We start from the raw sequence: 49811 nt of genomic DNA, 5'->3' as shown, positions 1-49811 counted from the left end.
GGTGTGGGAATACGGCAGGTAACGCATCGTCTGCACGCGATGAAATAGTTAATTTAGGGCTTGTAAAACAGATGGTTAATGCGCTTTTTGGAGGATTTCGTCAGAATCGTTGCCGACCCTCATCAAGGTGCTGCTGTATCTCGTCGCTATCGAGATCGACCTCTGAAACCTTAATTACACCATCGTCACCAGAAGGGGATTCGAGCTGGCAAGACTCGCCAAGCATCCAGCCTTGAGCACGCTCAGATGGGGTAGCCAGCCAGCGGGTCATCAAAGCTGTGGGCCGATCGCGAGTAGCTAGTGGCGTGACCTTGAGCGACCCCAGCGTGAGACGCAGCAGGTCAAGAGCCTCTTCGGCTTTCTTTCGGCTTGCTGCGTCAACGAGAATCCAGTTCCGCTTGATGTCGATAGCCACAAGGAAATGCCCGGTGCGCTTCAGTGCGGTGGGTAGTAGCTCTTCGTAGACTTGCTCTTTGAGTAGCTTTTTCTCCGCTTGACGCAGTGGGCTACCTGAGGCCTTCTCCATTTCAGCCGCCCTCTCCTCCACCAGTTCTTTTACCGCAGCAGCCGGGAGCAAACGCTCCTGCCGGCGAAAGCGAAGAATGAGATATTGAGACTGGAGGGAGTATGTTAATACTTCACCACAAACCGCCGCCCACCCTACCCTTCTGGCCTCAGTGGGAGCACAACCTCGGAAAAGGTGCTTTTGAATGAGGTTGGTCATTTCTTCTGACTCAGGAAATGAGCTATGAGCGCGGTATAACAATGCATTGTCGAACATGATGAGGCCCCTGTGGTTTCATGCCTTTAGGTAGGGGGAAAGATGCCACCTAATAGAAGGTAAGCAAAAGATAACGGTATAACTCCTCCTCCCCTACCCTAGATACCGCTGGCGGACTGATGGCCAGTTACCTGGGATGGCCAAGTGCTTCAACACCCAAAGCCTCTCGCAGAAAGGTGTTAGCTGCCCTCCTCCCCACGTTATCTCTTTGCGGAACAGTGGCTGATTCGGCCGCATTGTGCCAGCACGCCTGGTATGCCGCGAGTACGGGTGGATAATCAACCACACCTCCTTCACGAAGGCAGTGAAGTATGAAGTGTTTATCTTCTTTGGTGAGGGGAAGCTCATTCAGCTGGTCCAGTCGGCTGTCATATCTATTCATATTGTATCTATACCAGACGATGAATTATATCTCTTTAGGCAAGCCCATGCATTCAGTGTTTTCCACTGACGGAGGGGATGTATATTCGGCGATCGTTGCCACCATGGCTGGCGCTCAGGGTTTCTCGAGCTGCATGGCCATAATCCACTACCCCATGAACTGCCTCATCCATACGCCATTGATTACCGTCGCGAGGGGCAAGGCTAACCCTAGCCAAGCCAGGGGGGAGTTTTACGGTGAAGCAATGAAGATGGATGTCTTCCAGGCCTTTCACTTTCTCGAGGTTGATCTCATCAATCTGTTCCGTTTCGACCGCATAGACTGTGTAGCTCCCATCCAAGCCAAGCTGCTCCTTAGCCACAATGGTCAGTATTTCATCGAACATTTTCGGGCCTTCTGCGGCGCCCTTAGCATCAATCATTCTTCACCCTGCGCCCCATAAGAGCCATCATTAGGGCTGTTTAAGCGTTGATCGGTCAGCAAGCAAAGACGACGCCCATCTATCCATAGCTCTCTGAATATGCCCTCGTGGGTATACATACCTACAAGCACATCCAAGGGCTCTTCGTAATAAGTTGATGATGGTGACTGGGTACTATCGGTGATGGGATCTTGTCGGACCTTTAGAACAACAGCGGTTTGCCTGGCTAGTGGCACACTCTTGTTCTTCATGCCCCACTTCCATGAGACGCGATCTCTCGGCGAGAAACGTTCATGCGATCGATCCTCATTAAGAAGATCCAGGGCCAGAGAAATCGTCATCTTCGTGATGGCTGGATCACTTGGATCAATTCGGTTAGCCTCCACCGACTGCTTACGTCGCCCGGTCAGTACCCGCCCCAACGAGGCTAACCAATGTTCGTTGCTTTGCGTCATGCATCTATCCTCGGAGTCTTCCTATTCCTTCCAACAGCTACGGCCACACCTATTAAGGTCCAGGCAGCAAGTAGCGTAAAACCAAAATGAAGAAAAGCCCCGTAGGGAGGGCCTAGTTTGACAGAGAGGAAAAGGGACACGCCAAAAGCGATGAACCACCGCATCCAGTAGTCAACTGACCGGTTAGCGATCCAGCGTGTCTGTTCAAGCGTCAGGGGGCGGTGTAGCCAGCGAAAGGGGTAAACAGTTTTCTCCCGTGTGCCGCGGCCTACCTTGAGCGGTTGACGTGGGAATAGGCGGTTCACGGCGAACTGTGGAAACATTCCTTCAAGCGCTCGCCGCGCAATGTTGGCAGTGAGTTGATCTTGTAGAGACATGGGGTGCCCTCTAGCTGGGCGCCCCGGCTCCCTCTAGGGTAGACAGGGCGCATTTCTTCAAGGTGCGGGAGGTTACAGGTTGCGGATTTCAGCTGCACGAAGGGCGCCGCGGACGATGCGGGCTTCACCGTTTTCATCCTTGTAGATCGTATTCGGTGTGGAGCGGATTCCCAACTGCTGGATCAGGTTGCTGTTCTCGCTCACGATGTTCATAGCTTCGGTACTGGGGGATTCGGAAACACTGCCGCCTCTTTCTATAGTGGCCAGCACTTCAGCGGGGTTCTCCGCGTCAATAATTTGTGCGGCCTGGTGGAGTGAGCCCTCTCCCATGAAGCCCACTGGAATCCAGCGGAATGTCACTTCATCCAAGAGTGCTCTGGACGTTTGATACATCTGCTGGCAGTAACCGCATTGCGTATCGAAGACAACATAGAGAACCTTGTCGCCTGTTCCTTCTTCAACGTAGGCGGCACTTTCCTCAATTTGAGCGAGTGCTGCGGCCTCTTCCTCTTTCTCAAACCCGTTGTCCTGAGCACCTGCTCGATTCGGCATGCTGGCCAGCGGGCTATTCTCCATGTGCTGCTCCATGTGAGCCTGCGTCAGGTTTTCACCACCCTCACCTAGGATCATACCGATAAACGCATGCTTACCGTCCTCAGTGGTATAGATCACATTAGTGTCGTTCTCGACACTAATGACCCAACCATTGATACCGTCCAGCCCGGTATCGAACGTCTTGTCGACTTTGGAGCCTGGAATGCCCAGGTCAGCCACGGCCTTCGGAAGCTCTATGCTAGCGCCGGTATCGTCGTCATTGGCAATGGCTGTCCCAGCGATAAGAGCGGAGGCGACTGCAACAGCGGAGGCGATCAAAGTAAGGTGTTTCATCTATAAGCTCCTTGAGCAAAGTTAAGCGCCAGCGGTACTGGCGAAGTCTTCGCCATGCGAGGCATGGCCACATCAGGTTCTAGTCATCTACTGCTCAGGGCAGCAGCTCTTCAATTCCCGCTTCGCTCTGCGAAGCGGCTCGCTCACGCGCCTGCTGGTTTGCACGGCTGACCAGCTCTCGTGCCTCCTCATAGAGGTTCGAGGCGCTATAAGTGGTGTCTCCATGACGATCAAGATTTGTCTCGATCGTAGGAGCATCTGTTGGCAGGCCTAATCCAGCCAACACGGTGTCTGTGATGTCAGGGATGGTGCCGTCCAAGACGGCTGCTTGTCGGACTATGACCAAGGCGCCATTTGCGGCCTCTACGATCGCTGGCCGAACACCCTTGTCTACACGAGCCAATGTGGAAACGGCGGAATCTCGCACCTCGCCGTCCCCTAGCAGCTCACTGGCTGCTGCACGCCGGGCATTAACGTATTTGGCGGTATCGAACGTCACTACGGCTGGCATTCCAGTGCTAGACGAGGCCCATGGGAGGTTTATGGGAATGACCGCTATAGCGAACGCCATCGCACCCAGCACGCCACCGGCTAAGGGCAAGACCCTGGCCAAGGGATGCTGAGATCGGTATCTGGTTTTCTGGTCTGTCTCACTCATGTGCCTGCCTATCGTCTACGCATGAAAAAGCCCCAGGAATAAACCAGGGGCTGTGAATAGAACATCAAAATGGAAATTCCACTTTATCGTCTCCATCATCGGCAGCACCAACGCTACGCGGATCTCGGAGGATTCGGCAAGTGTCCACCATGAGGTTTGTGTACACAGTGCCGTTGTCAGCCTTGCGAAAGGACAACTCGCCCTCAACAAAGACCAATTGACCGCGCTTCAGGCGATCTTTCATAACCTCGGCAAAGCGGCCACCAAGGATGCAGTTAAGCCACATCGGTTCATCGCCCGATTTCTTGGCCATGTTAATACCGAACCGAACGTAAGTTTTGCCACTGCCGTTGGTCCGTGCTTCAGGTTCGCCAATGTGGCCAATCTGTAGAGTCTGTCCCCACATGTTCAAATCTCCTCTCTCTCACATTCCCAACGTAATGGGTCTCGTTGGGTGATAGGGGCGCTACTGACACTAAGGAGCCAGCCAGGACGATTTTTTTATAAAAACATGAAAAAGCCCCCTGACTCAGAAGAGTCGAGGAGGCTTTGAAGGGGTCACCGCGGACGATGACGAATGATTCTTGCCTTGGGCTGGAGATAACTCCAATGCGCCAAGTTAAGAAGAAACTTACTGAAAGCTCTCTTGGTAAAGCTCACCACGAATGCATCGTCGACGCTCTCAATGGCTTTTAGAGTGCTTTCCCGATGCAACTCGCGATCAGGGCGACGTACCTGGATGACAGTTCCATCCTCGACAGAGAATGCAAAACCCTCCAGCTCTCCAAGCGAGAAGACCTCGAATGCCACATTCACATCCGTTCCCAAGTCTGCCATTTGTCGAGGCGTTGGCTGGCGCCAGCGTCGACCGGCCTGCCGGGGCAGTATGAAACGTGAGCCTTGCGCTGAGTCGATAGCAAACGCCACCTGATCATCATTGAGGTCATCAAGTTTCAGGCCGCCGAACTCACGCCCAAAGGCTACGGCATCTTCTTGATTTACAATTAGCTCAATATTCATGTCACTCTCTCCTCTCATTCCTGCCATGCAGGCCTCAAGAGGAGATAGGGCGGGGACTGCCACAAGCGGTCAGCTCAGGTCGGCCTGCGCGGCGTTTCGCATGCGGAACATTTCATCAGCTAAAAAGGCAAGAGAGGGAGTGCGCCAGCATAGAAAAGCCCCTGACCGAAAGGTGCAGGGGCTGTGAATCATGCAGGTCTAATTGAGCAGCGCGTCACGACGGTCTGAGGAATCCCCCGGTACTCGTCGTGCTTTTTAACGCGCCCCTTCAATACAACCCTTTTCTCCTCAAGGGCTTTGCCTGTCTTCCAGACAATGTATCGGCCTTCGAGGTCACAGAAGATGTGCTTCCACATCAGCCCCCATCGCGTATCTGACGAAAAGGACTGCTTGCGCACTACTTCCATCTCTAATTGATCGCCTGGATCGCCAGCATAGCCGAGTGCCATCATTGACTCGCTGTTAATAGCTGACTCCTCATGTCGATCGTAGGCTGTGACAGCCGCCGTCATAACACCGACGCCGCGCTTTAGCCCGACCATATCGAACCGAGCATGATGAATAATCATCGTCTCGAACTCACTATGCTCAGCCTGCAGAGGGAGCACTTGCCGCGCCCAAGCTATAACCGCATCAGCCCGAGCCACGTCTTCACTTTCAAATGCCCTCATCCCCTTGCTGATCATCGGAGCTGAACGGGCCATCTCACCAACGATCTCTGCTGTCGCCAAGTCGCCGGTTTCCTCAGCGCGAGAACGAGACACAAAGCCTCGTTGTCTGATCTGCCGTACCGCCGCTGCCACCAACCATCTCAGCTCAATAACAGCCTCTGGCGGGCGACCACCGCTCAAGCCCACCTCATCGATCTCTTCCATCATATTGATCATAGAGACCAATAGTTGAGCGCGGGCCATCATCGACTCGGCACCCTGGTGACCAACATAGTCCTTGAGGCATGTCTTTCCGACTTCTAGGACCGCACCAGTTGCCATCTCTTCCATCAGAAAGAGATAGCGCCGCTCACGCCGTTTGTTGCAATGGCTGCAGTCTCCCGTGGCATCGCCTGATCTGTAAGGTTCGGGCAATCGGCTATATGCCCACTCCAAGGGGGTGACCCGTGCCGCCTTGTCAGCTGCCATGTCGATTCGCGCCAGCAAGCGATACCCGTCCAACTTCGGGGGTTCGCCACTGATTGAGACTTTGACGGCAGCGATCTTCTCCACCCTAAAGTGCGACAGTCGATCCTCAAGATCCACCGTCTCACGAGTCCAAGGCTTTACAGCCTCCTCGAGGACGCTGATCTCAAAGGGTGCCATGCCAAGCTTTTTGGCCTTGCGGTCGAGCCGTTCTACCTTCTCGCGCAGCGCGGGAAGGTGGCACTTCGGTATCCAGCAGGTGGTCTTATCTGTCTGTGTCGTCATGATCCTTGCTCCTCTCTCATTCCTGCGTAATTGCAGGTCTCAAGAGGAGGTAGGGGAGTTACTGACCAGCTAAGTGTTTCGCACGCGAAACAAAGAGGACGCATGCATCGCCACATTGGCAGCTTCACGCAGCGCTATTCGCCCTGTGACGTGAAAGAGTGAGCAACTGCTGTAACCGAGAGGCCTGCCGATGCATCCGCTTGGCTGTAGAAAAGTTGTCCCATCCCGACTGGAAGCTACCCTCACGATTCAGCTCCTCAATACGAGCTGCCGTTTCGGTCCATTGGCCAGGGGGAATAGTGTCTTCGAGCCAGCCCCCCCGTTCGTACAGGTCAATGACTACCCCATCACTATTGCAGATACGCATGTTTAAAGGTCTGAACAACCCCTCATATACGTCTTCGGCTTCACGCCATACCTGATAACACGCAGCAAAACCTGACTCAGCCAGCTCACGAAGTTTGTAATACTCAGTGTATGGAGGCACAACCACAGATCGTGAGGAATCCGTCTCATAGAAGGCGAGTCCTGGCGCGTGATCGTACATGTCCATCTTCACTTCACCCTCAATGGTGATCGAGGCGCCAGTCGCGGGCAGCACATTGGTGCCGAACGTTTTATCAAAATAGCTGGCGCAACTGGCAGCGATACATTTCTGTAGCTCTCGAAGAAATAAGCGGTCTTCATGTGTTAGGGCAGACATAACGGCCTCCATGTGGCACTGGTGTGATGCAGTATCGAGTGATGCAGTGGGCCTTCATGAAGAGAGCGCGGACGCGGTAAAGGCCTCAGGATGTGATAGGGGGTTTCGTGTCAGGTGGTATAGAACGGCTCGCGCCAGCATGAAAAAGCCCCATGCTGAGAACAGCAGAGGGGGCTTGAATAACTATGCGAGCACTACGGCATCATCCAGGTGGCGGGCCTGAAGCCTTACCAAACCGGACGAGCCCTCAGGCCTGAAAACATTACGTTTACGAGGCAAATCTACCTTGGTGAACGTGTCGCACTCCAGGCCTCCAACGAACCGTACTGTGTACGGGAGTTTTATGCGATCGCCATCTTTCAGGCGCACACGCTGCTTCTTCGACTCAGCATGCTTTAGGCATCTCTCGCGCCATTCGCTGGCATACTCCAGGCTGAGCCCTGCAACTACCCCTAGCCGCTCAAGCTCCCCAAGAGGGGATAGCAGCTTGAGAATGGACGCAGGGCACTGTGACAAGACTGGCCCCATCGTTTCATCCATCGACTTGTAGCAAAACTCACCCTGCGAACAGCTAGTCTTCACGACCGCCGCTATCGTGTACTCAATTGGCGCTTGCTCCGGGGCCTCTGCTGCCCGCTGGATCTTGATCGCAGCGTAGTAGGTAGAGCCCACGAAGCTCGACTTCAGCACTTCGATAGAACCATCCTGGTTGGTGTATTCCTCGTCCAGGTAGGCTTTACGGTCAGACGGCTTTGGTATGCACAATGTACCCATGATCTTGCTCCTCTCTCATTCCTGCGGAATTGCAGGTCTCAACAAGGGGTAGGGGAGGAGCTGACAGAAAATGTTACGCATGCGAAACAAAGCGGCTGGCGCCTTTTGCAGAGCCAGCCGCAAAAGCATGGCCCATGCTTCCCGGGCGTCTAAAATAGAAAACCCCCAGGCAGCACAAGGCTGACTAGGGGCTTTGAAAGAGGAGTGATAACTGCGCGATCGCGTCAGTCCTCCTCGGGTAGCATGATCGTTATCACCGGCTTAGGGGTATCCCCAGGGCCGATAGTCATAACGACATGTTTTGGCACAACGACAGAGCCGGTTTCGGATTGCTCAATCACATCAACGATGAAGTTGATATATCTCTCGTTGCGCTCTCTCGCAGCAGCCTCAAGGGCGACAAGCAATACATCGCCTAACCGCTTTTCCTCTTGCTGCTGCATCTCATGAGGGTTTGTACCGTCATGCCACGCCACCAATGACTCCCAGGCTGCAGCAGTCATGGCAACAGGCACCTTGAAACCCATCATGTAGCCGGCGGCGTGCTCAGCACGTTCGCTGACATCTACCAAATTGCCATCTTCGATGGCATCTGCACGGGAATAGCTATGGATCATGTCAATTTCATCAAACATGAGCAGTAGCCCCCTGTTGGCGTGACGCCAAAAAAGCAGCCATTGGGATGGGTGTAACCTCAGGCCCAGTCGGCAACTTCCAGGCGCCCTCACGTCTAACAACGCGAGCCAGTCGATCAGCAGCAAAGCATAGCCCCCAGCGTTCATTAGAACGCTCAGACAAGCCGCTTGGTTCGTGCGTAACCTCCCACATCCAGTCAGAATCCACATCCACACATGAGCGGACTTTGAACACCTGCTCGCTTATTCGCACCCTCCGGCTCAGACCTTCAACGCCTAAGTATTCACCGAAGTTACCGCCGCGACGGCTGTAGATGATCGTTTCCAAACGCTCGCCAAATGTTTCCATTGGGATTCTCTCTCTTCTCTCTCTCACATTCCTGCAAAGCAGGTCTCAAGAAGAGATAGGGGCCTTGCTGACGTTGAAAAGTATGGTATTGGTAGCCCCCTACCTGTTTCGCATGCGAAACAATCAATTCAGGAGATGCCTATGGTCGGTAAAGCAACAGCCCAGGACAGCACTACTGAGGGAGCGCCCAGAGAGAATCTGCGTGTTATCCAGGTTCGCCACCGAGAGACACCCAACAGCGAGACCCCAGACGCGATTTTGATGATCCAGCGGATAGAACAAATTGTTGGCCAGGGCGCTCGACTCACGCTTAGAGTCAAACGGATCGATACCCAGCGGCCTCCTGAGGGAAATGAACTCGAATGGTCAGCTGCATATTCGCCTTCAAGCTCAACAGATAGGGAGCGGGTCAGACTCACTCACGGTGAATGCAGAGGTCCCGCAGATATTCAAATGATTCTTAACGGTTTACGCGGGTTTCGTATCGGCACCTACCTGATGGCAGAGATCGTCACTTGGGCCAGGCAGTGGCCGTTGGCAGAGGTAATGAAGATCGAGCTGTCGTGGCAAGATGAAAAGCCAGGCGCACACGATGGAAATAACAAGGTTAGGCGTGATCGGTTCTATGAGCAGTTCGGTATTGAATTCATCCCTAGTGAAACCGAATCGCAGATAACCGCTCGATCAAAATACATGCTTGCTGAAAACCTGACGACTGACGATGCCGAGCGTGCCTGGCGATTGAATATCCAAAAGGTGAATGCGAGTGACTGGCTAGTTGATCAGCAGCGAAAGCTGGAAGAACAGGAAGGGCAGATAGCGAAGCTCAAGCGAAAGGCTGCAAGCCTGCAGACCACGAAAGACCGCATTGAAGCCCATCCATACCGCTATGCAGTGTGTCGTTTTCTTACCAATCCTCTGGCGTTGGGCTGCCTTGCACTGGTGGCTGTGGCCTTTTCCCTCGCCAAGGAAGTGGTTAGCTGAACCATCCGCCAGCCTCTGGTAACCGGAAATAAAAAAGCTCTTCGCGAAGGAAGAGCTTGTTGAATGTGAGATCAATGTCTCTTGTTCTGACGAGAATGACAATCGCCAGAATTCAGCTAACTGCTGCTGCCGTCCTGATGGTGATGATGCTTGCTGCGTTCAATTTGAACGAACGTGAATAAACACACGGCCGCCATAAAGACTGCAAAAGCTGTAACTAACCATCCAAAAGGGCTCATAAATTCAATCCTTTTCTGCACTGTTGCGCTCAATTCTTACAAGAAACGCAATACCTGTTACCCAAATGATAGCACCTACGAAAAACATGGCAACTGATGCACCAAGAGTGATTTTCTCGCTAGGAGCGAAGAAACCCAGAACTCCGGCACCCATAGCGCCAAGACCGAGTTTTCGTACATCGTCTGTCAGTGCCTGCAGGCTGTCCGGCCCCAGCAGAGGCTGGCCATCCTGCATCCTTCGTCGTACCGTGGCGACCCATTGTTGAAACTTTACGCTCATGATCCTACTCCTCTCATTCCTGCTGGATTACAGGTCTCAAGAGGAGATAGGGGGGCAGGGTGACACTCAGGTTCGTAAATAGGGTGCACAGCGAATTTTCCGTGAACGATAGCTATCACGCGGGCGACTCGACTAGCGCGGTTCCGCCTGCCGATGCCAATGTCCGGCTCGTTGCGTCGTTCTTGACCAGCGTCAGGTGAGACTGGTCTGCGTCAGCAGTTCATCGAGCAGGCCGTTCAGAGTGCGCCGAAGGTAGATCAACAGACCCTTCTCCTTGGCCACCACCGTTACCTTGGCGAAGAGATTAGAGGCGGCGGGGAAAGGCGTTCGCACTACGGGGCCCATGACCAGTTTCACCCCCCCACAGCAGGCCGAGGCCGCACACATCGCCGATCCAGCGATAGCATAGACCTACCGTCCTTAACATGCAGAACGGCAGATGCAAAAGCAGTGGCCTAGCGAAAGACCACACTGGCGATTAGGGCAATGCCAATTAAGAAAAGCACCATAATGCCGATAGTTTGCCGGGTACTGGGCCTGTTGAGCCTCGTAAACCACTGTTGAACCCGAGACCTCATTACCTGGGCTCAAGATAAAAACCAGAATGTCACTCCGAGATAGAGCCGAGGGTGACCGTACCGAGACAGGGGTGGAGAGACATAACATGCTGGCGATCACGTTACTGGGCCGCTGGCTCCGCCATGCATGCTGGGCTACACCAGCAGCTATGTAGCATGTAATTGATTTTTTTCACATCTCGCGCCCCGGAGTTCGCCATCTACCGCCAGCGAACCCAGTTCACTCACCCGACAGCGGGAGGCTTGGCCGCGCCTTCATACATGAACGTCATGGTCTTGGGACGACCGAGATAGCCTGTAGCCAGATCCTGGAGTACAAAGCCGGCATTGAGAAGCAACACATCTGTCTGCCGATCCAGATGGCAGCCACCGGCGCAACGCTTCCAATACGGAGTCAGCCGTTGCTGCCAGCTGGCAACGCGGGTTTCTGGCGCGAGTCCATGCTCGACAAAAATCAATTGTCCCCCGGGCTTGAGCACCCTTCGCGCCTGGGCTAGAGCCGCTTCTATGTCCGGAATCGTGCAGAGTGTCCAAGTACTCAGGACCGTGTCTATGCTGTCATCAGGTAGTATTATCTGCTCTGCGCCCATTTGCAGCACTTCCACCTTGAAAGGGGCTTTGTTAATACGCTTTTGCGCAAGCTTTAAAAGGCCACCATCCGGCTCCACTGCATAGTACTTCTCTATAAGCTCAGGGTTGTAATAAGGTAGGTTAACTCCAGATCCAAATCCAAGTTCTAAGACACTCCCCCGAGCTTTGGCCACGGTACGTTGACGATATTTCTTAAGCATCCCCGCTCCCATCGTCAGGTTGATCAGATGCGGCAGTATGTGGCGGCTATAAAAACCCATGGCACTTCCTCCACATTCGATAGGGATAAAACTCATATCATTGTGTTGTAAGCCTATAGCACCCCCGCTAAGCCAGCTTGTGCCCTTTGTTGCCCTCCATCTCTGGGGCACTACAACGCGCTCTTTCCCGTCCTAGGTGTTGAACTTTCCGGCAATGTCTACTGCTACGACTATTGCGCCCAAGACCCATCGGGCAAGAAGAAGGAGTGATGCTCGTCATGTCTTTCTCCTTTTTGGCGCGGGCGTGACCGGGCCTATGGGCAAGGAGATGGTCGGTAAATCACTTCCCAGCTTGGTTAGGGATCCAGCTGCGCTGAGACCGTGCGGTGATCTGGAGTACCTCCTTCATGCGCAGCGTCGAGAATAGGCCCGAGGCGAACGTCAAAGCCACCACCACTCACAACGCCGCAGCCAGTCCCAGTGTATCCGCTACCACCCCTGCGATAATAGCGCCTAAGAAATAGCCAAGATCACGCCAGAGGCGATAGATGCCAACCGAGGATCACCACGCTGGATGCACGACATCACCGATGACGACGAACAGGGTAGGATAAACCATCGCTTTACCTATCCCAATAGGAACGCGCCCGTCGCAAATCCCGAAAACCCTACGGAGACAGCAAACACCACAATGACCACTGCTGGCAGACGATGAGCCCCTGACGCCCCACCCGGTCTGACCAGGCACCGGTAAAGAGCTTACCGATGCTCCAGACGGCGGGGTATATCGCTGTCAGAATACCAATCTTTTCTAAGGCGATAAGCCTGACCGAGGGCTATCCGCAGTGGAAAGCCGCCGGACATCCGGTGCAGATTGAAATGCAGGAGAAACCGACACTACAGGGAGAAGAACTGACGATGGGCGAAATGGTGGCTTGCGGCGGATTGATGATGTGGTGGGATGGACCTGCTCTGTCTGCTTGTAATCCTGCTCCTCGTGCTTGGGGTTGCCGCACTCGTATAGTACTTGTTCTTTAGCAACAGGCAATGAGTGGCTGCGGATGTCCCGCGCCTCAGTTGGAATAACATGGCACTCGTATATGCCGGCTATCTGCCCTTGTGTGAACTTGGGAAGCAAATGGTTGTACTCACTGAGAGCCCTCAGTATCCTCACCGCTTTTAAGGTCTCGCTTATTTTTTAAATAGATACTTAACGAGAGCCCCAATACCGAGCACAAGCAGTATTAGGACAAGAAGCCCTATCAGCCCCATCCCCCACATCATTGCATCACCGTTCATCATTCCATCCATCATTGTTTCTCTCCCTTTCTATCTCATTTACAGTAATGGTTACGTTAAGCACACCTCGCTTAGCTTTTCCTGCCGATAACGCCACGCCTTGAATTTCATCCTGACTTGGATTCGCTTTTTGTCGATTTGCACGAGCTATCTTCTTACCCTTTCCTCGTGGGCTGATTGTTACAAAGTCAGTACTTCAGTCCCTGTACAGCACCTATAGCGCATACTCCTCGAGCTCGTTGAGCCCGAATTCCACGCTGCAGAAGGGTAAATGGACAAAAATCACGCTAGATATCTAATGGTCACAGTTGGCAGAAGTCAGCACTGTTTCTCCTAGGAAGACCCCAGCCAATCTAAGCTTTGCGACGTTTGCTTCAGTGCATGCTCGATATCTCCTCCCGGTCCAGTTCGTTGGGCCGACGGAAACCTGCGTAGGAATGCTTAGGAAATCAGTCATGTTTAGTCGAGCCGCATACCCAGACTGGCGGTTGATTGTGTCAGCCGTGTTGGCTGCGATCCGTGAAGCCATGGATGGCAAAGTATTTGTCGAGCATGCCCTTGTAGCTACGCACGCACCCAAAGCCCGCCGTACACGGCCATGATCAGCTATAACAAGCCTCCTTACCAATGGGGATTTTTGCCATTGCAAGTATCGTCAGCTTGGCCCTGCATGATCTAGCACAGGTCGGCAAACTTCATCCTCATCAGGATTTCTATCGCATCATTATAGTCCACGAAGCCCTGAAATGGGTCAATCCAGCGAAACAGAGTAGGTGTTTCTCCTTGAAGGCTGCCGCGATAAATGATTTGTGCGGTTTGGTTGCTGATGCTAGACATTATGTTTTTTTGTTCTAACCTAGTAACGTTTTTACCAACAACCGAGGATGCCATGCAAACGTTTCGACACTCGCCAGGCAAGCCAGATGTTGTCGGCTTCTACGACATGCGGACCTCTAGCGTGCAGTACGTTGTTAGCGATCCTGTGACTCGGCGCTGCGCAATCATCGACCCAGTCCTAGATTTCGATGAAAAGTCCGGCGCTATCGCAACGCACCATGCGAATGAATTGCTGGACTACGTTGCCAGCCAAGGGCTGAAGGTCGAATGGATTCTGGATACCCATCCGCACGCGGACCATTTTTCGGCAGCACAGTATCTAAAGGAAAAGACAGGGGCACCAAAGGCCATAGGAGCTTACGTTACGCAAGTGCAAGCACTATGGAAGGATATATACAACTGGCCCGACTTTCCGGATGACGGCCGCCAGTGGGATTACCTCTTTGTAGAGGGCGATACTTTCCACGTAGGCGAGATAGAAGGCCGGATTATGTTCTCGCCCGGCCATACCAAGGCGTCGATCACCTACGTCATCGGCGATGCGGCATTCGTGCACGACACGCTGTTTCAGCCGGATGGTGGTACGGCCCGTGCCGATTTCCCCGGGGGCAATGCTCACAAGCTGTGGGATTCCATTCAGGCCATCCTGGCACTGCCGGATGACACTCGGCTCTTTACCGGTCACGACTACATGCCCGGCGATCGCGAGCCAGAGTGGGAAAGCACGGTGAGTGTCCAGCGCGAAACCAATATTCATCTCCAAGACAGCTCGACAGCGGAAAGCTTCATCGCCTTGCGTAACGAGCGCGACGCTAAGCTGCCCATGCCGAAACTGATCTTGCACGCTTTGCAAGTCAACATCCTGGGCGGCGACCTGCCAGCGCCAGAGGATAATGGTCGTCGTTACCTGAAGATTCCCCTCGATGCTCTACCAGGGGCCGCCTGGGATGAGGCGCGCTCCTAAAGTGACCAAGGAGATAACCCATGGAAATCAAACCGCTTGATGATCGCCTTTTTGTGACAGCACAACCTCGCCTCGACGAACTTGAACAGCTCGCCGAGCAAGGGTTCCGCACCATTATCTCCAATCGCCCGCGTGGGGAAAGTGATGACCAGCCGGATCCCGATGCTCTCAAGGCTAAGGCAGAATCACTGGGTATGGTCTGGCATGAAGTTCCCGTCAAGCCCGGCAAGTATTCCCAGCAGGACATTGCCGCCTTTGCCGATGCCCTGGAGTTATCGCCGACTCCCGTGATCGGTTTCTGCCGGACCGGCACACGGGTCGCTCATCTCTGGGCCTATTCACAGGTCTCGCATCGTCCGATTTCGGAACTCGTCGGTGCTGCCAAGTCGGCCGGCTATGACCTAGAGCCGCTTCGCGAGAGCCTCGAAAACCAGGCCAATGACAACTAATAGCGCTGACCGGCATGGCCAGTTTGCGCCGCTATTTCCCCATCGCTCAGTGGCTGCCAGGCCGTCAACTTGATCGATGCCTCGGCACTGGATAGTTTGCAGTCGATCAACCTGCGTTTGAGTGATGCGGGGTTACAACTGCACCTTTGCGAGGTCAAGGGGCCAGAGATGAACCGCCTGCTGAAGACAGCATTCCTACGCAATTTCAGCGGTAATGTCTTCCTGAACACGTTCGATGCTTGACATGCCTTGCACGTTCATTCTTCTGCAGAGCTGAGCGATCCCGACAATGACGATGCTTCGACACGGCTTGTCCGGCATATTTCAAATACCTGACATAGAGGAGACACAACGTGGACATAGCGGCAAGTCTTTCCGGTTTGATCGGCGGTGTGCTGATCGGCCTGGCAGCTGTATGGCTGATGGCAACGCTGGGTCGTATTTCCGGCGTCAGCGGAATCCTCTCCGGACTATTGCTGGAGCAACCCGCAGGAGATTCGGCTTGGCGCCTGGCCTTCCTACTGGGTCTGTTCAGCGGCCCACTCATCCTTATTTTACTGGGAGGTGGGCTAGGTAATGTCTCCGGCGCACCGGATGAGGTCATCGGTCAGCCGGCGGGAGATATCGGGCTGATGCTGCTGGCAGGTCTATTGGTCGGCGTCGGGACAAAAGTCGGCAGCGGCTGTACTAGTGGTCACGGCGTCAGCGGTCTGGCCCAGGGCATGGACCTGTCCGCCAGCGTCGCGCCCTTTATCCTGCGCGGCGTGCCCCTGGCGGGGATCGACAGCGTGATGCGCGCCTACGCGGATCGCGTCGAGTCCTGGCGGCGTCTGGGGCAGCTGCTGGTTCCCGAGCAGCTCGATGCTATCACCAGCTCCATCGCCCTCGACGACGCCATCGAGGCGGTCGATGATCTGCTCGCCGGCCGCATTCGCGGACGCGTAGTAGTGACCATGGCTCTATAAATCCGAATAATAGGTACGTTTTCTTTACGTAGAAAATTTAACGTAATTTATTTACGCAAAATTGCCCCTCCAGGAAGTCCTGGTGTCATTTTCAGAAGACGGCTGCACCAGCGCATCGAGCGGACCGCCCGGTGTGCAGTGGTCTTCTGAAAGAATTGTTTCAGCAATCGCCTTCACCAACCTCGACTAAGCTCAGTCCTCCTAAGCACCATGGGCGGGTCGAGGCATGGCATCAGATACATCACCAATTGCAGAGCAAGGCGTGACCATCCTGTCCGACCTGAGCACAGGCCCAGTTCCGAACGTCCATCATCGGAGCCTTGGTGACACTTGAATTGGGGCATGAGGCCGCCGCACGCATCAAGGTCAGCAAGACGGCCCTCTACGCCGTTTTGAAGGCCAGCCAGCCCGACACGCCAGTGGGCCTTGGGCGGGGCAACGGGCAACGGGCAACGGGCAACGGGCAACGGGCAACGGGCAACTACAATGCTCGACCATGCACCACGATAGTGCATGGCCGGACACAGGGATGACTCCCTGGCGCCTGATGGGGCATGCCCCGAGACCGAGACGCTCTCGTTCCAGGACGCCGTTGGGGAAGGCGAGGGCGGGGCCATCAGGGCAATGATGTCGGCCACCGAGGTCGGACGGCTGAAGAGGAAGCCCTGGCCGTGGGTGCAGCCGGTACCGCGCACGAACGCTTCCTGCTCGGGGGTGTCGATCCCCTCGGCGATGGTCTTCATGCCACAGTGGTTGGCCATGAAGACGATGGTCTTGACCAGCGAGGCGTTCAGCGAGGAGGCTTTCGGGCCGGACACGAACGACTTGTCGATCTTGACCGTTTCCAGGGGATAGCGGCCCAGGTCGCCAAGGCCGTAATACCCCGTGCCGAAGTCATCCAGCACCAGGCGGTATCCTCGCTTCGCCAGGTCGAGCAGTACACGGTGCTAGTTGTCACTTTCCAAGATCAACAGGCTCTCGGTGATCTCGAGCTTGATGCTGGAAGACTCCACGCCGTGTTTTTCCAGCAGCTGTTTCAGTTTGAACGGAAACGTCAGGTCGCGCAGCTGCTTGGCCGAGATATTGATCGAGACCGTGATATTCCGGCCCGTTTCTTCCGCCACGGGAATGAATTCGGCCGGCAACACCTCCCCCAGTTCCTTGTGGCGCCACCGGAGCAGTGCTTCCATGCCGGTGATCTCACGGCTCACCAGAGAATAGATAGGCTGATAGCGCAGGTACAGCTCTTCATGGGTCAGGCAATGAGCCAACAGACCCTTCAGCCTTGCATGTTACTGCGAGCGCTCCTCCATCGTTGCATCATAGAAGCAGAACAGGTTTGTGCCCCTCGACTTGGCTTGGTACATGGCGATATCGGCATAGCGGAACACATCGGAGAGATCCTGAGTGTCGTCGGGAATCATCGCGATCCCGATACTCGCCCCGACCAGCATGTGCTTGCCGCCCACCTCAACGGGGCCCGCCAGCAGGGCATGAATCTTGTCGACGACCCGTGACACATCTTCCTCAGAGGCGACGTCGGTCAGCAACAGACAGAATTCATCACCACCGAAGCGTGCCACATCGTCCTCGGTGCGCACGAGCTTCGCCATGGATTTGGCCACCCAGCACAGCAGCTCATCGCCGGCGGTATGGCCCAGGGTGTCGTTGACGGCCTTGAAACCGTCCAGGTCAACGTAGAGGACTCCGGCCTTCAGCTTATGGCGGATGCAGCGCGCCAACTCGTGGTTCAGGTGCTCTATAAACAGCGACCGGTTCGCCAATCCGGTGAGAAAATCGTAGTTCGCCTGACGAAAAAGCAGTTCCCGACTGGTGCTCAATTCCATGAGGTGACCATGGGCCAGCCTGCCATAGGCTCGCAGCCGTCGATAGAAGAAGAGGCTGCCCGCGAGGATCAGTAGCACGCCTCCAATCACCCAGGGTAGGAGCTGTGTGAGGAGGCTCTGGCCAGGATGCTCCGGACGCCATTGAAGGGTGCCCAGCGGCTCGCCGCTCGGTGTTGCCAGGGGGAGGGACGCCAGTTGGCCTGTCTCCCGAGGGGGAGCTGCCGCTGCAGGCAGCAGACGCAGGGCCTCGATCTGAAAATCACGACGCCAAGCGCCCAGAATGGCCTCGTCGATGTAGTTGACCAGGATCAGATAGCCATGCGCCTGATTGGTGGCATACGGGGTCGGGTCGTAGGCCACATACGGCGACACGGCGACCAGGGCAGGCGCTCCCTGGATATCCAGGATGTCAGATGCGGGCTCGGGGTCGGCGAAATCGGTGTCGATGGCCTCGGCCATGAGCTGCTTGAACTCGGCGGTCAGCAGGCCCTCGGGCAGCGCCTCCAGTTCCGTACCCTTGTGTACGCCGTGGATCAGTGTCGCCTCGCGATCCAGACTCACTACCCAGTCGGTACCGTACTGGTTCTGCAGATAACCGCTGACGTTTTCCATGGCCCAGTCGGTGTCTCGCTGGTAGATTACCAGCTCGACGGCCTCGTTCCACCAGTTATAATCTCGGCTGCGGTTGGCCAGTTCTTCGAGCTCGAGATCGAGCAGTCGCTGCACCTGCTCCCGCGACTTCGCTTCGGCATAGCGATCGAGCGACTGCGACGACAGGATCCCCACCCCGAAGACCCCGGCCACGGCGATCAAGATCGTGACCAGGCTGATTAAGAGACCGCGCCCCAGGGCTCTCATAAGCCGTTCACTGGACTCGATGGAGGCCAATTCGTCCTGAGGGGCGCTATCCCCGCGTTCTTGTCCGGCGTGCACTTACACGTTGTCCATGTCGAAGCCTTAAGAAGAGTATCCGCGTGCTCTTTCGCCAAAGAGCCTTCGTCGCCCGTCGCTTGTCGCGCTTGTGCGAACAGACTGTGATATAGCTCATAACTTATCTGTAAGGAAGTTACACTGAAAGCGTATTTTATTCACCCGTAATCGGCCACCACTCCCTTTAACGCTGGATAGAGAAGCACTGCTGGAGGCACCGCGGCTGCCGGCAGTCAGGGCAGCGAGCGATGGTGACGGAACGATGAACCCGCCATATTCATCAGCGCGTCGAACGCGTGTGTTGAGCCCATTGATTGCCTGTCGTTGTCAGAAGGTGGTTGTACCCATACATTGGGCGGTTCGCCCGGTGTGCAGCGGACTTGTGAACGAGCCGTGTCAAACGATCCTCGAATTGGTTCAGCATGGCGGCGCACAATGCAGCCTGTCCGAGAAACGATCATTAGGCGGCCAATCCGGACATTGTCCGACAACAGCTTGTTTGATGTATTTTGGGACAATAAGATAAACGGACGGATTAGCGGACAAAAGGGGCAGTCAATGGCGCTGATTGGCTATGCGCGGGTCCCGACGGCAGAGCAGAACACCGCCTTGTAGACCGATGCGCTTCGCAAGGCGGAGTGCGAGCGAATCTTTGATGACACCGTCTCCGGGGCCAAGGAAGAACGACCCGGCCTAACAGCCGCGCTGGGGTTCCTGCGCGACGGGGATGTGCTGGTTGTGTGGCGACTGGATCGACTGGGACGCTCACTGCCGCATCTGATCGAAGTGGTCAGCACTCTGGACGCGCGTGGCGTCGGATTCCGGTCGCTGACCGAAAGCATCGATACCACCACGCCGGGTGGGCGGCTGATCTTCCACGTGTTCGGCGCCTTGGGGCAGTTCGAGCGTGATCTGATCCGTGATCGCACCAAGGCGGGGCTGGCCGCTGCCGCCGCCCGTGGGCGCAAAGGAGAATGCAAGCCCGTTGTCACCGACGACAAGCTGAAGCGGGCAAGGGAGCACCTCGCCAATGGGCTGAGCATCCGCGAGGCCGCCGCACGCATCAAGGTCAGCAAGACGGCCCTTTACGCCGCTTTGGAGGCCAGCCAGTCCGAAGCCCCAGACCACAGTGCAACCGACTTCAGACACGCAGTGCGATCGTCTTCTGAAAATAACACCTGGAGGGGCAAGCTTCATGTGTAAAGAAAACTGGACTGCTCTGTGTTCTCCGGACACTTCTAGCCTAATAGTGATGCTTTATATCGACTTTATGATCAAAGATGGCAGAAAATCAGCCGATATGTTTAAGCATAATAGTATTAAACTTGGAGCATTTAAGGATAGGCCAGTAAGAACTTGGACTGGCTGCAGTCCCCTGAACCCAATTGATACTGATTTTTAAGAAGGCACCACCGAGCTAGCAACTTATTCCACTTAGCGCTGTTCATAGCTTTTCTCATTATTCGAGCTTTCAAAAAGCATGACTGACCGGATGGATCAAGCGGTTTTGAAAATGCCTCCCTCAGCAGACAGCCTGGGGAAGCGTGAAATCAACAGTCTGGGCGAACTACAAGCCCGTATAACCCATGCTTAACGGGCAGGTTCTCCGTTTGCCATCAATTGATAGCCTTACTGTGGCAGAGTAGGATCAGTCCCAAGTAAGGAACCTTACCTGCGCTTTCTGCCGCTCGATCCCGAACTCCGCTGGCTCGACATCTGCAAAGGGCTGCCCCTCCATCGCTAGCCAGTAGCAACGTAGATCAGCATCGCCTCGGACAATCAGCACATCATCATGATTTTGCATCCTTCTCTTCTCATTCCCGTATGACAGGTCTCGAAGAGAGGTAGGGGCGGTGTGACGTGAAATGAAGGCGTCGGTGTAGACTACGAGGTTTACACCCCGTGGATTGGCCAACGACGGGAACAGTATGCCGCTAGCACCAGCCTCCAAGGCTAGGTCAGCGAGCAACCAGCTGGGCGGTTCAACGCGATCATTAAACAAAATTCTACGCCAGTCACAACCCATTTCCTGCCAGAGAGAGTCCCAGTCAGCCGTGTACCCATGGCTGAAGTCCACTACTGTGGCCAACGCTACCGTGTAGCTCACAATAAGACCGGGTGGCATCAGGGTCGAGAGCTGCCGGCACTCCTCAAGCGCGGTCAGCTCTTCCAGAGCAAGGTAGAGTGCGGGAACCCCGATACGATTGAGGCGACCGCCATGCTGGGCGGCGCCTGCGCCACTTGTGGGGGGCGATGGCCCAGCGGGGGACATGGACACGATAGGCTGGTTGATCTGCCAGTCTGGTAAGGATCATCCAGCCGCGCCTGCGTGAAGTGATTGAACATAGTTCAATAGATCCTCAGCTCGTCCCTCGCTGACCAACTGCTCTGGTGTCCTGAAATTGAATGCGCTGATCGGTTCATTACGAAACCAGAACGCGGCATCCTGAAAATTACCATTTATGTCAGCCGCTGCTCCCATGACTCGCACCGCATCCCGTAAGTAAGTCTGCAGCTTCTCAGCCCCCTGGGCGCGGTTTACAGTAACGCGGTGGACATGCGCCCGCGAGGCCAGCGTCTGTACATCCATGCCCAGGGCAAGGCAGAACATCCTCGGGCTGATGATTGGGCTCTTGGTTTGCCGTGCCCGAGCTTTCAAGTCAGCGAGGAATTGATTGAAAGTGTCGGGAGCAACGTAATCGGACGGCTCGATGATTGCTTCAACGCTCATAGCCTATTTTCCCTGCAAAAATGCAGCGATGTTGCTACATAAATGCATCATATAACTTCAGCGCTTCGAAGTCCATCTCCGCAAGGTGATGTTTGGTCAACTGAACAGCTTAGGCACTCCTTTTACTTCCGCCTTGGCACCGGCAGGCTTGGATGACCCTCTGCTCGCTTTCACTTGGCCTGTCTGTTCGCTTTTATCCGCTGGCGCTTCGTTGTTTAAAGCCTTTTGGCGACCAGCCGAGGTCCCACCTCGCTTCTTCAGGCGTCGCTGGATAGGTGAGGATGTCCGTACATCTTTCTGCCCAGACACAGCCGATTTCTGCTGTTCTGTAGCACCTTGCGTCGTTTTATCAACCATGACAGTAGGGACTGGCTGATGGCTCGGCTGTGTCACTGGGGACTCATGCTCAGCTGTGGCCAGCATTGCCTCCCCCAGGCCAAGTTGAATATGGGTATCATTCGGTGCGTTATCGGCCTCTGGGCTCCAGTCACCCAGCTCAGCCGAAACATCACTATGGTTATCTGCGTCAGCCCCTAGCGTCAGCTGACTAATCTCTGAAAAGTCATTCGTGGGTTCGGCTTGCTCAGCGATCAGTTCAACATCCCCCCCGCTTGTTGTGGGCGAAATTTGGTCATTGGTCGCTATCTGTGCAACGTTCCCACCGGCCGCCTCAACAATCTCATTTAGTAACCAAGCTCCCTCTGATTCTCTTTTAAATCCTGCTGGAGTCTTAGTATGAATGGAATTACTCATCCCATCCTGCTCATAATGTGCAATATCCCCACCGACACCGGGGACATCCTCTAGCAGCCAAGCGCCAACTATAGCCTTTTCGTCGCCTGTTTCAGCTTTGGCTGAGGCCTGCTGATTCTGGGCATCATTGCCTTTCTGTGCAGCATCCCCACCGCAAGGTATTGGCTGGCCCGTGCCTTCCTGTGTAGTGTTCTCACCTGCCGTATGAGAATCGTCCAGCAGCCAGGCACCATCTATAACTTTTTCTCCGCCTGTTTCAGCCATTGCGGAAGCCTGCTGGTTCTGGGTGCCATTGCCTTTCTGTGCAGCATCCCCACCGCAAGGGGTGGGCTGGCGCATCTCTTCCTGTGCAGTATTCCCACCTGCCGCATGGAGATCATCCATCAGCTTGGCACCGGCTATATCTTTTTCTTCGCCTGTTTCAACCATTGCGGAGGCCTGCTGGTTCTGGGTGTCATTGCCTTTCTGTGCAGCATCCCCACCGCAAGGGATGGGCTGGCGCGTCTCTTCCTGTGCAGTATCCCCACCTGCCGCATGGAGATCATCCATCGGCTTGGCACCGGCTATATCTTTTCCTTCGCCTGTTTCAACCATTGCGGAGGCCTGCTGGTTCTGGGTGCCATTGCCTTTCTGTGCAGCATCCCCACCGCAAGGGGTGGGCTGTCGCGTCTCTTCCTGTGCAGTATTCCCACCTGCCGCCTGGGAATCATCTAGCAGCCAGGCGGAAGCCACGTCGGTATTCGTGAGTGATTCATGGCTGAATGTAGAGGTTTTGCTCGCTGCCCCTAAACTCTTCTGTGCAGCATTCCCACTGGTTTTCGTTGCATCACCCGTACCCGTAGGCACTGAAGCAAACAGGCTGACATCACATACGTCTGACGCTGGAATACCTTTAGGCTTAGTCATGCGCTCTTCCCGCTTACCACTGTCTTTTGTTGGCGCAACGCCAGCGTTGCTACTGTGCTTGCCCTGGGGGCCGAGGACGGTTACCTCATAAGCGGTTTCTCGCGGGTATAGGCCTTGGTGTTCTACTGGCAGCTCCACCGCGATCATTCCCCTGAACTCGATTATGCCGGAACGTACCCGCCACAACGCTTGGTCAGATGGCAACGTCCAGGTCTTCGCCGCTTCGCTCCCCTCTGGCACTCCCTCGATTTCAGTGATGAGCCAGCCGCGATCGGCCAATGCTGCCAAAAGTACCTGTGTAAACTCCCCTGATTTACCTCGGGCTCGAAAGTCACCGCCAAAGGCCGCGGCAACGTCATCATCCAGCTTGGAAAGGGCTGTCTCCCGAACATGATGTTCGGAGAGGTAAAGCCGCTCACCAACGCGGAAGCCTGCCGCTTTGACACGCTTCGCTAAACCTTTCACCTGATAGGGTACTTGGGGAACCACTCGCAAGAACGTTTCGATCGCCAGCTCCTGGACGTTCAGATTCTCAAGCACCTTGCGTTTCTCGCCTCGTGTAGCGAGGCCGTCTATCTCTCGCAGCTGCTGGAGGAGAGTGACTGCGCGGCGCACCCCCTTGCTACTGAGGCCAGGGAAAGCCACTGGCATCAGGTTGGGAGAATGCTCGTATTTTACTGCCAGCAACAGTATGGCTCGCTCATCCTCAGGCAACTCCCACCACGCGGGGAACTTTGCCAACAGACGCCCGCTCTGTTTATCGTGGTAGGACAGGCGGACCCACTGCCCGTCCTGTTTCGCATGCGAAACAGTCTTGCCAATATCATGTGCTGCCGCGGCAAGAGGGAGGAGGGGATCGGCACCTTCGTACTCGAAGGCCTCATCGATCACGCCTAGATGGTGCTCAAGCAGTGTCGTACTGTGGCCGTCACCGCAAAAAGCATCAGGGTGAGCCTGGAGGTAACCGAGCAACTGGTTAATTAGCGGCATGTGATGTGCCGGAACGTTACCCGACAGCTGCGCTTTCACTGGCTTGAAGTTAATCGGATCAGGATAAGGCATGTACGTAATTGAGAGATCCATGCCCCGGAACTCACCGCGAGATTTAGCGCGCTGTCGACGTGTTATTAATCCCATTCCCACTATGAGCAGAACGATCACAGAGCCAGCAGCCATTCCCCCGGCTAACCATGGCCAGACAACACGCAACCTTGCCAGGACGACCTCAGTGGCCGCTGATGCCGCGTTCGCGGGGTTTATCTCTTCGTCACCCTCTACCCAAAAGCCAGCGCCAGCTAGCCACTCCTGCAGCGTTTCCGGCCCCATGAAGTAAAAAGCAGTAGCCGCGGCGAGACTGTAGAAGATAGTTAGAGCAATAACGGATCTTAGCAGTGTCGAGCGATACCCCATCAAACTCATGTCATACGCTCCAGGCGCTTGATACGCCGATATGTCGGCGGATGTGTCGAGAAAAGCCCCCAGCTCGATTCAAGACCCGTAGAGAGCCTACTGAGAAGCCGGCAGCCTGCTATTGGAGAGGCAACACGCGCCGCGTCACGGTCGGCACGATATTCCATTAGATGCCCTAAGTGGCGGTCCAAGACTTTGAAAAGCCCTAATGCCAAGCGAATCCCCAAGCTCGCCACAGAAAAGTACAAGCCGCTCAACAGGCCAATCAGGGGAATGGGACGAAGAATTGTATAGATCAACCGCGCCAGCCAAAGCGCCACCCGCAAAATGCTGTGCTGCGTCCACCAGTATAGGCTCGCAGACGCATCGCCGCGGCGAAGGTGTGACCTCTCGTGCGCCAGCAGCCACTCAAGCTCATCAGGAGGCAGATTGAGGGCGCCCCGGGAAACGATTACAACGCCACCCGTAGGGCTCGGCATAGCATAGGCCTGAAGGGCAGGCGTCTCGTAAACCCAGACACGATCTGCAATCTCACGAGCCCTTGGGAATAGCCGGCCGATACGGTAACTGGCTGGCGCCAGCCTAAGCCCTAGCCAGGCGAGGGCAGTTAGCCACCCACCTGCGAGGTAGGTGGCCTTGGCCAGCCAAGTGACTGTCATAAGCTCACCAGGGGGACGTATGAACTCCAGGGGTAAGCCAACGAAGACCACCACCGGCAATACCACCATCACAGTATAACCAAGCGCCCCAGCGAAACAGGCCGACAAGGCAGACAGGAGCGCCAGCATAAGCCAATCCTACCCTTGCCCCTCGGCCAGCATGCGGATGGCCTCCTGCGTGTTGTAGCCCGCTGAAGTGAGCTTCATCAGGCGTGCCTGGTCCTTGGGATTGGTCGAATATAGGAAGTAGGAGTAAGGATCGACCACAAAGCGGAAAAGGCCACCCCCGCTCTCGTGCTTGACGAAGACCTCCGAATAGCCGGCACCGGGCTTCACACCGCGCAGCATATCGAATAGGAATTCGTCTTCGCCGCCCAGCTTTCCGTTTTTCTGTGCGTAGTCGAGCGAGGGACCCGACTGCTTGAGCACAAACGTCCAAGGTGCATTGTCGAAGGCAGCCTGAGCGGCCGGCGACAGGTCGGTATCCTTGAAGCCCTGTGTAATGAAACCGGCACTGCCGTAATACTTACGGATGCGCCGGAAGGCGGTTTCGATAAACTTCCCGCTTTTCGGGTCCGCGAGTAGATCCCATGCCTCATCGATCAGCATCATTTTCGGGATGTTGCGTGGGCGCAGATACATGTCCCGCGTCGTCCGAGCCATCAGGAGTGTCATGACCACATTCCGAAGCTCACGATCGACGTTTAGCTCTTCCAGCTCGAGTATGGTGAACTCATTGGAAAGATCCAGCTGGGGCTCACCGTTGAACCATGCGGCATGCCGACCTACGGCATACGGCTCCAACTGCAACGCAATACTCTTGGCCACCGGATCACTGTCTGCCCGGGACTCAAGCCACTGATAGACATGCTTGGTTTCCATGACCTCGCCATGTTTATCGTGCGCCTCAAGGATGCCTTTTTCGATCAACTGGTATTCGTAGTTGTCGGGCTCACCTAGGGGGAACGCCATCTGAGATATGGCATCCTTCAGCACCGGGATCATTTCTGCGATCTCGCTGCCACCTTCATCATCGTCGTAACGCTGCTTGCCTTTGATACCCCAGAATGGGTTAAGTGAGACCGGATGGTTAGGATCAAACCTCAGTTCCTGACCGCCCAGCAGTTCACACAGCTCCTTATAAGAGCCGCCCACGTCAATGATACGGACCACGCCATCACGACAGCGCATGTCGGTAACGAATTCGTTGGCAAGGAATGACTTACCCGCACCCGAGGTCGCGATCACCGAAAAATTGTATGAGGTGGCCGAATCAAAAATGTCGATACACGACATTTGACCGCGGCGAGAAACCAGCAACAGTCCGTTTGCGTAGAGGTAAGGGTTCCCCTGTGGGTCTTTGCGTACTACTGGCCCGTTACCGCCCCAATCGCCCTGGCAGATTGAGGCGCAAGCGCCGTTTAGGCTGGACACCATCTGTGCCCGCTGAAGGCCTGATGTAGGCTTGTCCATGCGTGGGTTGTAGCCCCATGGCAAAGACGACAACCAGATAGGCAGCGAGATATAGCGTTCACGCGAGGCTCTGAAGCCTGCTTTCCGCCACAACGAGGAAACATAGTCCGCGTCCGAAGCTGCTCGCTCGGGTTCGGTGATGATATTGATCCCCGACCACATGCGTACCGGGCAGTAGTTTGAGCGAGTATCGTTGAGCAGCTGCTGGGTATCTCTACGCCGCGTGAAGAGGTGCGGCATCATCCCCTTGTACCACTCGGAATCACTCATGCATTGCTTTGAGATCATGCCCATACGCATGGTGATGTCATCGCGTGCCTTTTCAGTGTTCGGCTTGTAGATGGTTGTGTACATCCAGTAGGCCGGCGCGATGCGATCGGTTGCCGACTTCAACTCCCCAAGCATATCGCCGGTCATGTAGAGGCGCAGGTAGTCCGGGTAGGTGTCGATGGTCAGGGGTACGAGATCCACCTCCCGCTCATTGTCGCTGAACTGGACCGCACCCGAGGACTTCACGCGAATACGTGTACGCTTATCGAAGATGGAATCAGCGAAGTGGCCACCTTCCTCCTCAACCCGCTGAAGCTCACCCGGCACCATTTGCGGGTTGGCGATACGGCGCAGGACACGTCGCGTACCCAATTCGTTCATAAGGGCTGGCGCAAGGCCCATCGAACTGAACGTCCCCATCACCGACTGCCGAAATTCGTCGCACATGTGCCGCCATGAACGAATCTCTTCAGCATGCTCTGGGTCACCGCCAAAGGTCATGGTGAAAAAGGCGAAGTAATGCACCTCCCGGGGATATAGACGCTCATTCGGTAGGAGGCTTTTGTTCCCGGCCGCGGCGTCAAGCATGTGCTTGCTACGGCGCTCTACCAGCTCTTGGAGCATAGGGTCTTTGCAGTAACGTAACCGCCGTGCCTGCCAGGTATTTATCCGGTCCTCAATGGCCGGCGAACTATGGGCGACGAACTGGATAACCGTGTCCGCTGGCGCTCGCGTAATCAGCGACTCGATTTGCTCCTCGATGTCCTTGCCAGCCACCATCAATGGCGCAAACTGGACGCCGAAGCCAAGCTGAGGATGTTTACCATCATCCCGGACACAGTAGTTATCTTCATAGTCGATGTAGGGGAGCAGGCTCGCGGGATCATCCCGCTCAGTCAGCGCCTCGGCTGCCTGGAGGGGGAGGGCGCGATCGCCATAATCGGGAGCGCCCTGCTGGATCATGCGGCGCACTTGGTGCCGCATACGAGTCATCGCGGTTATCTTCATATCAATTCTCCGGGACGATCTGCATTTGCGGCTGAATGCGATAAGGATTCACGCTGGCGTCTTGCCCTCTCGGCGCGATGTGTTGAACACCCGGAGAAGGTCCGATCATGCCTGCCCCAATGCCATCGTCACGCAGCTGGCCATAACTCCAGTCATCAGGCAGAGTCACATACAGGTATTCGCCCGATCGTAGAATGCCGTCATCACCGCGCCATGGCGCCACCCAGATACGCACCGGTTTACCTGGCTGGTAGACAGGCATATCGGTTAGGCCTCCCCCGCTATAGGGTCGCCATTGCTCGATCTTTTCTTCTTCAGCTTCTGAGCCATCCTTACGGCCCTCCATCACTGTTTCAGAGGAACCACTATTTGCCACCGCAGCTTCATAAACATCGCCGGTACCGACACACTCGCTTCCCAGCTCACAATCATGCTGGACAGTGGCACACCCACCGAGGAACAGCAGGGCGGTCAAGGGGATCATCAACTTTAAGCTCATCGTATTAGCCCTCGCTCGGCATCTTGTCGGCCAGCTCGTAGGCTTCCCACTCGAGCTTCTGGCCTTCCTGGATTACAACAGTGCCACGGCGCCCTGATGGAACCTCGATCACCGGGAACATGGATTCAGCCTCTTCGATGTAACGCTCTGCCAGTATCTCCATCGCGCGGCCTGCACCGCCGTACATGCCAACCTCGGCGACACTGTTCGGGTCGATGGTGGTGACAACGCCGCTGCCTGTGACAGCCGATTCAGCACCTTGAGCTGCTGTTGCAGCAATGCTGCTGGCGCCTTCTGCGAAGCCAGCAAGCATGGCCTTACCCAGCAGGGCGCCAGCACGTCGCTCAACTTTGCCGCGAAGCCCCAGACGGCCATCCGAGTCCACGATGTAGCCATTGATTGGAGACTCAAGCATCATTCCAGTCCGTGTATCGACACAGGAAATACGAGAGACGTTGATATGCGCTCGCTCGCTCGACAAATCACCGTAGCCACCGCCCATACCAAAGCAGTCAGCGAGGCGATACCGCGCACTGCCAGGTAGGAATGCATCGTTTTGAATGCGGAATAGCACCGGCTGAGGGTTGTTGCGGGTACGCTCGGCAGCGCCAAAGTCAGCGCCAGTCAACATTGCCACCTCAGAGAACGACCCCATAGGGAGGAACCCAGCTTTAGGTGGCCCCAGATCCTCTTCTTCGTCATCCTGCTGAGCCGCTTCATTACGTAAGATGCGAGCGCTGGACTCACCACTTGAGCCATTGAGTACGATCGGGTCAGCCGGTCCTTCTTCCTTCTGGAGCTGTGGAAACTGTGAAGGAATGACGCCGCCCTGTGTCGACGATTGTTGCCTCGGGGGTAAACCGGCACGGCCAGAGTCACCATCTCGACGCGCTACCGGGGGCGGAGGTACCGCGCTAGCGTCGTCGCCTCGGGGGGGGCGAAGATAGTCAGACGGGGCACGGTTGGCGTCGGTGCTTCTGTTTGAAGATGTGCCAATGCGAACCTCACTGGTGCCATCATCTCCGCTAGAAATATCGGCTAGTCGTGTGCGCAGCGACTCCATGGTTTCCCGCGTTTGCTCGCGTTCGGATTCCATGCCAGCCTGCATTTCTTCGAGCTGCGCCTGAAGTCGTGCATCCCTCTGCTCTTGACTCTCGCGCTGGTCTGCCAATTCTTCATGAGCCTCCCTTAACTGTTGTTGAAGTCGGGAAATAGTGACTTCCTCCCCATGCCGTGTATCCGGCGTGGTGTCCATAAATTCCGGGGGAGGGGGCGCTTTATTGCTACTGTTGTCTCGTGCGCTAATAGCGTTACTTGCCACAAGCCAGATGACTAGGCAGGCCCCACCACCATATAGAAGCCACTTTCTTCCCTGCGCTCGCTCCAACAGGCTCTGAGAGACTACCTTGGACTTAGCTCGGGCCTTGGCCACCCTAGAAGGCTTGTCCTGGCCCGATTCATTCGGCTGCTGGTTGTTCTGATCTTCAGCCACGGTCAACCTCCACGACGATCATTCGGGGCTGATCGCGCTCACTTACCGTGTCCCCTTCCAAGGAAACAGCAACGACGCCATCGCGGTAGAAGTCACGAGGCTCGACTTCAAGGGAGGTATCAGAAGACAGCCGGTAAATATTCACGACATGGCCGGAACCACGGTACTGGGTTTCCGCTGTGAGCTTGAGCGTGCCGCCATTAGGCATTTCAAGTCGGGCACTAGGCGGGGCGCCAGCCGGCTCAAACCCGCTAGGGCGAGCCCCCTGGAAAGCGGACAGGATAGTGTCAGCAATCCAACGATCCTTGGGCCGGCTTTCCCTTTCGGGCTCTGCGGATAGGTCAGGGGCGTTTCGATACCGGAACACCTGGGCATCGATGCCGCTTTCCGGCGCTAGCTTCACCGTGAAGGCCTCGCCGCTTCGCAGCTGGATGAAGATAGAGAACGGGTCGGCTTCGTCTGCAGGACGGATGAGGAGACCACGTTTGCCATCAGTCGGCACAGGGTTGTCACGCAACTCGGCCTCGGGGGGGATAACAATCGTAGAGTACGGCTCTGGGAATACCAGCCGGTTATAAGCATCGGTGGACACAACCACCTTCTGGACATCATCGCTGGCGCTGACAAAGGTGGCGACGGCAAGCGCCGCCACCATGACCAGCCCCTGCATCTTAGGCTTTTTCATTCGTCCTCCAAAGAGAAACCAGCGACATACGGAACGCCACCGCTGAAGGAATAGCGGACACGGTAAGCAATCGGTTCGTCTTCGATCTGTTCGGTGCCATGCCAAGCCCGCAAGCGCCCATAAACTCGCACTGTGCCGTCTAGGACTTGGGTCCCTTCAATGAACAAGGCCTGGGTACGCTCAGATTTCTCCAGGTCTGGAATCCGTGCTTGTAGATCATTGCCGACCTTGGCATAGAGGGCCGGCGTCATCCGGTTCTGGAACCGAGCGTATTGGCTTCTCACGTTCCTTGGGGTCCAAGAGCTGTGCAGCTGGGCATCCGCCATGGCTATCTCAGTGAGGTAGCTCGCATCGGTATAACCAGCGCTGGCGCCCACCTCGACCGGCCCATCCACGACGTGCAGGTTGTAGGGAACCAGCCGGGTTGGCATATTGGCGCTGAGCTGGACATAGCTCTGCAAGACATAGATCAGCAACCCAGTCAGGAGCAGGGTGCAGAACATCCAGCCCCTGGCAGCGACCCACTGATTTCGCAATGCATTGAGGTATTTCATCAGCGAATGTACTCCAATCGCATTGGCCTAGGTGCGTATTTGCCAAGCAGCGGGTCTAACTTGAGCCCCATCCGCCACAAGACATGCTGCACTTGTCCCCGCTTCTGGCCGGCACGCATCTTCTTAGCCATCATCATGAGAAAGATCCCCGCAAATAGGCCTGGGATAAAAAACCGCATGATGATGCCCACGCCGATCACCATGATGGCGACAACCACCTCGGTCATCTCCCAGGCGAAGATGGGGATAGGGGCATCAACATCCTGCGGTATCCGATAGGACTCGTTAGACATGACCCGCGACTCCTAACTCAGGTGCCTGAGAACCAGCTGAAGATTTCCTTGATCATGAAGGGGCCGACCGCAAAGGCACCGGCGATCCCTAGACCCAGGAACGCAGGGGCAGCAGATTGACGTCCAAGGCCCACCAGGCAACCGATGATCAGCGCCAGAATGGAAATGCCGATACCGAAGGGCCCATGCGCCAGCTCTTCAACCTTGTCAGCGAAGTCTTCAAAGTCTTCCTGTGCCCATGCTGGCATCGCCAGGAAAGCGGTAGTAGCAACCAACAGTGAGCGCTCTGCTGCTCGCTTCTTGTTCATGCGGAGGCATTCGACTAGATGAGCGAGCTTGCCCTGCTTGGTTGTGGCCTGGGTATCTACGGAAGTAGTCATTGGTACTGATCTCCTAATGTCGCGAGGACTTCGTTTGCGTATTGCTGGCCTGCCGGACTATTCGGCGACCCAGCGTTGTAAGCGGCCAATGCCGCCTCCCACTCGCCGTAGCGCGTGATGTTGTCGTAGAGAATCCACGTCCCTACAGCGAAATTCGTACACTCATTTTCCAACAACTCACGCTCGGTAATTCCCCATTGCTGGAGGTAATTCCGGTTGGTTTCCTGGTCGAGCCACCATGTATTGACTTGCATAGCGCCTAGGTCGTAAGTGCCATTCTTGTTCGGACCTATGCGACCCACTAATTGCCCTCGGCTGCCGCTCTCTTGAAGACGCACTGCCGCGACAATCTCGATGGGTACTTGGTAGTAATCAGCGATTTCAGGGACACAATCAGGTAGGGCAATCATTGACCACCTCCTAGCGCTGTTCTTCAGCCACTGCCGCGGATTCCCCAGCGCCAGCTTCGTCGTTGGTTTCTTCTGGGGTGTTCTGCGCTTCAGGCTTGGCCACATCAAACGGCGTCATCATCCGCTCAGCGACCATGGCAGTGGGGCTGACACGATCCATCACCAGCCCGACCTCCAGACTTTCCTCGAAGCCGCCTTCTGCTCCTGGTTTGGGGATCTTTCGCAATAGGCCGGTAACTCGTCCCTCAACATGAAGGGCGGTGCCGGCCTCGTACTCGACAAGTCGATCGACAACGCGCCCAAAAGCAGCCATGGACACCACGCCGGTATGCTGAAAGGAGCGCCCCAGGTCCGGTCGGTCAGGGCCGATCTGCAGGTACGCTGTGGAGGGTGGTCCCTCCTTCTCGGGAGTTTTCACCCCCCTCAGCAAGCCAATCGCAATGAAACGATTGAAAAGATGTTTTTCGATGTTGCCCTCGATCATCGGGGCAGCCGGCTGGATGTTGTTGGCCACCAACTCGGCACTCAGGTGCTGCTCACCCGTGTGGTGTGCACGGCGCACAATGCCGCCAACATGGCCGAAAATTTCAATGTAAGAATCAACATCCAGCTTGGCTGCGCGATCAGATAGATGATTCGGAATTCGGACAATGATCTGATTTACAGATTGGATTAGGGCTTCTGTGCTTCGCTTGTTCTTACCAACCTTGAGCACCATCAGGCCAGAACGACCGCGCTCCTTTGGCGTCTCTTTTCGTAGAATCTGGGCGTGGGCGATAAAGACGTTCATTGGTCTGCCTCCAGGTAAAAAATCTCGGCGCGACGGTTTGCCGCCCGCGCTTCATCAGTCGTGCCGTCAACCAACTTGGGATAGATGCCATGCCCTTCCGTCAGGAACCGGGCCTTTGGCCAAGCCAAATGGAGCTGTCCCGCGATCGCATCAGCGCGGCGCTGTGAGAGTGAAATGTTGTAGGACTCAGGGCCGATATGGTCGGTGTACCCAACAATGAGCACACGGCCAGCCAGGTCTTCTCCTTCCAGGAAGGAAGCCATTTCACGCTGAGAGGTAGGCGTCAGCGTTGTTGAGTCGAACTCGAAATGGAAGCGCGCCAGAGGCACAGACTCCATGGCGTCCTTGTAGTCATCCGGCATTGAGGCATGGCGCTGCTGCCAATAGGCCTCGTCGTAAACGGTGCCGCCGTAAGCGTAGCGATCAAGCCCCTGGCCAGCCCCGTAGTACCAGTTGGTGGTACGGGTCGCGTTGACCCCTTGAAGCGTATAGGCAGGGATCACCACATGCCGACTGGTCATCGTGTTATACGAATCAGGTAGCGTTGACGTGCGTGCGTGCTCCAGAGCCGGAGGATGTGCTGCACAGCCAGCAAGAACAGCTGTCAGCGAGACAGCAAGCACAGGGTTTCGCAGTGTCATCAAAGGTTCTCCAGGTACTTGATTACCGCCTCGGCCCTCTCGGCAACGTCTCCCGACAGGCTCAATAGCTTCACTTCAGAACGAGACACAGCGACAAAGGCAGGGTACTCACGAAGACCTGCCCGACCAGCAAGCCTCGCTGCTCGCTCAATCGCCTCGACAGAGCTGGGATCGCTGATATGGTCGTCCGCAAACTCGTTCCACCGAACTTGGGGAACATGCAATTGGAGGTGCGCCAGCACATCGTCATAGTCCTTGAGGGGAACCCCGGTTTCGCCAGCCGTGAGAAAGGCTTTCCGAACGTCATTGGCAACCCCTGGAATAGAGCGAGATGCGTAAAAGGCGCGTTCACGCCATGCGCGTTCAAGGCCGGTATGGGAAGGCAGGGGAGCGTAGCGGTACTCCAGGCCCGCCGCTTCGACGGCTGCCTGAATAGAAGAGTGGTGTTTGTCCATGGCCTGGCAGTGCGGGCAATCGAAGCTGGCAAACTCAACCAGCGCCAGAGGCTGATCATTTCCGGCATGAGCGCCAGCAGCGAGCCCCAAGGTGGCCACGGTGACACCGAGAATTCTACGGATGGGGTGTAGCAGGCGGGTAGGGGAAATCATTGGTCGCTCTCCCCCGACTGATCACTAGATTCGTTACCTTGGTGGCTTTCGATCCAGGCGTCTTCGTGCAGCAAGCGCCACACGGTAAAGCGACAAGCATAGTCAGCTGATTCAAACGCCTCATGCACCGATTCCTGTTGCTTAGGAAAGGTTAGCTGCGTCAGTGAAGTTGCCACATTGCCAAACCAAAGAACGGGCTGACAGGTTCGCTCAATTCGAGCTTCTGAATCGGTCGCCAGGACAATCCATGCGACCCAAACTAATATGGCCACGCCAATAAGCGTGCTGCCTCGCATCGCCATCATCTCAATTCCGCCTCCCAGCGGTGCTCTCTCATAGGTGCCCTTAATGGGCCTCGCAGGTAGATAGGGCAGCCACTGACACTTAACCGGGGGAAGTAGAGATTTTTTTGCGCGAGTCGCTTTGCTGTCGCATGCCAAGGCTTAGAGGGAGATGAAAACGACTATCGAGGGAGGCTTAGAACAGGGAGAGCTGGGTTTCTTTAGATCGAGGAGAGGGGGAGGCGCCGCTTTGCTCATTGTCGGCTTTTAAATACTCTCCAGAGGCATCATCAGCGCCAGCGAGCCACGCCATATCCTCAGGCGACCAAGGCCGATAAGGAGAGGGCTAATAGCTGCCCAGCGATTTGTGTAATTCATGAGACATGGCGGTAAGCCTATTTAATAGATGTGCTAGGCTGGATATAAAAAGGATAATGAGGCACACAATGTCGTCGACTTAGGGTTTGGACAAAATTATTGGAAACGCAGTTAGCGTTAACGAATCATAGCGATCTTTCTCAAGAAAATGTTACGGCAGCTATGAAGAGATAGTGGTTATCTTAAGTGTAAATAACTTCCAAACACGCAACCTGACAAGTGCTTCAAATACAAATGACACAATCACCAGAACTCGCCGGCGGCGAGGGATTCACCTTTGAGGGCGACGCGGCTGCATACTATCTAACTGCGCTGCTAGCTGAGGGATATGCACCCGGCATCGATGATCGTACCGTTGTCCGCGTGTCGGTTCAGCAGCGCGATTTTGGTGAACCGCTCGATGATGTGATCGTCGATTTTGAAGACGCCGCAAAGAACCCTTCTCGCCTTAGTCTCCAGATAAAGCGTTCACTCACGATCAGTAAGGCGGAAACGAACTCCGACTTTCGTGACATCATTCGCGACAGTTGGGCTACTCTTACGAAGCCTGATTTCCGCATTAATATCGACCGCTACGGGGCAGCGGTTGGTACCGTGGCCACCGCCAAGGAACGAGCGCTCAAAACTCTTTGCGATTGGGCCCGTGAAAGCCTGACGACTAACCATTTCGCCGCTCGATTCGAGGCAGAGGGCAACGCCAGCGCCGACACCATAATGGTCAAGAATGACGTCGTAGGCCTGCTGAATGAGGCGAAGGGAATACCAAGCACGAGTGAAGAAGTACATCGGTTCCTAGCCCATTTCGTGCTCATTCAGTTCGACCTCCTTCGCGAAGGCGCCACTGATCCTCCTGATGCCATTAATCGCATTCGAGAGTGCCTCGCCCCCGATGATTCATCCAAGGCCCCACTTGTCTGGTCGCGGATCGTTCAGCTAGCTCGCGCATCAGCAGGGAAAGCAGGTCAATTTGATCGCGCGCGGCTTTTGCGTTCGATCTCCCTTGTTGCACGCCTTCGAGGTGGAGTCTCCTTTAGCCTAGACCTCGATAAGTTGACGGAGCTCGCAGAGAGCTACGCTAACTTCATCCCCGACGATATTGGCGGAACGAAACTTGACCGAACCTCGCTCCTAGGAGAGCTGGACGCCAAGCTCACCACAGCACGTGTAGTCCAGATCCGAGGCCTGCCAGGAAGTGGCAAATCAGTTTTAGTGAGGCGAGCGGTACAACGTTCGTTAGAACGTGGACCGACCCTCTTCCTCAAAGCCGAGCAGCTCGAAGGAACCAGTTGGATCAGCTACGCATCGTCTCAAGGTCTCTCCGGCGCTCCCCTGGAGCAACTCCTCGTGGAGATCGGGGCCGCCGGCACTCCCATGCTCTTCATCGATGCGATTGATCGCGTTGAGAAGAAACATCAGCCCATCATCCTCGACGTTATCCGCGCCATCGTAGAGTCGCCGCTACTCGATAATTGGCGGGTCATTGTTTCGCTGCGCGACACAGGAATTGAAGTGCTTCGCAATTGGTTAGGCCACTTTCTAGATGCCCTGAAGGTCGAGACGCTTGGCGTTGGACAACTGAGCGATGAAGAGGCGGAGACACTTGAAAAAGCTAAACCACACCTGAGGCCACTTCTTTTTGGTTCACACCAAGTGCAGGAGATTGTCCGGCGCCCCTTTTTTGCGAAAGTGCTGGATCAGAGTTACTCGGCCGATCCCAGTGCTCAGACATTCGCCCCTCAATCTGAAGTCGATCTGATCGAGAATTGGTGGCGACGGGGCGGCTACAATGAGACCGGTCAAAATGCGGTTGAACGCCAGCGAGAGCTGCTCGATTTAGCTTCTCTTCGTGCCCGCAAACTTAGTCAGCCGATTCGCCTTAGTCAGCTAACCTCGGTCGCACACATCCATGACCTACGATCTGACGGTATACTTCAAAATGTTCGCGAAGGAATTTCAGTTCGCTTTGCTCACGATATCTTCTTTGAATGGGCCTTCTTCCATGTCCTGGCCGATCGTGGGGCTCAATGGATGGAAGTGGTTAGGGCATGTGGAGAACCGCCGGCGGTGGCAAGGGTCGTCGAACTTCTCTCTCAATGGGAGTACGCGCAGGTAGAAGACTGGACGGCATACCTCGCCCAAACCGAAGGTTCAGAACTCAGATCGCAATGGCTGCGCGCTTGGCTGGTCGGCCCACTAGGAACTTCGAAGTTCGAATCTGATGAGAGCCAGTTCGCTACGGCTGTCTTTGCCAACGACTTTCGCCTGTTCAGGAAGGCTCTCGTCTGGTTTCAAGCAGAGAAGACTTCCCCCAATGCGAATATTCTCGCTGGTGAACTCCCACAGGAGAAACGCCAACGGTTTGCTGATCTTCTTGGGTGGCCGTCCGATTTTAGTGCGTGGCGTCGCCTCATCGACTTTATCCTCCGGCGTATTCCAGACATACCGCAGAGACTCTATCCGGAGATCGTGGCTATCTTCGAAGTTTGGCAGAACGCCTTAGCCGATCTTCGCAACCCAACTTCCCGCGCTATTCTACAACAATGCGCGACCTGGCTCTCTGCCATCGACGCAATCAGTACTGCCGATGGGCCGGACGAGAACTCTGCTTACTGGGGAGAGGTGCCTGGCTTGGGAGCTCTCAGCAAATCCCTGAGCCAGCTTCTCTTAAGATCGTCGAGAGTAGAGCCAAACTTTGCGGCTGGCTACTTGCAGCGGGTCACCGATTCAGAGCGCATTCGTGATGATGCGTTTCATGACATCATCACCTTCTCACCCGTCCTTGCCCAATCGCTGCCTCAGTCGCTTGTCGATCTTTCCCTCGCTTTTCTGCAGGAGGAGCTTCCAGCTGACCAGGTCGTCAGAGAAGAACAGAAACTTCAAGCCGTGTCCGTGTGGCGAAAAAGAATCTCGGCTAAGCCGGCAGCCGAGCGCACTCCTCAAGAACAACGGGCGCTTTCCACGGCACCTTTTCTACACACCATCGGTGACTTCAACCGCCACGACTGGAACAGACTATCGATCCACGATGATTACCGATGCTTTTCACCCGCTTCGCCACTTCGAGAGCCCTTTCACTCACTTTTCCAATCATCGCCTAATGAGGCACTGCGGCTACTCCGGGAACTCTGCAATCATGCGATGAATGCTTGGCGACAACTGCATCGATATTCTCATGACCGTGATGGCACCCCCATACCGCTAGATCTCACCTTTCCCTGGGGATCCCAAAGGTTCTGGGGCACCGACCGTGAGTATCTTTGGTTTCGTTCGACGTGGGCGCCGAATGCCATCGGTTGTGGTTTTTTTGCGCTTGAGGAATGGTGCTTCGCCGAGCTTGCGCGCGGCCGACCTGTTGACGAGCTGATACAGCAATGCGTCGAGGGTAACGAGTGCATTGCCGTCCTGGGCATTGCGGTAATCATCGCGCTACACACCGAAACCGTGTCCGAAGCAACGTTGCCGCTCATCACCTCTCAGCGCCTGTTGGCGGCAGACCATGACAGATGGACACAAGACCTTTCACCGCTTGCTAGCCTAATCGGTTTTACGTCTCGTACCGACAAGCCTCACGCTGAGGCGATTCGAGCAGCAAATAACCGGCAGATTCGCAAGACAGAGCTTAAATGGATGGTGCCAAGATTTGTCTTTTCGACAGGCCCTATCCGCGACCGGTCCCGTGAAGCAATCCTTAATTTCAAAAACGATCTCCCATTTCAGTACGAGGAGCACCGCAATAATCAGAGGGCAAGGGAGCATCTTACAGTGCAGGCCCTCGAATTTGCCGAGCTGGCGAACCCGGAAAATTATCAGGCCTACCGTACCAAAGACAATTCAGAGCAGATTTCGATTGTCCATGTGAGTCCTTCTGCCGCTAAGCCTGAAAAAGTCGCTAGGGCCGAAGAAGCTTCTAGGTGGCTAAAGCAAACGGGCCTTTGGACGTGGGCGTCCAAGTCCTTCGAAGAGAAGGCACTGAACAATACCTACGATATTGAGGATGCCATTGCACTAGCCAAGGAAGCAGACGCTAACGGCTTATACGAGCACTCAAACAACGAGAACGACGAAGAACTTTTAAATATGCGTCGCGGTGCGGTCGCCGCTACCGCTGCTATCGCGCTCAACTTTCGGGAAGAATGCACTCAAGAAGATCTTGAGTGGGCTCGTGAGGTCCTCAGGCGTGCTATCCAGTTACCAGAAGATAATCGGATGCGGTCACCTAGCTCCATCATACCCTGGCACCATGCGATATATGTGGCACGCGGCCTCGCAGCGGACATCCGCGAAGCTTCAGTAACAAAAGGCTCAGCACGGGACCTCATCTGGCTGATTACGCATCCACTGGAAGTCGTTTGGTTGGCCGCCCTAGAAGAAGCCTGCACGCTTTGTTTCAAAGACCCCAAGCTGACTTGGAGCACACTGGTACTGGCATTATCGCGCTGCCACGTTTCACCACGATCATACGATCATCACCTTCAACATAATGAAGCCTTCCACTCATCAAACGAAGTGCAATCGGCGGTCGACACGGTGATAGCATTCTATGAGAACGGAAGCGAATGGCCCTCCCTTCCGCTACCACCTCCAGCATGGGTGAAAGTTGACCACAATAAGGGGCAGCGTTGGCATCAAGCCTACGAAGATTATGATGCAGATGATGCATTTGATGCGAATGAGATGTGGGGAGAGCCAGATGTCATTTGGCATTCAGAACAAGCTGCAAAAATACTTGAGCTAATCCCCTTCGAGGAGATACTGAGAAGTAAGGCGAAAAGGGATCTACTCGACTTCCTAGCTGGCTTACTCGAATGGACCAATCAGAAGAATGCGCCGCCTTGGGTAAGGCCCGGACGTCGAAATCGCTCAGCCACTCGAATTTTTGAATGGACCCACAGCTTGGGGTCGAGCCTTGGCCGGGTAGCCGGGCTTCTCCCTCTTGGCGATTTTCAGAAGCTCTTCCTCGATCCGATTCTGGCGCTGGAGGGAGACAATTGCTGGGCTCTCCTTTCTCCATTCGCGAGCACCTACATCTGCTCCTACGTATACGATGCGCCGGTTATTCCAGCTGATTCAATCGCCATACTCGATCTCTGTCTTGAACGACTTCTTCAGGACTCTGCTTTCAATCGCGACGCCTATCGAAGTGGAGAATTTTCAGGCTTCGATCAACCCAAGCTAGTTAATACATTGATGTTTGTCTCAATTGAACACGCGGACTTGGCCGCCCGGTACGTTAATGGCGACTGGTCCGAAATCAGCTGTATCCTGCCTCTAATTGATCGTTTCGTTCGCGCTGGCGGATGGACGGCTTCCGTAATGGACCCTTACTTGACGCTCTGTGAACGAGCTAGGGTCAATTACCCAGCCGAAGACTTCGCGAACCAAGTTCTCGCGATTATCGGCAACGGGCCTGACCATCTAAAGGGTTGGCATGGAACTTTCCTCCCTGCGCGCATCGCAGAACTGGTGCAGCACTTTGCACATCGTGATGCGCCAATGACGCAGAACCTGGCTCAGAAGTTCCTGAGGATCCTCGACATACTGGTCGACATGGGCGACAGGCGAAGTGCAGCACTTCAGCTTGGTGAAGCGTTTCGCGAGATTAGCAGATCTAGTTAGAACAGGGCCTGCAGAGACATTTGAACTATCAATATGAGCAGTACGCAGCGGAAACGAAGCGGTTCGAAAAACATCCCTATCATGACTTGAACCGCATTTTTATGGCGCATGGAATGCTATCGTTAACCGCATCTAGTAAACAGGGTGATGGGAAATAGGTAGCGCCAAACGTAAACACCCTCGGAATCGAACATGAAAGAGTTGGGATGGAAATACGATAACCCGTTCATGCCTGACTTGAAAACGGCTGATGATGCGCGGGAATTTATTAAAGCAGGTGGGCTCGGAGCAATCGAAGCTCGCATTGAGAGAGCATTTGCCGTTAGATTTAGTGATTTGAAAGAGAAGATTTTGCGTCTATCTGATCACGAAATTGACGATGTATTAGTGGCAAATGCTCTCCTAACGTCGATTCTGGTAGATACTCGGGCGCTATTTCTGGAATCAGATCGACATAAGAGAAATGCGACGTTACAGAATGTTTACCGTGCCCGACGCATGGATGAACGCGCCAGAGCTGTTGATGCAGTATTTGATGAGAAAGTACTTGATGGCATGTCCTTGAGAACTGTAATTAAATCGTGGGTTGATCAACGCATTGTTCACATGGATTACCTCTGGGATGACAATGAAGTAATACTTTTTCAGCGTATGGAAACAATAATTTTCGGTGGACGAGTGAATAACCTACTTTTGGTGTTATTAAATCTTATTGCTGAATACGAAGAAGTGGTTTCAATGTTTGGCGAAAATGCCCAAGAACAACTTTTTCGAGTAATGAGAGCGATAACAGGGGATGTAGAAGAGGATAATTGACAAATTTCATTCAGTGAAACTTGTAACCGTTCACGAAAACCTGCCTTGGAAGCTGGTAATTATCCGGAACCGTTTTAGCTACCATACACCATTTTTTTGAAAGGGCGTTCTCTGTTTTCAGTGCCCGTATTTAGAGATAAAGGAGGGGGTTGGGGCAGCGGGTAGATAGCCGAGTAGATTGATGATCGCAGACTGGAGCAGGCGATCCATCAGCACAAATTCTTTAGGCTTGCGCTTGGGAGGGGTACGGGACTCGGAAGGAATTGCAGTCGGGTGCAAATGCGCCAGCACTTGGCTAAGGCGAAAGGCGATTTCGGGATGTATCCCAAAATGCGCCGAGTCTTTTTTAAAGATCTTCATAGTCGAGGTGAGATTGCCCAAGGACAAGCTGCTGGAGCTGGATGAATGGCTAGAGTGTCAAGAGCGCCTCTGAGGACGGGGAACCATAGAAGGCTAAGGAGGGGATACTGACAGGGGAAGCGGGCTGGCAAGCCAACCCGCTGCGTCACATCCTGGATGAAGGGGCTATTGAGGCCAAGCAAATCACAAAGAGGGGCGGCGCTCGCCTGCTTCGGGCGGTGCATACTGGCTAAGGGTAGCCTCCAACTGCTCGGGTATCTCAAGGCAAGAACGAAGCTCGCATTGAGCATGGATCAGTAGCGCCAACTTGGGTGTCCACTCAGGAAGCCCGAGATGGCCGACATACCCCTCAGCGACAGGGCCAGCCAGAAACTCAGCCGCAGAGAACTGGTGCTTGAGGTTGTTGCTCTTTAGGTCATCAATTGCTTTCAAAAATACTTGCGTGAGTAACTGGCGGTGGGGCAGCAGCTCCTGCGACTGATGGCAATCGGTCGACACAATGCTCTGGCCTGGGATAAGCACATCAGCAAGTGCGGAAATTTGTGAGTCCATGATCTAACTACTCCTGCCCAGTGCCAGCCGCAAGGCTTTGAAAGTGACTGTTGATTGAAGCCATGACCTTCAACGGGTTGGCCACGCGATCAAATCGAGCTTCGCTTGTGCCAGTGCCTGCCGCAGACATTTTCACCGTCCCATATCCTAGCAATCGACCCAAGATCGTCTGGTTCACTTCGGTCGAACGAATGTGATGAATAAATAGGGGTGTAACACGCCTGGCAATAATGCCGTGCCGCTCTATCACGCGATCGGGGCCTATGACGTACTCGTGAGCAAGGCGCTGATAGGCGATGTTCAGCAGCCCCCAGGCGGCCAACCCCATCCCTGCCCAGGAAAGGATGTTCGTCAGAGTCTCTGGAGCGTTTGCCCCAGCGAGGGTAAAGGGGGCATGAGGAGCAAAGTGCAATGCTGCCCCCAAGGGTACGAGCAACCAGTGTCCCAGCAGGGCGCGGTGACTGACTCGGAAGGTGGTCTTGCTTATCATGGGTTTCATCTCCCGGCTGCTGCCACCTCCGCTTCTTTCAGTCGGTGGCTCAATTGTGATTCTGCCGTTTCAACGTGGAAAAGCTCGATGCTGTCATCCGGCCAGCGGATCAGGACGAACCCATCTCGAAGCAGGTGGGTTAGAGGGGTAGGGCCAGAGATGACAGGTAACGAAGGGCCTTCGAGTGTGTGGAGTTCCCACCGACTGGCTGAGCGGTCATGAAAAAGAGCTGCGTTGTCAGCGCCACCTGGCCAATCCAGGTCACAGTCGCGTTCAAGACGCCTAACAAGCTGTCTCGCCTGGCGGGAATTACGCGGCCCGCTCATAGGCAACCTCCAGCCCACACACTTTCTTTACAGCACACTCAATTTCTTGGCGCACCCGGTCCATCGTCAGTAACCGCGCCCCCTCCTCATCAATGATCAGCGTCAGTGTTTCGTTGGTTTCGCGCAGGGCCGCCCTATCTACGACAAGTCGTGAGAGTAGGGAAAGCTCGTCGTGCGCGTTCGCAATAAGAGCACCTGAATCCATAATACCAACCTTAATTATACTAGACGACATTTTTTAACTATGAATATGAGACAATTTTTACGGATTCCCCGCCATTACTAATTGCCATTATTACTGATTTACGGCGCTGCGTTTGCGATGGTTCGGGATTGTGTAGAGAATACTTTGTCTGGAAATGCTTCGCAGAGTTTTAAATATAAAACGTCGTATGGTATAAATTATATATCTATAAGTAGCTTTGCCTGAAACCATCAAAACAACGGATTAAAAGGGGATCAAAATGACTATCAAGCGTACTCTCATGGGTCTGGCTGCCACATCAATGCTGCTGTTGGCTGCTGGTTGTGCTGCCCCGCAAGGGTCTGGCATGTTGCAGAACTCAGCCGTCAGCGCGATCACTGATGTGCTAGGAAGTCGCAACAACAATAGCGTCAGCGCAGCAGGAGCAGACTCGGCCAGTCACATGCAGGGCGTTCAGGGTTTGGTTAATGGCGGAAAAGCAGGTATGAGCGGTGCCGCCTACGGTGCTGTTGGCGCTGGCGCGCTAGGTCTGGCTGACAAGGGGATGCGAAGCGCTTTCACCGCATTGCAGGGCGAATCCGAAGTCGGGTTCGAGGACGTTGCCAACATGAAACAGAACATCGTCAAGAGCGATACTTATGTCGATGGTGAAGGCCGTACTTGCATTGATTACCACATCACTGTCACTGGTGGCCCCGAGGACAATGATCAGAATGTCACGACTTGCCAGAATGCCGGTGGCGACTGGGAACGAATCTGATTCGATCAGCGGCCACTCTATTAGTGGCCGCTCAGCTTTTGGAGGGCAAAATGGCTGACGATAATCTCAATACATCGCGGTTCGATAAGTCTGCTTTGGACATGACGAGACTGGAAGCCTTTACGATGACCGCCATGCACGCCATTCTGCTTGGTGAGGGAGGGGGTAAATTAAGCCCCGAGGAAGTCGGCGAGAGCGCGGCAGCCTTTGCCGAAGCATCGCTCTCCGCGGCCTCTGAAACGCTCGATGACCACGACACGAAACCGAGTTAACCCCATGCAAGACTGCAAGTACGCGATCGGGCAGCAACCTTAACGGTTTGCTGCTCGATTTCGTTGGAGGCAGGTTTAATTTTTTCGCATGCGAAACAGAGCAATGCCTACTAGGTCATTGACTATCAAGTTGATGCAATCACCTGAGCCGGAAATAGGTCACCGCGCAACTTGAAGCGCCCTACCATTGAGGCCAATCGTTCGGCGTGCTCGCTGAGCTGATCGGTCGACATGGTGGACAGCTCGGCTAGAGATGCGTTCTGCTTTGTCATGCGATCCAGCTCCGCCACGGCGATATTCACCTGGCCGATGCCGTCGCTCTGCTCGCCAGCGGCATGACTGATCTCGCTTAGCATGCCAGCGACGCGTTGTACGCCCGCCATCAATTCATTCAAGTAATCTACTGTTCATGAGTTCCTGGGGCCGATCATCAATTGCGACTCGATTTTATGTTCGGTTGGGCATAGCTGGTATAAAATCTTCTCTGCTAACCATGGTATTGCTCACCATCGTTTGATCACGCTCGATAATCAGCGCGTGATCGGCAAGGAATATCACATTCAGAACGTCAACAGCTATATGAGCCGCTTAAAGGGATGGATGGGGCGCTTTCATGGAGTGGGAACGGTGTACTTACCCAACTATTTGGCATGGCGACGTTTGTTTGAAACCGCAGAGCCAACGGAGGAGATGTGGCTACGTATAGCGATTGGCTCAAACCAACAAAAGATACCAACATAGCCATATAATCCAGAATTCAGAGATTCGGCAGGTCTGCTGCAAGCTAGGCAGAAGGAGGGGGTCTCAAACCGTCCCTGTCCAAGGGCGGGGAAAGGCGCTACAAGCGCTTATCCGGGGTGAACGAGACTTCCCTGGCACTGTCAGCCAATGCCTGGAAATAGGAGTGACTGGGGTTGATCAGGTAGTTCGTTTCTCGAGGCACCACGACACTTGGGACCACTAGCGCGAGGCTCGATTGGCTCTCAAGCCAGCTGTCGCCGATCTCCGCGGTCGAGGCGGGCGCCGGCTCCTCCATCCAGTCTTCCGGCAGACTATCGGCAGGCAGGCGCATCAGAGCATTTTCCGGGATAGTCACCTCCAACAGCGCATAGTGTGTCAGCAACCGATAGTCATCAAGATGAACCATCACCTCAAGCATAGCCAGTGATTCAGCACTGGCGAGGTACACACAGGCCTTCCCCTTGCTATTCCATCGACCGCCGTACAAGCGGGCTCCCTCCCCATCGAAGGCCGTCTGGAGCCACTTCCGCTTTACGAGGCGGTAACCACGAACCGTACTCACGCGAAAACGCCGTGCTCAAGCCGTCCGATCAGATCCAGCACAGCTTCAGCGCCAGCAGTCGTCGCCACCATTTCCACCGGTCGCCGACCACCGAGACCGCGCACCGGATTGAGGAGCCAGCGCCTCGCCCGCTGTTGATCTCCTTCAAAGAGATCAACAGCGCTCTTGTAGACCTCGGCAAAGCGGTACAGCCGATCGCCTTCGTCTTGCTTGAAGCGCCCAGCCGTGGCTCTTCGCTGCAATGTCGCTGGCTTGATAACGACATAACGCGCCAGCTCCTTGCTTTCCAGGCCAGACGCCACAGCAAGTTCCGTGTAGACCTTGTACGGGACGCCTTTTTCCAAAGCCTCATGCAGTTGTGCCCCACGCGCTGGAAGACCCAGGGCCTTCCAAAAGTCGTCTTTCTTGGGCTTAGGCTTCGGCCGATACTCTTCGATGGCAGCTTCCATGGCCCCTCCTCCACTCATTTGATATAACAACAGTGTATCAGAAGATCGAAAGACTGTCACTGCGGTTGCAACTCCAGGCAAATCTAGGCGCGGGCACCTATAGCGCCTCTGCGCTACAGCTTGCCCAAGGGCTGCCTTCCGCGAGTATCGCAACATTGCTTATCGCGTAAGCAAGGCCCCAACAGAGAGTGGTAAAGTAGACCGAAAGAACAGGAGAGGTTGCATGCCCACGTCCACCGATCATAACCAAGTGTTTGAAAATAGCGTACTTCAAGCGGCTAAAGAGCTATTGGAGACAAAGCTCGCGACCCTGCCTTGGCATCAGTTCGAACTTGAGTACCATTCGCCTACAGGCAGAGCGAGATTGCAGGTCCGTTGTCAGCAAGAAGCCGATTCTCCTGTCAGAACCTTGGTCCTCTCTGTCACCTTCTTGCACGACTCCGAAGAGCTTCAGCTTAGTAACATAATGATGCCGCTCGCCCTACGTTGGGAGCGGCTTGGCAAGCGCACTATTAAGGCCATCTTCGAGGTTGCTCATCCAGCCGGCTACGATCTCTTCCTCATAGATACGGTCCCGTCCTTCCATGATCGACTTCTGAAGCGGAACGCTCGAGCTGTGACCGATGACATTGTGATGATCACACCGGAAACTGACCTCGTGAGTGACATTGGCAGTCCAAAGCCCAATTCTAGCGAAGTGCGCGGCTATTCAATCTTCGACGTTCTCGATGAACTAGATGCGGACGCCTAGCTTAAGATCGATTGATGGCGAGCTAAAACTGACAACTTAGCAGCTCACCACTATCGAGCAGGGCGGTTTGCTTCCGACTGTAATTCACGCCGCCTAGTCCCTTTACCAGGGTAGAGCTATCGAGCACGCTCCCACAGCACGGCCTCTCTTGTGGCAATTACATGAAAAACAGCGCAAAAATCCCTTACGGCATACGCAATAACAGGTTGGTGCATATCAGCCAGCTCACAAGGGCCGAACGCGGCGGCCGTTGCGGCTGTGTCTGTCCTGAATGCAGAACACCGCTTGAAGCGAGAATGGGGGATATTGTTCGTCACTATTTCGCACATGCCAGAGGGACCCGTCCATGCGCTGGGGGCACTGAAACAGGAATACATCTAGCCGCAAAGCAGTTGATTGCAGACCGAAAGGAAATACCCATTCCTCTGCTTCAGGCGGTACTTGAGGCGAAGGATAGCCTTGGCTACAAGCACACCGAATCTAAGGTCATTTTCCCCGGCCACGATCGGCAGCCGGTGGATGACACAAAACTTGAGTTCAGCCTGGGGGACATCCGCCCTGACCTTATCGTGAGCTTGGGTCAGATAGAAATCCTAGTCGAGGTGGCCGTAACCCATTTCATCGACGCGGAAAAGCAGCAGCGGCTTGAGTCCCGTGGCCAGCGCTGCATCGAAATCGACCTGGGGGACATACCACGGAACCTAACACCAGCCGATCTCGAAGAGCATGTATTTAACTATCAACGGGCCTACTGGATCGTAAATCCCAAGATCGAAGCGGAGCAGGAAAAGCTACGCCCAAGACTCCAGCAGCAGATCGAGAAGGCCAACAAACGAATAGCACAGGCGAATATCGCAAGGGAACAAGAGGAGCAGCGTCAACGTGAACAACATGCCCGGATGGAAGCTTATTTTAAAGCTCAGGAACAGAAACACGCTGAATTAAAACGCCAACGGGAGGAGGAGCAGCGCCGGGCGAAAGAAAAAGCGACCGAGCAGGCCGAAATCCGACGACGCGAAGCCGAGGTTGCACGTCAACTCGAAGCTAAAGCCGAGCGGCATCGGCAACAGAAAACTTGGGAGCAAGAGCGTCAGCAACTCGATCTTCATGAGATGCGCCATCTCGCCATGGAACTTTTCGCGTCCTGTCAGCGTATTCATGCCAGGTCTGGCAAGGTGGCTGCATCAACACGGTTCTGCTTACCGATGGCCCGGCACAACCTCGAACGAGATATTCACAAAATGGACCTGGAAGCCATTCCTACCGCGGTTGAAACACGCACAGAATATGACTGGATGTTCGGGGTGCCGTCTCGTGAGTGGAAACTCGTGGCCTTGCTAGGCGTCGTCTATACCCGTGAGAACATCCATAGCCGCTATTGGATCTCAATCCAAGCCATTGAGCGCTGCCTCAGGGAGTTCGGATATCAGCCAGTTGTCGCTCTTCAGCGTGCAGATCAGTTGCTGAATACTGCTCGTTACTACCAGGTTCTCTCAGATGATCCTGCATTAATGACACTGGAACTGCTTCCAAGGCCCCTGGACGCGATTGCAGAATTCGTTGGCGAATTGAGCAACTTCAATATGATTCATCTGCTAGCTGCCAAGCTAGATGAACTTGCGTTCATACCCAAGCCTGCTAACAGCTGGCGCTCATGACATCAGCACCAACTCAAGCAGAGAGTAGCTGATTTTGCCTTGGCCTAGGCGTCCGCGAAGACTTTGAGTAGGGTGCCACCAGAATTAGCCTTGTCCACCAGCGCATCCTTGACCAGCCAATACTCGGTTAACACTTGCTAAATGAGCCGTATGTAGGCGAGGAAATGGTTCACCACCAGCTCAATGATCTGTTGACGAGCTTCCGATTCGGCCATACTTGAGGTGACGCTTGCTTGCGCTGGATACACCAGTTATCCCTAGCAACACAGCTCAATGCGATTGACTCGGAGGGAGGAGACATGTGTAGTCGATATGAGGCGCCTGACGCCGATCAGCTGTTGCATGACTTTAAAGTTACGCCAGAACAAGAGATGCAAAGCGAACTCTGGCCAGGGTATTCCGGCCCGTTTCTCCGTCCGCCACAATCGAGCGACCCCCATGACGAGGCAGCTCCCCCGTTAGAGGCACTGGTTGGAATATTTGGCCTACTGCCGTTTTGGGCTAAGGACACTAAGCTGGCGAGGAGAACTTATAACCCCAGCTTATTCATGAGGCCGACCTGAAAACGAAGATGGCGAGTGGTTTTCTCTTGTAGAATCAGGATGTTCCTGCCAGAACACGATTCAAGAGGACCACTCGCCATGGGTGAAACCCTAACGACCTGGTCGCCCTCGTGCAACGGCTCTGTCCGTGTTGAGCTGAGCGGCCAGCGCACCACTAGCGACAGCGGCGCCCTGCTGCTGCGTGAAGCCCTCGACAACAGCGGCGTGATCGAGGCGCTGGAAGACAATCTGGTCGACTTCCGCAACCCGCTACGCATCCGCCACTCGCTGGCCAGCCAGCTGCGTACCCTGGTGCTGCAACGGGCGATGGGCTGGATCGATCTCAGCGATACCGACACGCTGCGCCGTGATCCGCTCTGGCAGCTGGCCTGCAGCGATGCGCGCGGGACAACGCCCCTGGCCCAGGACCGGCCCTCTCAAGCCACGCTGTCGCGGCTGCTGA

56 protein-coding genes and 3 pseudogenes are annotated in these 49811 nt (G+C 54.9%); 16 read left to right on the top strand and 43 right to left on the bottom strand.

Annotated features, from left to right (window positions below):
* Positions 1 to 100 precede the first annotated feature (100 nt).
* The 12 genes from V8L70_RS19200 to V8L70_RS19145 all read right to left on the bottom strand — a co-directional run bounded on the left by V8L70_RS19200 (position 101) and on the right by V8L70_RS19145 (position 8864).
* A complete protein-coding gene (locus tag V8L70_RS19200; RefSeq protein WP_273195520.1) occupies positions 101 to 781 on the bottom strand; it encodes a recombination-associated protein RdgC in 681 nt (226 codons plus the stop codon).
* Between the two features lie 434 nt (positions 782 to 1215).
* Positions 1216 to 1584: a hypothetical protein gene (locus V8L70_RS19195; protein WP_008958306.1), complete on the bottom strand. Its 369-nt coding sequence runs from the start codon at positions 1582 to 1584 to the stop codon at positions 1216 to 1218.
* Positions 1581 to 2039 (bottom strand): hypothetical protein, encoded by a 459-nt coding sequence (locus V8L70_RS19190; protein WP_101145398.1) that lies wholly within the window; start codon positions 2037 to 2039, stop codon positions 1581 to 1583. The genes V8L70_RS19195 and V8L70_RS19190 overlap by 4 nt, the downstream gene beginning before the upstream one ends.
* A 449-nt stretch (positions 2040 to 2488) precedes the next feature.
* Positions 2489 to 3304: a DsbC family protein gene (locus V8L70_RS19185; RefSeq protein WP_008958309.1), complete on the bottom strand. Its 816-nt coding sequence runs from the start codon at positions 3302 to 3304 to the stop codon at positions 2489 to 2491.
* A gap of 94 nt (positions 3305 to 3398) precedes the next feature.
* Positions 3399 to 3962: a hypothetical protein gene (locus V8L70_RS19180; RefSeq protein ID WP_101145396.1), complete on the bottom strand. Its 564-nt coding sequence runs from the start codon at positions 3960 to 3962 to the stop codon at positions 3399 to 3401.
* A gap of 64 nt (positions 3963 to 4026) precedes the next feature.
* A complete protein-coding gene (locus V8L70_RS19175; protein WP_101145395.1) occupies positions 4027 to 4368 on the bottom strand; it encodes a single-stranded DNA-binding protein in 342 nt (113 codons plus the stop codon).
* Between the two features lie 152 nt (positions 4369 to 4520).
* Positions 4521 to 4982, bottom strand: coding sequence for a hypothetical protein (locus V8L70_RS19170; protein ID WP_008958312.1), 462 nt, complete (start codon positions 4980 to 4982; stop codon positions 4521 to 4523).
* 188 nt (positions 4983 to 5170) lie between these two features.
* On the bottom strand, positions 5171 to 6403 hold the full coding sequence (locus tag V8L70_RS19165) for a hypothetical protein (protein ID WP_008958313.1): 1233 nt from the start codon (positions 6401 to 6403) through the stop codon (positions 5171 to 5173).
* A 124-nt stretch (positions 6404 to 6527) separates the two neighbouring features.
* Entirely contained in the window at positions 6528 to 7106 is a 579-nt protein-coding gene (locus tag V8L70_RS19160; RefSeq protein ID WP_101145394.1) for a hypothetical protein, read from the bottom strand.
* A gap of 183 nt (positions 7107 to 7289) precedes the next feature.
* The gene (locus tag V8L70_RS19155) at positions 7290 to 7880 is read right to left on the bottom strand and encodes a DUF6927 domain-containing protein (RefSeq protein WP_008958315.1); all 591 of its coding nucleotides are present in this window, start codon (positions 7878 to 7880) and stop codon (positions 7290 to 7292) included.
* A gap of 224 nt (positions 7881 to 8104) precedes the next feature.
* Positions 8105 to 8515, bottom strand: coding sequence for a DUF6573 family protein (locus tag V8L70_RS19150; RefSeq protein ID WP_008958316.1), 411 nt, complete (start codon positions 8513 to 8515; stop codon positions 8105 to 8107).
* A complete protein-coding gene (locus tag V8L70_RS19145) occupies positions 8508 to 8864 on the bottom strand; it encodes a hypothetical protein (protein WP_101145393.1) in 357 nt (118 codons plus the stop codon). Before V8L70_RS19145 ends, V8L70_RS19150 begins: the two co-directional genes overlap by 8 nt.
* A 141-nt stretch (positions 8865 to 9005) precedes the next feature.
* Here V8L70_RS19145 and V8L70_RS19140 point away from each other — a divergent pair, with 141 nt between their 5' ends.
* Complete coding sequence (locus tag V8L70_RS19140) at positions 9006 to 9848, top strand: hypothetical protein (protein ID WP_083024693.1); 843 nt, start codon at positions 9006 to 9008, stop codon at positions 9846 to 9848.
* A 243-nt stretch (positions 9849 to 10091) separates the two neighbouring features.
* Here V8L70_RS19140 and V8L70_RS19135 read toward each other — a convergent pair whose 3' ends face one another.
* The 3 genes from V8L70_RS19135 to V8L70_RS19125 all read right to left on the bottom strand — a co-directional run bounded on the left by V8L70_RS19135 (position 10092) and on the right by V8L70_RS19125 (position 11796).
* On the bottom strand, positions 10092 to 10367 hold the full coding sequence (locus V8L70_RS19135; protein ID WP_035557873.1) for a hypothetical protein: 276 nt from the start codon (positions 10365 to 10367) through the stop codon (positions 10092 to 10094).
* 192 nt (positions 10368 to 10559) lie between these two features.
* Positions 10560 to 10712 carry a hypothetical protein gene (locus V8L70_RS19130; RefSeq protein WP_157826462.1) on the bottom strand — a complete coding sequence of 51 codons (153 nt, stop codon included), beginning with the start codon at positions 10710 to 10712 and terminating at the stop codon, positions 10560 to 10562.
* Positions 10713 to 11169: 457 nt separating this feature from the next.
* Positions 11170 to 11796 carry a class I SAM-dependent methyltransferase gene (locus V8L70_RS19125; protein WP_035557867.1) on the bottom strand — a complete coding sequence of 209 codons (627 nt, stop codon included), beginning with the start codon at positions 11794 to 11796 and terminating at the stop codon, positions 11170 to 11172.
* A 705-nt stretch (positions 11797 to 12501) separates the two neighbouring features.
* On the opposite strand from V8L70_RS19125, the gene V8L70_RS19120 reads away from it, so the two are divergent.
* Positions 12502 to 12774 (top strand): hypothetical protein, encoded by a 273-nt coding sequence (locus V8L70_RS19120; RefSeq protein ID WP_035557864.1) that lies wholly within the window; start codon positions 12502 to 12504, stop codon positions 12772 to 12774.
* A gap of 153 nt (positions 12775 to 12927) precedes the next feature.
* Here the strand turns inward: V8L70_RS19120 and V8L70_RS19115 are convergent, their stop codons facing one another.
* Positions 12928 to 13050, bottom strand: coding sequence for a hypothetical protein (locus V8L70_RS19115; RefSeq protein ID WP_268762340.1), 123 nt, complete (start codon positions 13048 to 13050; stop codon positions 12928 to 12930).
* A 440-nt stretch (positions 13051 to 13490) separates the two neighbouring features.
* Here V8L70_RS19115 and V8L70_RS19110 point away from each other — a divergent pair, with 440 nt between their 5' ends.
* The 5 genes and pseudogenes from V8L70_RS19110 to V8L70_RS19090 all read left to right on the top strand — a co-directional run.
* A complete protein-coding gene (locus V8L70_RS19110; RefSeq protein ID WP_157826461.1) occupies positions 13491 to 13637 on the top strand; it encodes a hypothetical protein in 147 nt (48 codons plus the stop codon).
* A gap of 287 nt (positions 13638 to 13924) precedes the next feature.
* Positions 13925 to 14836, top strand: coding sequence for an MBL fold metallo-hydrolase (locus tag V8L70_RS19105; protein WP_101145400.1), 912 nt, complete (start codon positions 13925 to 13927; stop codon positions 14834 to 14836).
* A 20-nt stretch (positions 14837 to 14856) separates the two neighbouring features.
* Positions 14857 to 15285 carry a protein tyrosine phosphatase family protein gene (locus V8L70_RS19100; RefSeq protein WP_101145392.1) on the top strand — a complete coding sequence of 143 codons (429 nt, stop codon included), beginning with the start codon at positions 14857 to 14859 and terminating at the stop codon, positions 15283 to 15285.
* Between the two features lie 69 nt (positions 15286 to 15354).
* Positions 15355 to 15528 (top strand): hypothetical protein, encoded by a 174-nt coding sequence (locus V8L70_RS19095; RefSeq protein WP_198555988.1) that lies wholly within the window; start codon positions 15355 to 15357, stop codon positions 15526 to 15528.
* Between the two features lie 110 nt (positions 15529 to 15638).
* Positions 15639 to 16004: pseudogene (locus V8L70_RS19090) on the top strand (YeeE/YedE family protein); the annotation flags it as partial.
* Between the two features lie 419 nt (positions 16005 to 16423).
* Here V8L70_RS19090 and V8L70_RS19085 read toward each other — a convergent pair.
* From V8L70_RS19085 to V8L70_RS19075, 3 genes are read right to left on the bottom strand one after another with little or no spacing between them, the layout of a single operon-like run.
* Entirely contained in the window at positions 16424 to 17179 is a 756-nt protein-coding gene (locus V8L70_RS19085; RefSeq protein WP_269801088.1) for an EAL domain-containing protein, read from the bottom strand.
* An 18-nt stretch (positions 17180 to 17197) separates the two neighbouring features.
* Complete coding sequence (locus tag V8L70_RS19080; protein WP_101145389.1) at positions 17198 to 17521, bottom strand: EAL domain-containing protein; 324 nt, start codon at positions 17519 to 17521, stop codon at positions 17198 to 17200.
* Between the two features lie 21 nt (positions 17522 to 17542).
* Entirely contained in the window at positions 17543 to 18955 is a 1413-nt protein-coding gene (locus tag V8L70_RS19075) for a sensor domain-containing diguanylate cyclase (RefSeq protein ID WP_101145388.1), read from the bottom strand.
* 705 nt (positions 18956 to 19660) lie between these two features.
* On the opposite strand from V8L70_RS19075, the pseudogene V8L70_RS19070 reads away from it, so the two are divergent.
* Positions 19661 to 20230 (top strand): annotated as a pseudogene (locus tag V8L70_RS19070) (recombinase family protein); the annotation flags it as partial.
* Between the two features lie 445 nt (positions 20231 to 20675).
* On the opposite strand, the gene V8L70_RS19065 reads toward V8L70_RS19070, so the two are convergent.
* From V8L70_RS19065 to V8L70_RS18990, 16 genes are all read right to left on the bottom strand, one after another.
* A complete protein-coding gene (locus V8L70_RS19065) occupies positions 20676 to 21299 on the bottom strand; it encodes an RES family NAD+ phosphorylase (protein WP_232774555.1) in 624 nt (207 codons plus the stop codon).
* Positions 21300 to 21338: 39 nt separating this feature from the next.
* Positions 21339 to 21758, bottom strand: coding sequence for a hypothetical protein (locus tag V8L70_RS19060; protein ID WP_035557849.1), 420 nt, complete (start codon positions 21756 to 21758; stop codon positions 21339 to 21341).
* A gap of 96 nt (positions 21759 to 21854) precedes the next feature.
* Positions 21855 to 24836, bottom strand: coding sequence for a hypothetical protein (locus tag V8L70_RS19055; protein WP_101145387.1), 2982 nt, complete (start codon positions 24834 to 24836; stop codon positions 21855 to 21857).
* A complete protein-coding gene (locus V8L70_RS19050) occupies positions 24833 to 25615 on the bottom strand; it encodes a M48 family metallopeptidase (RefSeq protein ID WP_035557843.1) in 783 nt (260 codons plus the stop codon). The genes V8L70_RS19055 and V8L70_RS19050 overlap by 4 nt, the downstream gene beginning before the upstream one ends.
* 9 nt (positions 25616 to 25624) lie before the next feature.
* Positions 25625 to 28237 (bottom strand): TraG/VirB4 family ATPase, encoded by a 2613-nt coding sequence (locus V8L70_RS19045; protein WP_101145386.1) that lies wholly within the window; start codon positions 28235 to 28237, stop codon positions 25625 to 25627.
* A gap of 1 nt (position 28238) precedes the next feature.
* Complete coding sequence (locus V8L70_RS19040; RefSeq protein ID WP_035557838.1) at positions 28239 to 28736, bottom strand: TraV family lipoprotein; 498 nt, start codon at positions 28734 to 28736, stop codon at positions 28239 to 28241.
* 4 nt (positions 28737 to 28740) lie between these two features.
* Positions 28741 to 30228: a TraB/TrbI/VirB10 family type IV secretion system protein gene (locus V8L70_RS19035; protein WP_101145385.1), complete on the bottom strand. Its 1488-nt coding sequence runs from the start codon at positions 30226 to 30228 to the stop codon at positions 28741 to 28743.
* The gene (locus tag V8L70_RS19030) at positions 30221 to 30913 is read right to left on the bottom strand and encodes a TraK domain-containing protein (RefSeq protein ID WP_035557832.1); all 693 of its coding nucleotides are present in this window, start codon (positions 30911 to 30913) and stop codon (positions 30221 to 30223) included. Before V8L70_RS19030 ends, V8L70_RS19035 begins: the two co-directional genes overlap by 8 nt.
* Positions 30910 to 31467, bottom strand: coding sequence for a TraE/TraK family type IV conjugative transfer system protein (locus V8L70_RS19025; protein ID WP_035557829.1), 558 nt, complete (start codon positions 31465 to 31467; stop codon positions 30910 to 30912). The genes V8L70_RS19030 and V8L70_RS19025 overlap by 4 nt, the downstream gene beginning before the upstream one ends.
* Positions 31467 to 31760 carry a type IV conjugative transfer system protein TraL gene (gene traL / locus V8L70_RS19020; RefSeq protein ID WP_008958346.1) on the bottom strand — a complete coding sequence of 98 codons (294 nt, stop codon included), beginning with the start codon at positions 31758 to 31760 and terminating at the stop codon, positions 31467 to 31469. The genes V8L70_RS19025 and traL overlap by 1 nt, the downstream gene beginning before the upstream one ends.
* 17 nt (positions 31761 to 31777) lie before the next feature.
* Positions 31778 to 32140 carry a TrbC/VirB2 family protein gene (locus V8L70_RS19015; protein ID WP_035557825.1) on the bottom strand — a complete coding sequence of 121 codons (363 nt, stop codon included), beginning with the start codon at positions 32138 to 32140 and terminating at the stop codon, positions 31778 to 31780.
* Positions 32137 to 32550, bottom strand: coding sequence for a lytic transglycosylase domain-containing protein (locus tag V8L70_RS19010; RefSeq protein ID WP_045812323.1), 414 nt, complete (start codon positions 32548 to 32550; stop codon positions 32137 to 32139). Before V8L70_RS19010 ends, V8L70_RS19015 begins: the two co-directional genes overlap by 4 nt.
* Before the next feature lie 10 nt (positions 32551 to 32560).
* Positions 32561 to 33340: a hypothetical protein gene (locus V8L70_RS19005; RefSeq protein ID WP_035557823.1), complete on the bottom strand. Its 780-nt coding sequence runs from the start codon at positions 33338 to 33340 to the stop codon at positions 32561 to 32563.
* Positions 33337 to 33981, bottom strand: coding sequence for an OmpA family protein (locus V8L70_RS19000; RefSeq protein WP_052703858.1), 645 nt, complete (start codon positions 33979 to 33981; stop codon positions 33337 to 33339). The genes V8L70_RS19005 and V8L70_RS19000 overlap by 4 nt, the downstream gene beginning before the upstream one ends.
* Entirely contained in the window at positions 33981 to 34589 is a 609-nt protein-coding gene (locus V8L70_RS18995) for a thioredoxin domain-containing protein (RefSeq protein ID WP_035557821.1), read from the bottom strand. The genes V8L70_RS19000 and V8L70_RS18995 overlap by 1 nt, the downstream gene beginning before the upstream one ends.
* Positions 34586 to 34894 carry a hypothetical protein gene (locus tag V8L70_RS18990; RefSeq protein WP_035557818.1) on the bottom strand — a complete coding sequence of 103 codons (309 nt, stop codon included), beginning with the start codon at positions 34892 to 34894 and terminating at the stop codon, positions 34586 to 34588. The genes V8L70_RS18995 and V8L70_RS18990 overlap by 4 nt, the downstream gene beginning before the upstream one ends.
* Before the next feature lie 588 nt (positions 34895 to 35482).
* On the opposite strand from V8L70_RS18990, the gene V8L70_RS18985 reads away from it, so the two are divergent.
* Both V8L70_RS18985 and V8L70_RS18980 read left to right on the top strand, forming a co-directional pair.
* Positions 35483 to 40864, top strand: coding sequence for an NACHT domain-containing protein (locus V8L70_RS18985; protein WP_101145383.1), 5382 nt, complete (start codon positions 35483 to 35485; stop codon positions 40862 to 40864).
* Between the two features lie 192 nt (positions 40865 to 41056).
* On the top strand, positions 41057 to 41680 hold the full coding sequence (locus V8L70_RS18980; RefSeq protein ID WP_101145382.1) for a hypothetical protein: 624 nt from the start codon (positions 41057 to 41059) through the stop codon (positions 41678 to 41680).
* Between the two features lie 117 nt (positions 41681 to 41797).
* Here the strand turns inward: V8L70_RS18980 and V8L70_RS18975 are convergent, their stop codons facing one another.
* The 5 genes from V8L70_RS18975 to V8L70_RS18955 all read right to left on the bottom strand — a co-directional run bounded on the left by V8L70_RS18975 (position 41798) and on the right by V8L70_RS18955 (position 43613).
* Positions 41798 to 42040 carry a hypothetical protein gene (locus tag V8L70_RS18975; RefSeq protein ID WP_336270365.1) on the bottom strand — a complete coding sequence of 81 codons (243 nt, stop codon included), beginning with the start codon at positions 42038 to 42040 and terminating at the stop codon, positions 41798 to 41800.
* A 183-nt stretch (positions 42041 to 42223) separates the two neighbouring features.
* A complete protein-coding gene (locus V8L70_RS18970; RefSeq protein WP_101145381.1) occupies positions 42224 to 42592 on the bottom strand; it encodes a hypothetical protein in 369 nt (122 codons plus the stop codon).
* A 7-nt stretch (positions 42593 to 42599) separates the two neighbouring features.
* Positions 42600 to 43082 (bottom strand): PH domain-containing protein, encoded by a 483-nt coding sequence (locus V8L70_RS18965; RefSeq protein WP_052703859.1) that lies wholly within the window; start codon positions 43080 to 43082, stop codon positions 42600 to 42602.
* A 5-nt stretch (positions 43083 to 43087) separates the two neighbouring features.
* Positions 43088 to 43408 (bottom strand): hypothetical protein, encoded by a 321-nt coding sequence (locus tag V8L70_RS18960; protein WP_035557806.1) that lies wholly within the window; start codon positions 43406 to 43408, stop codon positions 43088 to 43090.
* Positions 43392 to 43613, bottom strand: a complete 222-nt coding sequence (locus V8L70_RS18955) for a hypothetical protein (RefSeq protein WP_035557803.1) — start codon at positions 43611 to 43613, stop codon at positions 43392 to 43394. The genes V8L70_RS18960 and V8L70_RS18955 overlap by 17 nt, the downstream gene beginning before the upstream one ends.
* A 259-nt stretch (positions 43614 to 43872) precedes the next feature.
* On the opposite strand from V8L70_RS18955, the gene V8L70_RS18950 reads away from it, so the two are divergent.
* Together V8L70_RS18950 and V8L70_RS18945 are read left to right on the top strand one after the other, a co-directional pair.
* Complete coding sequence (locus V8L70_RS18950; RefSeq protein WP_052703860.1) at positions 43873 to 44373, top strand: hypothetical protein; 501 nt, start codon at positions 43873 to 43875, stop codon at positions 44371 to 44373.
* A 50-nt stretch (positions 44374 to 44423) separates the two neighbouring features.
* Complete coding sequence (locus V8L70_RS18945; protein ID WP_101145380.1) at positions 44424 to 44645, top strand: hypothetical protein; 222 nt, start codon at positions 44424 to 44426, stop codon at positions 44643 to 44645.
* Between the two features lie 125 nt (positions 44646 to 44770).
* On the opposite strand, the gene V8L70_RS18940 is transcribed toward V8L70_RS18945, so the two are convergent.
* Positions 44771 to 45040 carry a hypothetical protein gene (locus V8L70_RS18940; protein WP_157826458.1) on the bottom strand — a complete coding sequence of 90 codons (270 nt, stop codon included), beginning with the start codon at positions 45038 to 45040 and terminating at the stop codon, positions 44771 to 44773.
* Between the two features lie 4 nt (positions 45041 to 45044).
* On the opposite strand from V8L70_RS18940, the pseudogene V8L70_RS22980 reads away from it, so the two are divergent.
* Positions 45045 to 45386, top strand: a pseudogene (locus V8L70_RS22980) (transposase); the annotation flags it as partial.
* Between the two features lie 97 nt (positions 45387 to 45483).
* On the opposite strand, the gene V8L70_RS18930 reads toward V8L70_RS22980, so the two are convergent.
* Both V8L70_RS18930 and V8L70_RS18925 read right to left on the bottom strand, forming a co-directional pair.
* Positions 45484 to 45948 (bottom strand): RES family NAD+ phosphorylase, encoded by a 465-nt coding sequence (locus V8L70_RS18930; RefSeq protein WP_101145378.1) that lies wholly within the window; start codon positions 45946 to 45948, stop codon positions 45484 to 45486.
* Positions 45945 to 46397 (bottom strand): Xre family toxin-antitoxin system antitoxin, encoded by a 453-nt coding sequence (locus tag V8L70_RS18925; protein ID WP_101145377.1) that lies wholly within the window; start codon positions 46395 to 46397, stop codon positions 45945 to 45947. Before V8L70_RS18925 ends, V8L70_RS18930 begins: the two co-directional genes overlap by 4 nt.
* Positions 46398 to 46620: 223 nt before the next feature.
* Between V8L70_RS18925 and V8L70_RS18920 the strand changes: the two genes are divergently transcribed.
* The 3 genes from V8L70_RS18920 to V8L70_RS18910 all read left to right on the top strand — a co-directional run.
* Positions 46621 to 47148, top strand: a complete 528-nt coding sequence (locus tag V8L70_RS18920; protein WP_101145376.1) for a hypothetical protein — start codon at positions 46621 to 46623, stop codon at positions 47146 to 47148.
* 161 nt (positions 47149 to 47309) lie between these two features.
* On the top strand, positions 47310 to 48806 hold the full coding sequence (locus tag V8L70_RS18915; RefSeq protein WP_157826457.1) for a hypothetical protein: 1497 nt from the start codon (positions 47310 to 47312) through the stop codon (positions 48804 to 48806).
* Between the two features lie 602 nt (positions 48807 to 49408).
* Positions 49409 to 49811: transposase (locus tag V8L70_RS18910; RefSeq protein ID WP_336270361.1), on the top strand; the 403-nt coding region annotated here is incomplete at its 3' end.

It is taken from the genome of Vreelandella arctica (genome assembly GCF_037070215.1).
Classification (GTDB): domain Bacteria; phylum Pseudomonadota; class Gammaproteobacteria; order Pseudomonadales; family Halomonadaceae; genus Vreelandella; species Vreelandella arctica.
The sequence above is the reverse complement of the archived record's forward strand: the minus strand, read 5'-3'. Positions and strand labels throughout refer to the sequence as shown.

Coding starts and splice junctions, on each gene's coding strand:
- V8L70_RS19130 (WP_157826462.1), bottom strand. CDS start 10,712: ATGGGCCCCGTAGTGCGAACGCCTTTCCCCGCCGCCTCTAATCTCTTC.
- V8L70_RS19055 (WP_101145387.1), bottom strand. CDS start 24,836: ATGAGTTTGATGGGGTATCGCTCGACACTGCTAAGATCCGTTATTGCT.
- V8L70_RS18995 (WP_035557821.1), bottom strand. CDS start 34,589: ATGATTTCCCCTACCCGCCTGCTACACCCCATCCGTAGAATTCTCGGT.
- V8L70_RS18965 (WP_052703859.1), bottom strand. CDS start 43,082: ATGATAAGCAAGACCACCTTCCGAGTCAGTCACCGCGCCCTGCTGGGA.
- V8L70_RS19100 (WP_101145392.1), top strand. CDS start 14,857: ATGGAAATCAAACCGCTTGATGATCGCCTTTTTGTGACAGCACAACCT.
- V8L70_RS19060 (WP_035557849.1), bottom strand. CDS start 21,758: ATGAGCGTTGAAGCAATCATCGAGCCGTCCGATTACGTTGCTCCCGAC.
- V8L70_RS19200 (WP_273195520.1), bottom strand. CDS start 781: ATGTTCGACAATGCATTGTTATACCGCGCTCATAGCTCATTTCCTGAG.
- V8L70_RS19155 (WP_008958315.1), bottom strand. CDS start 7,880: ATGGGTACATTGTGCATACCAAAGCCGTCTGACCGTAAAGCCTACCTG.
- V8L70_RS18985 (WP_101145383.1), top strand. CDS start 35,483: ATGACACAATCACCAGAACTCGCCGGCGGCGAGGGATTCACCTTTGAG.
- V8L70_RS19175 (WP_101145395.1), bottom strand. CDS start 4,368: ATGTGGGGACAGACTCTACAGATTGGCCACATTGGCGAACCTGAAGCA.
- V8L70_RS19190 (WP_101145398.1), bottom strand. CDS start 2,039: ATGACGCAAAGCAACGAACATTGGTTAGCCTCGTTGGGGCGGGTACTG.
- V8L70_RS19160 (WP_101145394.1), bottom strand. CDS start 7,106: ATGTCTGCCCTAACACATGAAGACCGCTTATTTCTTCGAGAGCTACAG.
- V8L70_RS19010 (WP_045812323.1), bottom strand. CDS start 32,550: ATGATTGCCCTACCTGATTGTGTCCCTGAAATCGCTGATTACTACCAA.
- V8L70_RS19005 (WP_035557823.1), bottom strand. CDS start 33,340: ATGAACGTCTTTATCGCCCACGCCCAGATTCTACGAAAAGAGACGCCA.
- V8L70_RS18925 (WP_101145377.1), bottom strand. CDS start 46,397: ATGGAAGCTGCCATCGAAGAGTATCGGCCGAAGCCTAAGCCCAAGAAA.
- V8L70_RS19170 (WP_008958312.1), bottom strand. CDS start 4,982: ATGAATATTGAGCTAATTGTAAATCAAGAAGATGCCGTAGCCTTTGGG.
- V8L70_RS19125 (WP_035557867.1), bottom strand. CDS start 11,796: ATGGGTTTTTATAGCCGCCACATACTGCCGCATCTGATCAACCTGACG.
- V8L70_RS18950 (WP_052703860.1), top strand. CDS start 43,873: ATGACTATCAAGCGTACTCTCATGGGTCTGGCTGCCACATCAATGCTG.
- V8L70_RS19135 (WP_035557873.1), bottom strand. CDS start 10,367: ATGAGCGTAAAGTTTCAACAATGGGTCGCCACGGTACGACGAAGGATG.
- V8L70_RS19110 (WP_157826461.1), top strand. CDS start 13,491: ATGTTTAGTCGAGCCGCATACCCAGACTGGCGGTTGATTGTGTCAGCC.
- V8L70_RS19065 (WP_232774555.1), bottom strand. CDS start 21,299: ATGTCCCCCGCTGGGCCATCGCCCCCCACAAGTGGCGCAGGCGCCGCC.
- V8L70_RS19040 (WP_035557838.1), bottom strand. CDS start 28,736: ATGAGCTTAAAGTTGATGATCCCCTTGACCGCCCTGCTGTTCCTCGGT.
- V8L70_RS18945 (WP_101145380.1), top strand. CDS start 44,424: ATGGCTGACGATAATCTCAATACATCGCGGTTCGATAAGTCTGCTTTG.
- V8L70_RS18955 (WP_035557803.1), bottom strand. CDS start 43,613: ATGGATTCAGGTGCTCTTATTGCGAACGCGCACGACGAGCTTTCCCTA.
- V8L70_RS18915 (WP_157826457.1), top strand. CDS start 47,310: ATGAAAAACAGCGCAAAAATCCCTTACGGCATACGCAATAACAGGTTG.
- V8L70_RS19045 (WP_101145386.1), bottom strand. CDS start 28,237: ATGAAGATAACCGCGATGACTCGTATGCGGCACCAAGTGCGCCGCATG.
- V8L70_RS19165 (WP_008958313.1), bottom strand. CDS start 6,403: ATGACGACACAGACAGATAAGACCACCTGCTGGATACCGAAGTGCCAC.
- V8L70_RS19115 (WP_268762340.1), bottom strand. CDS start 13,050: ATGATGGATGGAATGATGAACGGTGATGCAATGATGTGGGGGATGGGG.
- V8L70_RS19015 (WP_035557825.1), bottom strand. CDS start 32,140: ATGACTACTTCCGTAGATACCCAGGCCACAACCAAGCAGGGCAAGCTC.
- V8L70_RS19000 (WP_052703858.1), bottom strand. CDS start 33,981: ATGACACTGCGAAACCCTGTGCTTGCTGTCTCGCTGACAGCTGTTCTT.
- V8L70_RS19050 (WP_035557843.1), bottom strand. CDS start 25,615: ATGCTGGCGCTCCTGTCTGCCTTGTCGGCCTGTTTCGCTGGGGCGCTT.
- V8L70_RS18980 (WP_101145382.1), top strand. CDS start 41,057: ATGAAAGAGTTGGGATGGAAATACGATAACCCGTTCATGCCTGACTTG.
- V8L70_RS19180 (WP_101145396.1), bottom strand. CDS start 3,962: ATGAGTGAGACAGACCAGAAAACCAGATACCGATCTCAGCATCCCTTG.
- V8L70_RS18960 (WP_035557806.1), bottom strand. CDS start 43,408: ATGAGCGGGCCGCGTAATTCCCGCCAGGCGAGACAGCTTGTTAGGCGT.
- V8L70_RS19140 (WP_083024693.1), top strand. CDS start 9,006: ATGGTCGGTAAAGCAACAGCCCAGGACAGCACTACTGAGGGAGCGCCC.
- V8L70_RS19195 (WP_008958306.1), bottom strand. CDS start 1,584: ATGATTGATGCTAAGGGCGCCGCAGAAGGCCCGAAAATGTTCGATGAA.
- V8L70_RS19030 (WP_035557832.1), bottom strand. CDS start 30,913: ATGAAAAAGCCTAAGATGCAGGGGCTGGTCATGGTGGCGGCGCTTGCC.
- V8L70_RS18990 (WP_035557818.1), bottom strand. CDS start 34,894: ATGATGGCGATGCGAGGCAGCACGCTTATTGGCGTGGCCATATTAGTT.
- V8L70_RS19185 (WP_008958309.1), bottom strand. CDS start 3,304: ATGAAACACCTTACTTTGATCGCCTCCGCTGTTGCAGTCGCCTCCGCT.
- traL (WP_008958346.1), bottom strand. CDS start 31,760: ATGTCTAACGAGTCCTATCGGATACCGCAGGATGTTGATGCCCCTATC.
- V8L70_RS19025 (WP_035557829.1), bottom strand. CDS start 31,467: ATGAAATACCTCAATGCATTGCGAAATCAGTGGGTCGCTGCCAGGGGC.
- V8L70_RS18975 (WP_336270365.1), bottom strand. CDS start 42,040: ATGAAGATCTTTAAAAAAGACTCGGCGCATTTTGGGATACATCCCGAA.
- V8L70_RS18970 (WP_101145381.1), bottom strand. CDS start 42,592: ATGGACTCACAAATTTCCGCACTTGCTGATGTGCTTATCCCAGGCCAG.
- V8L70_RS19075 (WP_101145388.1), bottom strand. CDS start 18,955: ATGAGAGCCCTGGGGCGCGGTCTCTTAATCAGCCTGGTCACGATCTTG.
- V8L70_RS19105 (WP_101145400.1), top strand. CDS start 13,925: ATGCAAACGTTTCGACACTCGCCAGGCAAGCCAGATGTTGTCGGCTTC.
- V8L70_RS19145 (WP_101145393.1), bottom strand. CDS start 8,864: ATGGAAACATTTGGCGAGCGTTTGGAAACGATCATCTACAGCCGTCGC.
- V8L70_RS19120 (WP_035557864.1), top strand. CDS start 12,502: ATGCTCCAGACGGCGGGGTATATCGCTGTCAGAATACCAATCTTTTCT.
- V8L70_RS19150 (WP_008958316.1), bottom strand. CDS start 8,515: ATGTTTGATGAAATTGACATGATCCATAGCTATTCCCGTGCAGATGCC.
- V8L70_RS18920 (WP_101145376.1), top strand. CDS start 46,621: ATGCCCACGTCCACCGATCATAACCAAGTGTTTGAAAATAGCGTACTT.